We start from the raw sequence: 54,103 nt of genomic DNA on the forward strand, positions 1-54,103 counted from the left end.
GCTTGGCTGGCGTCTCACTCAATTAAGCGTCATCACGCGCGAATGGCGTTTCCGCGCTTGTCTCGCGTGAGATCAGGCAACGCAAGCGCGCTCTATCCCGCAAAGCAAAACGGCGCGCATCGCTGCGCGCCGTATTGAATTCCGCCTGCCATGACGCGGAAAGATCCGCGTCAGCGAGCTCAGCCTGCGGCTTGCACCGCGCGCTGCGCCATTACCTTCACGAGATTGGCGCGATAGTCGGCCGAGCCGTGGATGTCGCTCAGCAGGCCGTCAGCGGACACCGCGACGTTGTCGAGCGCGGACGGAGACCAGTTCGCCTTCAGCGCCGATTCGATTGCGCCCACGCGCATCACGCCGGTCTGCGAGGCGCCGGTGGCGGCGACGCGCACCTCGCCGCCCTTGGTCCTGGTCACGAACACGCCGGTGAGCGCGAAGCGCGACGCCGGGTGACGCATCTTGGCGTAGCCGGCCTTCTCCGGAATCGGGAACGAGACCTCGGTGATGATCTCGCCGTCCTCCAGCGCGGTCGTGAACAGGCCCTGGAAGAAATCGTCCGCTGCGAGCGTGCGCTTGTTGGTCTTCACGGTGGCGCCGAGCGAGAGCACCGCTGCGGGATAGTCTGCGGCGGGATCGTTGTTGGCGAGCGAGCCGCCGATGGTGCCGCGATGGCGCACGGCGGGATCGCCGATCAGCGAAGCCAGATAGGCCAGTGCCGGGATCGCCTTCTGCACCGTGTCGGAGGTTGCGACGTCATAATGCGGGGTCGCGGCCTTGATCGTCACGGTGTCGGCGGAGGCCGCGATGCCAATCAGCTCCTTGATCTTGCCGATGTCGATGACGTCGGACGGCGCGGCGAGGCGCTGCTTCATGACAGGAAGCAAGGTGTGGCCGCCAGCGAGAAACTTCGACTCGCCGCCCTTGCCGAACAGCGCGACCGCTTCGTCGACCGACGAGGCACGGTGATAGTTGGTCTGATACATGGGAAGCTCCCTGAATTGTTTTTGAGGTCATTCCGGGATGCGCACCTCCCGCGCGCAGACCCCCGGACTCTCGAAAGTTCAACCGTGTCAGATTCCGGGGGCCCGCTTGCGCACGCCCCGGAATGACGATCATCCGTTTATTGCGTGCCAGACCCGGTCCGGGGTCGCCGGCATCTCGAGCTTTTTGTTGCCGATCGCGTCCGTGATCGCGTTGATCACCGCCGCCGAGGCGCCGATCGCACCGGCCTCGCCGCAGCCTTTCACGCCGAGCGGATTGCCCGGGCACAAGGTCGTGGTGTGGCTCAGCTTGAACGACGGCACGTCGTCGGCGCGCGGCATCGCATAGTCCATGAACGATGCCGTGACCGGCTGGCCGTTGCCGTCATAGACGGCGTGCTCCAACAGCGCCTGGCCGATGCCCTGCACCAGGCCGCCATGGACCTGGCCCTCGACGATCATCGGGTTGATCAGCCGGCCGAAGTCATCGGCCGCGACGAAGTTGACGAACGAGGTCTTGCCGGTTTTGGCATCGACCTCGAGCTCGCAGATATAGGTGCCGGCCGGGAAGGTGAAGTTGGTCGGATCGTAGAAGGCGGTCTCCTTCAATCCCGGCTCCATGCCGTCAGGCAGATTGTGCGCGGTGTAGGCGGCGAGCGCAACCATCGGCAGCGCCATGGCCTTGTCGGTTCCCGCCACCTTGAACTCGCCGTTCTCGATCACGATGTCGCCTTCGCTCGCCTCGAGCTGATGCGCCGCGATCTTCTTGGCCTTGGCTTCGACCTTCTCCATTGCCTTGAGGATTGCGGTGAGGCCGACCGCCGCCGAACGCGAGCCATAGGTGCCCATGCCGAACTGGACCTTGTCGGTGTCGCCGTGGACGATCTGCACCTGGCTGATCGGTACGCCGAGCCGGTCGGCGACGAGCTGACAGAACGTCGTCTCGTGGCCCTGGCCATGGCTGTGGCTGCCGGTGAGGATCTCGATGGTGCCGACCGGATTGACGCGGACCTCGGCGGACTCCCACAGCCCGACGCCAGCGCCGAGGCTGCCGACAGCCTTCGAGGGCGCGATGCCGCAGGCCTCGATGTAGCAGGAGAAGCCGATGCCGCGCAGCTTGCCTTGTGCCTGTGCCTGCGCCTTGCGCGCGGGGAAGCCGGCATAGTCGATCGCCTTGAGCGCCGCGTCGAGCGAGGCGTTGAAGTCACCGGTGTCGTAGGCCATGATCACCGGGGTCTGATGCGGGAACTGAGTGATGAAGTTCTTGCGCCGCAGCTCGGCCGGATCGACCTTGAGCTGGCGCGCCGCCGTCTCCATCATGCGCTCCAACAGATAGCTCGCCTCGGGCCGCCCTGCGCCTCTGTAAGCATCGACCGGCGTGGTGTTGGTGTAGACGCCCATCACCTCCGCATAGATCGCGGGGATGTCGTACTGGCCCGACAGCAGCGTCGCGTAGAGATAGGTCGGCACCGAGGACGAGAACAGCGACATATAGGCGCCGAAATTGGCGTGGGTCTTGACCCGGAGACCAACGATCTTGTTGTTGGCGTCGAACGCCATCTCCGCCTTGGAGATGTGGTCGCGGCCATGGGCGTCGGTGAGGAAGGCCTCGGTGCGGTCACCGGTCCATTTCACCGGACGGCCGACCTTCTTGGAGGCCCACAGCGCCACCATCTCCTCGGGATAGATGAAGATCTTGGAGCCGAAGCCGCCGCCGACATCAGGCGCGATCACCCGCAGCTTGTGCTCGGGCGCGATGTTGTAGAACGCCGACAGCACGAGGCGGGCGACATGCGGGTTCTGCGAGGTCGTGTAGAGCGTGAAGTGCTCCTCGGCCGTGTCATAATCGGCGATTGCCGCGCGCGGCTCCATGGCATTCGGCGCCAGCCGGTTGTTGGTGAGCTCGAGGCTGACCACATTGGCGGCCTTGGCGAAGGCGGCGTTGACGGCGGCTTCGTCGCCGATCGACCAGTCGTAGACGACATTGCCGGGCGCTTCGGGATGCAGCTGCGGTGCGCCGGCTTTCAGCGCCGAGGGCATGTCCGGCACCGCCGGCAGCTCCTCGTAGTCGACCACCACGGCTTCGGCGGCATCGCGCGCCAGATTCTTGCTTTCGGCGATCACGACCGCCACCGCTTGGCCGACGAAGCGCACCGTCTCCGGCGCCATCGCCGGCCAGGCGCCCATCTTCATCGGCGAGCCGTCTTTCGAGGTGATGGCCCAGCCGCAGATCAAATTGCCGATCTTGTCATCGACCAGCTGCTTGCCCGTCAGCACCGCGATCACGCCGGGCATGGCTTCGGCCCCGGAGGCGTCGATGCTCCTGACCTTGGCGTGGGCGTGGGGGCTGCGAATGAAATGGGCATAGGTCATGCCCACCAGCTTGATGTCGTCGACGTAGCGGCCCTTGCCGGTGATGAAGCGCTTGTCTTCCTTGCGCACAACGCTGGCGCCAATGCCTTCGATACCCATGCGATCCTCTCCCTGCCGGAGTTCGTTATTCCGCCGCTTCCCGTCGAGAGCGGCAGTGTTGATGCGTTGCCGGGCGCGGCCTGCTACTCGGCGGCCTGCGCCAGCTTCATGCGGCCGGCGGCGTCCAGCACCGCCTTGACGATGTTGTGATAGCCGGTGCAGCGGCAGATATTGCCTTCGAGCTCCTCGCGCACCGTGGCCTCGTCGAGCTGGGCGCTGTGGCGGTGCACAATATCGATCGCGGACATGATCATGCCGGGCGTGCAGTAGCCGCATTGCAGGCCGTGATTGTCGCGGAACGCCGCCTGCATCGGGTGCAGCTCATCGCCCTTGGCGATGCCCTCGATCGTGGTCACGCTGCTGCCATCGGCCTGCCCGGCCAGCACGGTGCAGGACTTGACCGCACGTCCGTCGATATGGACGACGCAGGCACCGCATTGGCTGGTGTCGCAGCCGACATGGGTCCCGGTCAGGTTCAGATGATCGCGCAACAGGTGGACCAGCAGCGTGCGGTCCTCGACCTCGACCGCGACCTGCTTGCCGTTCACCGTCAGTTTGACTGTCGACACTTTGATCCTCCCGCTGGATTTTTCGTTATTCCAATTAGAAACAGCGCCATCATCAGTTTGCAACTCGAATTTTTGCCCCCGATGTCATCGCGGCGTCTTGCGTCGCGCGCCTCGATTCGAGGTCGACCGGCGCGCCGCCGTATCAGGCTGCCGCAAATTTACCGGCCCTTATCCATTGTGACGTAGTTTTGATCAGTGGCTGGGCGTTGTGCACCCGGTCCGACAGATGCTGCGACAAGAATTATTTCGGGGGTAGGAATGTCTGCGCGTTCGGCGCCACAGCGGCGGCCTGGGAATTTTCTGACCCTCGGCTTCCGTGGCAAGATCATTCTCGGCTTCGCCGTCGTGCTGGCCATCTCGACCGCCAGCATCGGATTTGCCTATTTCGGCTTCGAGCGGGTCGCCGCCGCGGTCGCCACCTATCGCGCCAGCGTGGCGGAAGCGGATGCAGCGCGGACCATCGACCGGGAGCTGGTCTCCTACCAGGCGCTCGCCCGCTATTATGCGCTGACCGGCAATCCCGACGATGAGAGCGCGGCGATGGCGGCGCAGGAGGGGCTGCAGGCGGCCATCGCCAAGTCGACTGCGGCGACCACTGCGCCGGAACGGCGGGCCCAGCTTTCGCAGCTGCAAAGCGAGTTTCAGGTCTTCAGCAAGATCTTTGCCGATATCGTCAATCTCACCCGCGAGAACAAAAAGATCGTGGCGGACCAATTGATGCTCACGGGCAACAAGATCCGCTACAAGTTCGACGATCTCGCCGACACCGCGGCGCTCGCCGGGCTGCCCAATATCCAGACCACTGCCAAGGATCTGACCGGTCAGTACCTGACCGCCTCGACCCTGGTCGGCACCTTCACCGCCAAGTCCGAGCCGCGCACGGCCGATGGGGCGATTGCGCGCATCCGGTTTCTGGAGACCTCGCTGGTCACGATCTATGCCAGTGACGAGAAGATCACCCAGCGTGTCACCGAGCTCGGCGAGCTGCTGAAGCAGTATCGCCTCTCCTTCACCAAGCTCGCGGAGAACGTCAAGGCGCTCACCAAGCTCGAAAAGCAGATGAGCGAGGCCGCGGTCACCATCGTGAAGCTATCGAACGCGCTGCGGTCCGACCTGTCGGCCGATCAGCAGCGCATCGAATCGGCGGCCAATGCGACGATTGCCGAGATCGAGCGGCTGATCGCCATGCTGGCGATCGGCGGCCTGGCGCTCTGCGCGGCCTTGGCGCTGATGCTCGGCAACGGCATTTCGCGGCCGATGATCACGATGTGCAAGGCGATGCGCGAGCTCGCCTCCGGCAATTTCGACGTCAGGCTGCCCGGTCTCGGGCGGTCCGACGAACTCGGCGAGATGGCCGCCGCGGTCGAAGAGTTCAAGCTGCAGGCGGTCGCCAAGGCCGAGCGCGATGCGGCAAGCCAGGACGCGCAGAACAAGGCGGCCGGGGCTGCGCGCCGCACCGAGCTGATCCGCTTCGCCGACGAGTTCGAGGCCGCGGTCGGCTCGATCGTCGCCAACGTGTCGGAATCGGCGCATCAGCTGGAACATGCCGCGGCGACCCTGACCCGCACCGCGGAGACCACCCAGGGCCTGGCGAGCCGGGTGGCCGGCAGTTCCGGACAGGCCACCAGCGGCATCGAATCGGTTGCGACCGCGACCGAGGAGCTCTCGACCTCCGTGGCAGAGATCGGCCGCCAGGTGCGCGAGTCCAACCACATCGCCGAATCGGCGGTGGCGCAGGCGGAGGAGACCGATGGCCGCATCGGCAAGCTGTCGCTGGCCGCTCAGCAGATCGGCGACGTCGTCAAGCTGATCACCGCAATTGCCGAGCAGACCAATCTGCTGGCGCTGAATGCCACGATCGAAGCGGCGCGGGCGGGCGATGCCGGGCGCGGCTTTGCCGTGGTCGCCTCCGAGGTGAAGTCGCTCGCCAGTCAGACCGCGAAGGCGACCGACGAGATCTCGAACCATATCTCCGGCATGCAGGAGGCGACCAAGGAGTCGGTTGCCGCGATCAAGCAGATCGGCGGCACCATCGGCCAGATCTCGACCATCGCCTCGTCCATCGCGAGCGCGGTCGAGCAGCAGGGCACCGCGACCCAGGAGATCGCGCGCAACGTGCAGGGCGTTGCCGTCGGCACCCGCGAAGCCGCCGCCGACATCACCCAGGTCAACCGCGGCGCGACCGAGACCGGCGCGGCCTCGGAGGAGGTGCTGCGCTCGGCGAAGTCGTTGTCGTCACAAAGCGCGCGGCTGCGCGAAGAGCTCAACCGCTTCATGTCCAACATCCGCGCGGCGTAGCTATCCCCCGGACTCGGCAAGTTGCACCGGAGCGGCCGGCGAGGTTCATCCCGGCCACCCAGCGCGTCCCCTGATCGAGCATCACGCGGTATGGGTCCCGGGTCACACTCGCTTCGCTCGCTTGCTCGGGACGACAGCCGAGGGATGCGGCAAGCCCGCTTCGAAAACCTCTGTCCATCGTGACGGCACGCCGAACCCCGAGTTCCTGTGCCTCGTCCTGGGAACCGCGCGCGCCACGCCGGCGTTGGAGCGGGTGGCATGTTGCCGCATTTGCTCCACCGTCTCCGTTCAATGGGTCTGGACGGCGGCTTCCGCGCCCTCACATGGTCTCATATGGCTGTTCGGCACGCATTCGCACCCGATGACGGCGCTGCCGCCGCTGCGCCACGATCTTCGTTGCCTCCGGCCGAGCCGGTGCCCTCCGGTGATGACAGCCGCGTCATCGCCACCAACATTCCGGCCCGACTCGACGATCTCCGCTGGAGCGGCTTTCATACCCGCGTCGTGCTCGCACTCGGCATCACCTGGGTGCTCGACGGGCTCGAAGTGACGCTGGCGGGCGCATTGTCCGGCGCGCTGAAGGCCAGCCCGACGCTGCAGTTTTCCAATTTGGATGTCGGTCTCGCCAACAGTGCCTATCTCGCCGGCGCAGTGCTCGGCGCGCTCGGCTTCGGCTGGCTCACCGACCGCATCGGCCGCCGCAAGCTGTTCTTCATCACGCTCGCGCTGTATCTGACCGCGACCGCGGCCACGGCGCTGTCCTGGAGTGTCGGCTCCTACGCGCTGTTTCGTTTCCTCACCGGCGCCGGCATCGGCGGCGAATACACCGCGATCAATTCCACCATTCAGGAATTGGTGCCGGCGCGCTATCGCGGCTGGACCGATCTTCTGATCAACGGCAGCTTCTGGCTGGGCGCTGCGATCGGCGCCGGCAGCGCCATCGTGCTGCTCGATCCGGAGCTGACCGGCCCCGATCTCGGCTGGCGACTGGCTTATGCCACCGGCGCCTGCCTCGGTCTCATCGTGCTGGTGATGCGGATGTGGATTCCGGAAAGCCCGCGCTGGCTGATGATCCACGGCCATCCTGACGAAGCGCACAAGATCGTGGCCGACATCGAGCGTGACGTCACCGGCCATGATCGCGAGGAGCGCGCGAAGGAGCTGCCAAAGATCAAGCTGCGCATGCGCGACCACACGCCGCTCCGCGAGGTTGCGCGCACGCTGCTCGTGTCCTACCGCCAGCGCTCACTGGTCGGGCTGACGCTGATGGTCGCACAGGCCTTCTTCTACAATGCGATCTTCTTCACCTTCGCGCTGGTGCTGACCGACTTCTACGGCATCAAGGCCGATCAGGTCGGCTGGTACATCCTGCCGTTCGCGGCCGGCAATTTCTTAGGGCCGCTGCTGCTCGGGCGGCTGTTCGACACGCTCGGCCGCCGCACCATGATCACGCTGACCTACGGCGTCTCCGGCATCCTGCTGGCCTTGACCGGCTACCTGTTCTCGATCGGCGTGTTGAACGCGCAGACCCAGACCGCCGCATGGATGGTGATCTTCTTCTTTGCCTCGCCGGCGGCGAGCGCAGCCTATCTCACCGTCTCGGAGAACTTTCCGCTGGAGGTGCGCGCGCTCGCCATCGCGCTGTTCTATGCCATCGGCACCGGGATCGGTGGCGTCGCGGGGCCGGCGCTGTTCGGCGCGCTGCTGGATACGGGCTCACGCACCAGCGTGTTCGCCGGCTATCTGTTCGGCGCGCTGCTGATGGTGGTCGCGGCGGCCGTCGCCTTCCGCTATGCGGTGGCGGCGGAGCGGAAATCACTTGAGAGCGTGGCGCGCCCGCTTGCCGTCATGGAGTGATATGATCATGGCCGACAACAGCGACTTCGCGGAGCTGCCATTGCGAGACATTGCTGACGAGCAAGCCGGTGATGCGATGATGCCGGCACCGGCGAGCTTGGTGCCGCCGCTCGGCGACATCGCGTTCCTGCTCGACATCGACGGCACCTTGCTCGAGCTCGCGGCCACGCCGCGCGAGGTCTGGGTGCCACCGGGGCTGGCGGAAACCTTGAACAGGCTTCACGAGCTCACGTCCGGCGCGCTGGCGCTGGTCAGCGGCCGCTCGCTCAATGACATCGATCTGATCTTCGCGCCCGAAGTCTATCCGGCGGTCGGCGGTCATGGCGCCGAGATGCGGCTGGCGATCGACAGCGAGGCGGATGCGGTGCAGGCGCCGCCGCTGGACAAGGAATTGAAGCGGCGCCTGGCGGCGATCGCCAAGCTCAGCCCCGGCATTCTGCTCGAGGACAAGGGCTATTCGCTGGCGCTGCACTATCGGCTGGCACCGCAGGCGGAGCAGGCGATCTATCAAGCGGTGTCGCAGATCCGCGCTGACCTGCCGGAGGCGCCGATCGAGGTGCTGCCCGGCAAATGCGTCTGCGAGATCAAGCATGCAGGTTTCACCAAGGCGAGCGGCGTGCGCGAACTGATGACGCATTCGCCGTTCAAGGGCCGCAAGCCGCTGTTCATCGGCGATGACGTCACCGATGAAACCGTGTTCGCGATCATGCCGGACTATGACGGTTTGTCGTTCTCCGTCGGGCGCGCGGCGCGCGGCGTGCATGGTCAGTTCGGCACGCCCAATGATGTCCGCATATTTCTCGGCGAGCTCGCGCACCGCGAGGATGCAAAGCGCTTCTGACCAGTGATCAGATCTGATTAGTCGATCGGCGCCGCGAAACCGGAGGCGGAACTATTCGCCGCCGGTTCCATTGTGATGCGCGTGTAAAACCTGCGGCAAATTCGCGACCGACTTGCAATTGCTTTGAATCATTCTCGAGTTTGTCTCTGCTTTGTTTACACCGCGCCACCGCCCGAATTCGGTTTCATTTGGTTGAAAGGGTGTCCTGGAACCATATTGATGAACGGCTGTTAACCGACGGCTGGACCAACAGGAGGGCACCGGTGAACCTCGTCGTGGTTTCGAATCGGGTGGCGCGTGGCAAGGCCAACGAGCCGATGACCGGTGGGTTAGCAGCAGCGTTGCTGCCGGTCGTCGAGAAATCGGGCGCCATCTGGGTCGGTTCCTCGGGCCGTGTCCGCGACGGCGCCCAGCTGGAACCCATTGTGGAGATCGAGCCGCTCGGCGAAGGCGCGTTGGCCCTGCTCGATCTTCCGGCGGCGCATTATGCCGGCTACTACGAAGGGTTCGCCAATTCAGCCCTGTGGCCAGCGCTGCATTCGCGCAGCGACCTGATCCGCGTGTCCCATGACGACTACGAGTCCTATCGCGAGGTCAATGCCTTCGTCGCGCGCTCGCTGATGCGGTTCCACAAGCCGGATACCTTGTTCTGGATCCAGGATTACCATTTCCTCTCGCTCGGTGCCGAGCTGCGCGACCTTGGCGTCAAGAGCGCGATCGGATTCTTCCTGCACACGCCCTGGCCGTCGCGCTGCGTCGTCGACAGCCTGCCGCATCATCCCGAACTGCTGGAGGCGATGCTCGCCTATGACCTGATCGGGTTCCAGACCGCGGACGATTGCGAGAATTTCATCGACTGCCTTCGCACGAGTCTCGGCCTGAAGGTAAAGGGCGGCGTGGTGCGGTCGCGCCATGGGCGCACCCGGCTTGCCGTGTTCCCGATCGGCATCGACGCCGACAAGTTCGCGCAGGCCGCCACCAAGGCGGTCTCGCATCCCGACGTGTCGCGGCTGCGCCGCAGCCTGCAGGGCGAGAAGCTCGCCATCGGCGTCGACCGGCTCGACTATTCCAAGGGCCTGGTCAATCGCATCAGCGCATTCGATCGGATGTGGAGCCTGCATCCGAATTTGCTGCGGTCGGTCTCGCTGTTGCAGATCGCAACGCCCTCGCGCGAATCGATCCCGGCTTACGGCAATCTGCAGAGCGAGGTGGCGCGTCTCATCAGCGAGGTCAATGGTCGCCACGGCGAGGTGGATTGGACTCCGATCCGCTATCTCAACAAGGGCTATGGCCAGAGCGTGCTGGCGGGACTCTACCGCACCGCGCAGGTCGGGGTGGTGACGCCGCTCTATGACGGTATGAACCTGGTCGCCAAGGAATATGTCGCCGCCCAAAGTCCGGTCGATCCCGGCGTGCTGGTGCTGTCGAAATTTGCCGGTGCCGCCAACGAGCTCGACGCGGCATTGCTGGTCAATCCGCACGATATCGACGGCATGGCGCGGACCATCGCGACCGCGCTCTCGATGCCGCTGGCCGAGCGCTGCATGCGCTATGAGGCCATGATGGCGAAGCTGCATCGGCACTCGATCCAGCAATGGTTTGCCGATTTCGTCACGGCGTTGCAGGCCACCGAACTCGATGAGGCCGATGTCGAACCGCTGCCGGCGACGCCGCCCGGCTTCCTCGTGCGCCGCGCCTCGTCGTCCGGCGCGCGCTACCACTGAGAGTTTTAGACCCTCATAGCAAGGCGGCGCCCACGCGCCGTCTTGATCACGCGCCGGTGGCCTTCGCTCAATTGCAATACGACACGCCGTCGAGCACCGCGCAGCGCAGCTTGTTCGGCGCGCTCGGATTTTCCATCGGCACCATGCCCTTGCCCTGACCGACGAAGACGCCTGGGCCAACCACCACGGAAGCCTTGTTGCCGACGATGACGCTGTCGTGGCCCTTCAGCCGGGAATGGGTGCCGTCCGGCCACAGGATCGCGTCGCCCTGCCAGATCCCCTTGCGGCCGTCGTCACAGGTGACGTCGACGCCCTGCCGGGTGCACTGATCGGCGCGCGCAGCGGTGACGCCGGCCGCGACCGCCAGCAGCAGCATGGCAAGGGGCAGGGGACGGAAAAAGCGGGGCGGGGTCATCGGTTGTCCTCCGGGGGAAAGGGCGCGAACATTGGGTCTCACCGGGCTGATTCGGGGTTCATCGCTGCGTTGGCTGGCCACTGATGCCCGCGCAAGGCGCGAAACGGCTAAATTCGTCAGAGGTTTGGCGAATTTTTGCCGCGACGGGCGCTTGATGGCTTGCAAAAGGGCGCCGAGACCGCCAAGAGAGGGCCCTTCGGAGAGATGGCCGAGTGGCTTAAGGCGCACGCTTGGAAAGCGTGTGTGCGGGAAACCGTACCGTGGGTTCGAATCCCACTCTCTCCGCCAGTTCCTTCATTCGCACTCATTCGCCCCAACTCGCCATTGATCAAGAAGCCCCAAGTTCTCAGGGGCTTAAATAGATGTCGGTCTCTGGACAGGATCGTCGTCGTTCGCCATAATCCGCCGAACGATTGTGGACAGGATCGTGGACGATGGCACGGGCGACGAGCAGGCTAACGGCGCTAAAAGTCGAAAAAATTCAGCAGACTGGAATGCATCCGGACGGTGGTGGGCTTTATCTGCGCGTCACCAAGGATGGCACAAAGAATTGGGTCCTCAGATACATGCTCAATGGCCGACCGCGATGGATGGGCCTCGGTCCGCTGGCGTTGTTCGGCCTGCAGGAGGCGCGCGGCAAGGCGCTGGATGCACGTCGGCTGCGGCATGGTGGGATCGACCCGATCGATGCCCGCCGCGCCGCCCGGCTTCGCGACAAGCTTGAGGCTGCGAAGGCAGTGACCTTCAAAGAATGCGCCGAAAACTACATCTCCTCGCACCGAGCGGGCTGGCGGAATGCAAAGCACGCTGCCCAGTGGGAGGCGACACTGGGAACCTACGTCTACCCGATCATCGGCGGCTTGCCGGTGCAGGCGATCGACACCGGCCTAGTATCCAAGGTGTTGCACCCGATTTGGACTGCGAAGCCCGAAACCGCAGGCCGCGTACGCGGCCGAATTGAGGCTATTCTTGACTGGGCCAAGGCACATGATCTCCGCTCCGGAGAAAACCCAGCCCGTTGGCGCGGTCATCTCGACAAGCTGCTGCCAGCGCGGTCCAAGGTCGCAAAGGTCGAGCATCACGCCGCGCTGCCCTACAGCGAATTGCCGGGCTTTATGACTGCATTGCGTGCGGAGACGGGAAATGCGGCTTGCGCGCTTGCTTTTGCTATCTTGACGGCTGCCAGAACGGGTGAGGTGATCGGCGCTCGGTGGTCTGAGTTCAATTTAGCCGACAAGACCTGGACCATTCCCGGCAACCGAATGAAGGCCCACCGAGAGCATCGCGTGCCGTTATCGCCGCAGGCGTTGGCGATCTTGCAAGAGATGCAAGAACTCGGGGCGGGCGACGACTGCTTCGTGTTCCCCGGTGGCAAGATCGGCAAGCCGCTTTCCAATATGGCTTTCCTGATGTTGCTGCGACGAATGAAGCGCAGCGATCTCACCGCGCACGGTTTCCGTTCGTCGTTCCGCGACTGGGCCTCCGAACGCACCAATTTCCCCTCAGAGGTGGCCGAAATGTCTCTCGCGCATACAGTCGGAAGCAAGGTCGAGCTGGCCTATCGTCGCACCGACATGTTCGACAAGCGACGTCGGCTCATGTCGGCTTGGGGCACCTATTGCGCCACACCAGCGCAGAAATTGAACAATAACGTCACGCCATTGCGGGCGAGCTAATGTTTCAAACTGGGTCCGGAAGGCGAGGGGGGACCCCGCTATAAGCGCGAGGGACCCGTTGGCATCGAGAGGGGCCCACCTGCGTCTCTGCAGGCGTTTGTGACTCATAGTCCCATGGCGTGGTGGTCTGCTCCATGTCTACCCAGCCCCACTCTCCGGTCTTGCGCGGGCCTTTTCGCGCATCGTGGCGATGCGCAAAAATTCTTGCTGATACGCGGTGCATCGCCTATTCTATGGCTGGCCGATTGGTTTCGGCCCTTGTGAAGATCGCGCCGATCTTGCACTCGTAGTCGCCGCGCGCCGTGGCGATGGAACCCGCGACCTCCGCGATGCTCGCGATCAGGTCGCCTTTGCTGATCCGCCTCCTGGCGGTCGGCGTCCATCGAACGGAGCGGCGCAATGCGACCCCCAAAACTTGCTACGTATTCTTCCTCCGGTAACAGCACGAACAATATCGAGCAGCCGATCACGGTGACGGTTGCAACCGCCTGCAAAGTCTCGGGACTCGGCCCCACCAGCATTTGGGCGCGCATCAGCGACGGCACCTTGTCGACGGTGCAGGTCGGACGACGGAGACTAATTCAATATGAGTCGCTTTTGCGTCTGCTGACACCGACCAGCAGCGCGCATGGACCATCGTCGCAACGCCAGGCGCGTCCACGCAAGGGCAGCAAGGCGGTGGCACCATGACGCGCGAAACAGCAAACTCAGCGCCTGCTCCTGATGACATGGCAGTCGTTGCTTACGCCATCGCTGACCTGCCCTCAGTCCCGGCGGACGCAGGCACCCCTACCGACTGGCCGTTGATCGACAAGGCGGCCTACCACGGCCTTGCGGGCGAGGTGGTGCACACCATCTCGCCCCACACCGAGGCGGACCCGGTCGCGATCCTCTTGCACATTTTGACCTTCTTCGGAAACGTCATCGGGAGGGCTCCTTACTATCAGGTTGAAGCCGACCGACATCATTCGAACCTCTTCTGCGTCCTGGTCGGAAATAGCGCTAAAGGCCGTAAGGGGACGTCCGGCAGCCGTGCCCGCTCGGTTATGGAAGCTTCCGACGAAAGGTGGATAAGTGAACGGATGAAGGGCGGCCTATCCTCTGGCGAGGGACTCATCTCGGAGGTCCGTGACGAGGTCGAGCGGTGGGACCCAAAGGCGCAACAGTTTGAGCTCGTCGATCCGGGGGTGGCGGACAAGCGGTTGATGGTAGTCGAGCCGGAGTTCAGCAGCGCGCTGTCGGTGATGGAGCGGCCGGGCAACACCCTCTCGTCCATCGTCCGCAAAGCTTGGGATGGTGACAAGCTCTCGACGTTGACCAGGAACAGCCCGCTGTGCGCCACCGATCCCCACATCTCGATTGTTGGTCACATTACCGAGGATGAACTTCGCGCCAGGATCACTCGCACAGACATGGCGAACGGATTTGCCAACCGTTTCCTGTTTGTGGCGGTGCGACGGTCAAAGCTGCTCCCCTTTGGGGGCTGCCTCGATGAGACCGAGCTGATCAAGTTAGCCGACCATATGAAGGCGGCGGTGTCGTACGCCAAACACGTTGGTAGAGTCGAGATGACGGAGGCCTCGCGCCGGTTCTGGGAAGCTGTCTATCCAGAGCTGTCGGCCGGGCAGGTTGGATTGCTTGGTGCGGTCACGGCGCGAGCAGAAGCCCAGACCATTCGCCTAGCTCTCATCTATGCCTTACTCGATCAGCAAGACAGGATCGACGTGGCCCATCTCAAAGCGGCGCTTGCTGTCTGGGAATATTGCGAGGCGTCGGCGGCTCGGGTCTTCGGCAACATGTTGGGTGACGCCGTCGCGGATGATATTCTGCTGGCGCTGCGGCAGGCGGGCGGAGCCGGAATGACACGGACGGCCATCCGCGATTTGCTTGGCAAGCATAAGAGTGCCGATCGTATCAACGCGGCGCTCGCGCTCCTGGTTGGCAAGGGCTTGGCCCGGTCCGCAAGCGTGAGCACTGGTGGTCGCTCTGCTGAAACCTGGTTCGCGGTTGGAGCCTAGACATGGGACGGTATCTCGACATCCTCAAGCGCGCCGGAGAAGAGCTAGGCATCGGCGACCAAAGCGACAAAAGCGACCGATGGGACCGGAACGCGGCTCCGGTCCCCCGCCGCGCGGACTTTGGTCGCTTTGGTCGCTTCGGTCGCACTTCACGGTCTCTCGATGGTGCATTCGCCGCACTAGAGCGACGGTGTCCGGAAAGGGTTGAGCTCGATCGTTGGAGGCAGGCTGTAGCTGACAGTCGCCGATTTCTCGGCCGATGGGGCGACCAAGCTGCCGCGCTCGGCTGGACGGCCTCGGATTTGTTCGGACTGCATCAGGTGCCTGAGGACCCAGCGCCGACATACAGGAGGCTGTCACGTGACGACGAGACCGGACTCGTCTGGCTGTTGCAAGGGCGGCACGTCGTTGCGCTTACGAAGGAGACTGCAGCGATTGAACAAAGGACGGGCGTCCTTACGATTTACCGCAAGAAATGCAAGCCCGCCCTGGGTCCGCTGGGCGACAGTGTTGATAACCTGAAGTGATCAGCAGCCAGTGCGGTTCGGGGGAATGCTGTGACGCGAACAAGATGCCGCGACCGGACAACGTATGAACGATTGGCGGTTGATTGCCTTGACGTACACGAGCTGCGTCGCGCCGGTCTTTTGGGAGACAGCTGGGCTATCCTTGGGCCATCGCTGTTGTGGCCTCGCATCAAGGAAATGCGTGCTGGCCGATACCTGATCCAATTGGAGCTGCGCAACCAAGCGGTCAATCAACAAATCAGGGTTTCTTGGACCCGATGCCATTACGGCGGCGCTCGGCCGTGGTTACACTGCCCCTATTGTCAGCGCCGAGTGGCAATACTCGTTCGAGCAATGGCGGGATATTTCTGCCGGATGTGCGCGGGCAATCCCATTTACGCGAGCCAGGGCAAGAGCACCCAATCGCGGCGGTATTTCGAGGCTTGCAAGCTGCGGCTCCGCCTTGGTGGCCTTGCGTCTCTCGCAGCGCCATTTCCGGACCGACCAAAGGGCATGCATCGAAGCACGTATGAGCGGCTGCGATCCCGCGCCATGACGTTGGAAAGGGGACTTCCGACGCGGTTCAGGCGCACGCCTGCAGATTATCCAAACCTCATCCACTACTTGCAGCATCGATTTTCCAATTGATTTAGACACCGCCCGTGTCAAGGCGGTGTCGGTTACGGATGCAAGCACCCTCGCCGCATCGAGAAGGCCAGGTCGCACAGAACAAAAGTAGAAAGATCGGTCAGCCCCAGTTGTGCGATCTGACGCCGTATGCATAGGTTGCGGTGATACCGGGGGCAGCGGTCGGCCCTGATATCCGGCGTCCCAGGACGACGAACTTTAATGGGATACAGGGGACAATGCCCCCCAGGGGGCGTCGGCCACATTGCATGAATGCCATCGGGCGGGCAAAATCGGCGAATTTTAACTTTCTTGCGAAACGCTATCCAGATTTGGAACGCGTGGGCGCTCTTTGCGAACATTACTTCACATCTGATCCTATCGTCGCACTGATCCACCTTCGCCAATTCGGCGAACTATTGGCCCAAATGCTTGCCGCGCGGTCCGGCGTTTTGACGGACGCGCGGGAACAACAGGCCGACTTGCTGCGCCGTCTTCGCGTTGAGGCAAGTTACCCGCCAAGTGTGCTGGAGCTATTCCACCAAATTCGAGTGGACGGTAACGCCGCCACACACCGCCGTGAGGGCGATCACGCCAAGGCCTTGGCTTGCCTCAAGATGGCTCGGCAGCTTGGCATCTGGTTCTACCGAACGTTCGATGATCGCAACTTCAAGTCCGGCCCATTTCAGCCGCCACGACCGCCGGTCGATCCAACCGCCGAACTTGCCGCCGAACTTAGTAGGCTCAAAGCAGAAAGGGACGCTGCGCTTACCGAAGCGCAACGAGCCAAGGCAATGGCGGCCGAAGCGGAAGCTGCGCGGTTGGCCGCCGAGGAAGGAGCGGAAGGCGCTGCCGAGGAAAGAAAGGTTTGGGAACAGCTGGCCGCCGAGGCTGAGGCCGCTAAGAATGAACTCTCCCGACGACTGATGCGCTTCCAGGAGCATGCAACTTCCTCAGGCCTGAGCGAACGGGGCGATATTTTGTTTCGTCGAGAAGCCTTGGGCGTGGGGTCGCCGCCACTCGCCGAACAACTCGTGGGATGGCAGGTCGCCGCTGCCGCGAGCCCCGCCGGTGAAAAGCAAAAGGTTCTCCAGCTTGCGGAAGCAGCTGCTGAGGCCATCGATCTTGATGAGGCCGACACGCGCGTGCTCATCGATGAGCAGCTACGTGAGCGCGGGTGGGACGCCGATAGCGTAAATCTACGATATGCCAAGGGGGCGCGACCCGTCCGGGGCAAATCGTTGGCTATCGCAGAATGGCCGACAAGCAATGGTCCTGCGGACTATGCGATGTTTGTCGGCATGACCTGCGTTGCGTTGGTAGAGGCCAAACGAAAGCGAAAGAATGTACAGGCGGCCATCGATCAAGCAGGGCGCTATGCACAGGGTTTCGATGTCATCAATGGTGTTGAACATCCGGAAGGGGGGCCGTGGAAAGTCAGCTCCGCGCCCACCGATAAGCCGCCATTTCGCGTCCCCTTTCTCTTCGCCACCAATGGGCGGCCTTATCTCAAGCAGGTTGAGACGCAGAGCGGCATCTGGTTTCGCGACGCTCGCAATCCAACGAACCTTCGGCGTGCCCTCACCGATTGGCCGACACCCGAAGGCTTGATGGCTGAACTGAACATCGACAGGCAGGCAGCCCAGGAGCGCCTCGCGTCACTGCCAATCGAGTTTGGGTTTCCGCTCCGTGATTATCAAAAGCGTGCCATCCGCACTGTCGAGACGACGCTCGCAGACGACGCCAATCGCAGAATGCTCCTCGCGATGGCGACGGGAACCGGCAAGACGAGGCTGGCTGTCGCGCTATTGTACCGTTTGTTGGAGACGAAACGCTTCCGTCGCGTGTGTTTCGTTGTGGATCGTCACGCCCTCGGCGAGCAAGCCGCCACAGAGTTCAAAACAACCCGCATCGTGAGCGCTCGGACTTTCGCTGACATCTTTGGCTTGAAGGAACTTGGCGATGTCGTTCCAGAAACGGCTACAAAGGTTCATATCTGCACAATTCAGAGCTTGGTAAAACGGGTCTTGTTGGCGAACGAAACAGAGGAAATTCCACCCGTCGATCAGTACGACCTGATGGTGGTCGATGAATGCCACCGGGGCTATTTGCTCGATCGAGAAATGTCCGACGCCGAAATGTCATTCCGCAATGAGGCTGACTACGTCTCGAAATATCGCCGCATCTTGGAGCACTTCGATGCGGTGAAGATCGGCTTGACCGCGACGCCTGCGCTGCACACGGTTCAAATATTCGGTGAGCCAATCTTCACATATTCGTATCGCGAAGCAGTCGTCGATGGCTACCTGATTGATCATGATCCGCCCACCCGCATAGAGACAGAGCTTTCGCGAGACGGTATCCATTTTGCGAGGGGCGATCAGCTGTCCTTCTTGGATACCGCAACCGGGAAAATCGATCTAACCCACGCTCCTGACGATCTTGACTTTGAGGTCGGTGATTTCAATCGCCGTGTGATAACACGTCCATTTAATCGTGTTGTTTGTGATGAACTGGCCAAACACATCGACCCATCGCTGCCTGGGAAGACCCTGATTTTTGCCGCCTCTGATGGCCATGCGGATATCGTAGTGGATGAACTGAAAAAGGCCTTTGTTCGCCGTTACGGCTCGGTTGATGATGCCGCTGTCGCAAAGATTACTGGAAGCGTGGACAATCCGGGGCAACTTATCCGCAGCTTTCGAAATGATGTTTCGCCCTCTGTGGCGGTAACGGTTGATCTGCTAACAACCGGCGTGGACGTTCCGAAGATCGAAAATCTCGTCTTCATTCGTCGCGTCGCCAGCCGCATTTTGTACGACCAGATGTTGGGTCGCGCCACGCGTCTCTGTCCTGAAATAGGGAAGGAGACTTTCCGAATTTTTGACGCCGTCGGCATTTACGAGGCGCTCCAACCATTGACGTCGATGAAGCCAGTTGTGGTCAACCCGAAACTGACACTGACCCAGCTCTTGGAGCAATTCGCTCGGGTAGCCGCTCCTGCGCACCGACAGCAGTTGCGCGACGAGATATTGGTGAAGCTGCAAAGAACGCTTACGAAGCTGTCTTCTGAAGCGCATGAGGTGTATCAGAACACGGCAGGAGAGCCGGTGCAGACGACCCTCGACCGTCTGCGGCACGAACCCCTAGACGCAATGGCGAACTGGATCAAAAGCAAGCCCGGTCTTGGCCCCATTCTGGATTGGAGACCTGAGGGTGGAAAACCAATCCCGCTTCCGATTTCCGAACACCCCGATAAGGTCGTCGCCGCCACGACCGGGTACGGCCCAACGACCAAGCCGGAAGATTTCCTCAGTTCGTTCGAAAAGTTCATACGTGAGAACGTTAACAAGGTTGCTGCGTTGCAGGCTGTCGTGCAGCGTCCACGCGAATTAACTAGAGATGCATTGAAGACGCTTCGGATGGAGCTTGGTCAGCAAGGCTTCTCCGAGCAGGCGCTTAGAACCGCGTGGAAGCAGGCGAAAAACCAGGACATTGCCGCAACCATTGTTGGTTTCGTTCGCCAAGCAGCCCTCGGTGATCCGCTCGTGCCTTGGGCAGATCGCGTACGCGCCGCAGTTGATCGTATCCTTGCGCAGAGAACTTGGAGTGAGCCGCAGCGCAAATGGCTGGAGCGCATCGGCAAGGCGGTGGCGCAGGTAGGTGTTGCAGATCGGGCCGTTTTGGATGAAGAGCAATTTCGAGAAGAGACCGGCGGCTTCGCGCGATTGAACCGCATCTTCGATGGTCGGCTGGACGCTATTCTCGGCGATATCAATGACGAGCTTTGGAGTAGATCGGCATGACGAACGATGGCACCACACAGGGCATCGTGCAAAAGTTATGGAGCCTCTGCAATATTCTTCGCGACGATGGCATCACTTACCAAGCCTACGTTACCGAGCTTACGTTCCTCCTGTTCCTCAAGATGATGCAGGAGACCAAGCGGGAAGACGCATTGCCAAAAGGGTATCGCTGGGGCGATCTGATCAAGCGCGAAGGCGAAGAGCTTCTGACCCATTACCGCGCTTTGCTGCTCAAACTTGGTACTGGCGGCAGCGGAATGGTGCGCGACATTTTTACCGACGCGCAAACTTCGCTACGCAAGCCCACGAACCTGAGAACGCTGGTGTCGGAAATTGACAAGCTGGATTGGTTCTCCGCAAGGCGCGAAGGATTGGGCGATCTTTATGAAGGTCTCCTGCAGAAAAACGCGGGGGAAAAGAAATCTGGTGCCGGTCAATATTTCACGCCAAGACCGCTGATTGATTGCGCAGTCAGATTGCTCAAGCCGAGGCACGGTGAAATCGTTCAGGACCCGGCGGCAGGAACTGGCGGCTTTCTCGTCGCCGCTGATCGCTACATCAAGGACGCCACGGACGACCTGTTCAACCTATCGCCTGCGCAACAGGCCTTTCAGCGGACGCAGGCCTTCGTCGGGCTGGAACTCGTGCTTGATGCCCATCGGCTGCTGCTGATGAACCTCATGCTTCATGGCATCGAAGGGACAGGCGTGGCGGTCGGAGATACGCTTAGTCCCGATGGCGAGCGGCTGCCGAAGGCTGATCTGATCCTGACAAACCCGCCATTCGGAACCAAGAAGGGTGGTGGTCGCCCAACGCGCTCGGACTTCTCCATCACCGCCGACATTTCGAACAAGCAATTGGCGTTCATCGAGCATGTTGTCCGCAGTCTCAAGCCGGGAGGGCGCGCGGCGGTAGTTGTGCCCGACAACGTTTTGTTCGAGGACAATACAGGGCAGCGGCTCCGAACCTGGCTGATGGATTTATGTAATCTGCACACAATGTTGCGATTGCCGACTGGCATCTTCTACGCGCAGGGCGTCAAGACCAACTTGCTGTTCTTTCAGCGCGGCAAGAACGATAAGGCCAACACTAAGGCTCTGTGGGTCTTTGATATGCGAGCGGACGCGCCTGCGTTTGGCAAAACGCGTACGCTGTCCGTACGCGACTTCGCGGAATTCGAAAGGGCATACGGTAATGATCCTAACGGCGGAACGAAGCGCAAGGATCAGGGTTCGGAAGGACGCTTTCGTTGCTTTACGCGGGAAGAGATCAAGGCTCGAAATGACAATCTCGATATTTCGTGGCTGCGCGATACAGAGGCTGATACCGAAGAGCACCTCACAGAGCCAGAAGACATCGCGGCCGCTATTGTCGGACATTTGAAAGCGGCTTTGGAGGAAATTGAGGGTCTGTCAGAAGAATTGGAGCCCGATAGCGTTGAACAGGCGGCCTCCTTGGTGGAGGCGGCGGAGTGAGTATGCGACCGGAAGGGTGGGTAAGTACGAAGATTGGCGATCTATGCCATCTGGTAAATGGGATGGCGTTCAAGCCCTCAGACTGGAGCAAAAAGGGGCTGCCTATAATTCGCATTCAAAATCTCAACCGACCGAATGCCACGTTTAACTATTTCGACGGGCCGGTACGCGAGAGGTTTTTGGTTCGGAATGGCGATCTTTTGTTTGCTTGGTCTGGCACCCCAGGGACATCCTTTGGGGCTCACACCTGGAATGGACCCAACGCGGTACTAAACCAACACATCTTCAACGTTCGCTATAATGATCGGGTAGTTGATAAGACGTTTTTTAGATACGCCATCAACCAAACACTCGACGAACAAATCGCAAAAGCCCATGGTGGGGTTGGTCTGCGCCACGTTACCAAAGGGAAATTTGAAGAAACAGAGATCGCGCTCCCGCCGATATCGGAGCAGCGGCGGATCGCGTCAAAGATCGACAGGTTGACCGCAAAATCCCGGCGGGCACGTGATCAACTCGATCACCTACCTCGACTTGTAGAAAAATATAAGCAGGCCATCTTAGCCGCCGCTTTTCAAGGTGAATTGTCGCGAGAATGGCGTGTCAAGCAGGGTAGCTTCAACGAGCTAAGAACCGGCTACCTAAATGACCTAATCGAGACGCCGATCAGGAATGGTCTTTCCATTCGTGGGAGCGACGAGCCGCCCGGCGTTCGGTCACTCAAACTAAGTGCATTGCGGGCTCGTATTACCGACATGTCTGATGTTCGCTTTCTCCCAATAGAGGAAGCGCAGGTTCGTCGCTTTGAATTGCAGGAGGGTGACGTTCTTGTTGTTCGCGGTAATGGAACTAAATCACTGGTTGGAAGAGCATCGATAGTTCCCCAGGTGATACAGCCCACAATCTTTCCAGATACAGCATTTCGTATCCGACCCGCATTGGACCGTGCAGACCCCCATTGGCTCGCCCTTATTTGGAATGCGCCACAAGTGCGCATCCAGATAGAGGATGCCGCAAAAACCACCGCTGGCATCTGGAAGGTTTCACAGGCGGATTTGTCCGGAATTGAGCTTCTCATTCCCGCTGTTGAAGAACAGCGGGTAATCGTGCAGCTGGTCCAAAAAGCGTTCACTTGGGTTGAGCGGATCGCGTCTGAGACCTCCAGCGCGCGCAAGTTGGTCGATTACCTCGACCGAGCCATCCTCGCCAAAGCATTCCGAGGCGAGCTTGTGCCGCAGGACCCGAATGATGAGCCAGCGATCAGCCTGTTAGAGCGGATCAAGGCGGAACGCGTTGTTGAAAAATGAGAGAGGTGAACAGGCTGGAAACGGCTGCATAAGCGTCATGACCCCAAGATCGCTATGCGTTCTAAAGAAGCGCCCGAAATGCTTGTCGAGCTTCGGGGCATACCGTGGCATGGAGAAGGCCGTGCAGCGTACTATGCGATCCGTCTTGGGCGGATATTGAAAATCAAACGATGGTCAAAGCGCCTTCTATGATCATCGACGGCCCCCAAATCGTTGCCAGGAGTTTCATCGGGCTGACCGGCCGGGCTTCACGAGTTTCCATCGGCGATCAATGCCACATCTAGTTCTTTTGCCGACAAAGCACGCCCGAGCTTAGTCCGCGATGCCTCAGGAGCCTTCCAGTGAACGCCAGGTCTCCCTTCCGTGTCGGACGGAAGAAGGGTTCCATGCTCCAAAGGCCGAGTATCAGGAGAAACGGCGAACCATTGGACTGTCTCATCGATGGCCCAAACCTCGTCGGGCGCTGGGTCCGGCGCGAAGTAATGGCAGTAGACGACCTGGAGTCCTGACTGTCCCCGCTCAAACTTGCACGCGGTTTCAATGATCTTCTCGAACCTTCTTTGCTCGATCTGATCTTCGCCGAGCGCTTCAAATCCAATATGAACCACTCCCGAGACATCCGCCGGTAACTGCGAGTTAGCTTCCGAAAGTCGCTTCATAATGTCTCTTGCCTTCTTGTCTATCGCTTCTTCCGACGCGCTGATCCATCGACAGGCGGTCGCAAAGTTGACCCCGCTCAGAAAGTGAGGGTTCGATGCGGGCTTCGCGCTAATGATCATAAGCGTGTTGTCGGAACGCTCGTAGCGCCCCATCAGTAACTCGCTAAACTTGGGGCTTGGATGCAGCAGATGCCCCTTCTCTTGTATGGCCCGTTGAAGAGGCTCCAGGCTCAAATTCTGAATTGTGCCCTCCGCAATCCTGTCGATCCAACCGTTATAGCTGACCGACCTTCGCAAAAACCTCTCAGTCTTTTGCAACAGGTAATCATCAGGAACGTCCTTAAGCTCGACTTTGAACTTAACGTCCAAGATTGCGTTGCAACGCTGACGTACTAATAGCAAGCATGGCTCTTTCCAAAGCTCACGCATGCGCGCTCGTTCTTCCTCGTGGTATTCTCCTCCTTCCATGCGCTTGCATTCGATCGCCCATTTCTTGCCTTTGAGTTCGACATCGAGGTCATGAGATTTGGCCTGGCCGGGCGTCTGGTCCCTGAAGGCAACCTTGGCACCCTCGCGAGCGTATGCAGCGGCCACCAGCATCTCAAACAGAGGGCCGTTCGGCTGTCCCTTATCAGAACCGACTAACTTCGCAGCACGGGCGGCGAAACCATCGACCTTCAGCAAGAGGTCGAGAGCGGCCCCAATCGCCGTAAAGATGGGAATTACACGACTGCCATATATCGGGTCGTAATTCCAAGGGTGATCAGTGAACGCTTCCGCTAAAAATAGCTGCCACCCAAAGAGATCGCGGCTATCGAAAAATCTGCCTTTGCCCGTGGGGTCTACGGCTTCGCCGATCAAGCTAGAGTAGAACCATTGTGCTATTGCAAGACGCCGATCTCTCCACTCTTCGGGTGTGATTAGCGATCGAAAGAATTCGGCAGCCCGCTTAACATTGGGTGCCTCGCCGTACATCGGCTTTTCCCCCTCCCGCAGCGAAAACATGTCCCGTGGGTACTTTAGCTTTGACATTTGCGTGCCCTGATCGCGCGGGGATATCGACTGGGAGCCGACAAAGGGAGTGACTGGTTCTCGTCTGCTCCTATTTGAAGTGAGCGTTTCCGTAATCCATCACGGCACTACCGGACAGCTCGACGGTGGCGTTAGCGCCGCGAACGTAAAACCGTTGCACAGCTCCGTCCTTCACGAACGCTGGTTTAGGACCCCGTTCACAACGGATCACGAATACGCGTTGATCATCCTCGTCTTCGAAATGGGGATGCACGTAAGGCAGAAAAATATCGCCGATGCGATCGCGGATCAGATTGACCAAATGCAAACCCATTTTATCTTCATTTGGGAAGCCGTCGGCCGCCAGTCCAAGTACTTTGCCTTCATCGTCAACGCCGACCATCAAGGTTCCTCCCCGTGCGTTGAGGAACCCCGCGATGGTCTTCAACGCTGATAGTTGGATTTTATCGTCTGGCTGACCTGTATGTAGATTGGTCCTGAGCGTCGACTTAAACTCCACGACGCTGCTTTCACCGGCAGCCAAGAGTTCGGCAATAGAAAGCGGGGCGATTTGCGCTGTAGGGGTAACTCCGCAAAGCTTTTGGTAACCCTCGCGGACCAAGCTTGCCATCTTGACACGTCGTTCCTTCAAGAACTGCTCGTAGGGCAGGTCCCACCACAAGGACGGCAAGGCGTGCCATCTCTGCATCTCTTGCCGCTCCGCTGAGGACATCTTTTTGTCGAGCGCAGGCGCGTAATCCTTCGGCGCTTCATCGCTGATCTTGACGTTATCTGGCCACTCGACGACAGCGAAATTGGCAATCTGATTGACCTCACGAAGATCAGTAATGCCGATGCTGTTCAGATAGCTGCGTGGAAACAGATGATGCTGTTCAACAGCGGTTTTTGAGCCCTTCACTGCAGGATCGATCATGTCGGCAATCTTGAGCGGCCCATAGAGGGCGCGAGCGCCCAAGAGGATCAGTGACGCCTGATACGCGAACCGCGAGGGACTGCGTGATGCGGAAGTCGCCAGCCGATTGGGAAGAGTGATCTCCCAAAAGTCGTTCGTCAGAGTCGTGGCGCAGATTTGTCGTAACTTTTCGAGATAGACGTCGCCGCTCTTAATTCCGCGTAACTGAGCGAGATCGAACTCGAATGCCGTTTCTGGTGAATTTGTATATCGGCCTGTAAGAGAGGCCATGAAGAAGAATTCTGCTATGGCTTGACGCATCTTTGGCTTCTCAATGCCGTGATCTATGATGCCAATCAAGTAGAGCACATAAGAGTAGATAACAGCGGTTTCAGAGGTAATCATTCCTTCATGGCGATAGCCACCTAGGGTCAAGGCTCCCAGAAAATGATGCCAGTTGGCGTAGTTGAGCGCATGAGTTTGGGCCGACCTCAGGATTTCGAACTGGGCCTCGCGCTTCTTCGGATCAACTTCGCCAGTGTCGGCGTCGCGTCCGCGCAGCACGCTATATACATTTTCCAGCCGCGCTCGCTTTAGCCCCAACCCCACACCTACGCGCAGCAACTGGTCGGGTGATGGTTTGATAAAATGGTTATATGGTGATGGGCCGCCTTTGCTAGGTGCTGTTGCCTCGCGCGCGAATTTCTCGAGCTCGGCGCGGCCCTGATCCCAGAACACCGACATGAGTGTCATGATGAAGTCGGCTTGGTTAAGCTTCTTGCCCTGGCCGTTGATGCGCACAAAAACTTCCGCGACAGTTTCCACATCCACGGCGGAATTTAGCGTCAGTGCGGTGAAGCTGTACTGTAAGAGACCATGCAGCCTGCCGATCGATGACTGTGCTTTGCCGATCTCCTCCGTAGTCAATTCGCGAACACTCTTCAGTTCGGCGACGAAATGATTTGCAAATTCGAAAACGTTTGTTTCGGGTTTCCAAAGCTCGGAGATGTCAGGGATGTACGCCTTGTCTTTGGCAATGGATGCGTCCGCGACATCGAAACGGGATTGAAGCGGATTGAATGCGATCCGAATGCGATCCTTGACGAAATTCGAACGGATCACTTCCTTGCCCTTTATTACCGCATAGAGCGAAGTGAGGCGCTGCTGTCCGTCGACAATGGCTAACGACGGGGCCTTCTGATCGCTAGGTTCGCCGATCCTGCGCATTTCAGGATCGGCTCCGGTTTCCCAAAAGAGCAGATATCCGACCGGGTAACCCCGATAGAGGCTATCAAAGAGATTGCGAACGTTTACGTTGGGCCAAACAAAGGGACGCTGGATTTCTGGTAGGCCGATCTTGCCAAGACCGATGTCTTCAATGAGCGCAACAAGAGGATAGGCTGTGGTCGTAAACAGAGCCATCTGTTCGTCTCGCATTAGTGTTGAGGATTGCTTGAGGCATCAAAGAAGGGGCTGGGAGTATAGGTCCAGGTGACGCAATGACATGAGGCTACTATTGTAGATTGCATGAAGCAGTGCGTCCGGTCCATGGCCGCCGGTCCGAACCGCCGCAATTGACCTTGGTGCGACCGACTGCGTCTGCTTAGTATATGGATTTGTGGACTATCGTAGGCGAAATATCGCAAGTACTTGAAAAGACGTTGGAATATGGCCGCGATTGGCGGACACTCTCTCCGCCATCTGTTTTGGACAGCGCAAAAGTCCTCTGAATCGGGGTCTTCTCGATCCGCCGGAAATTGACGGTGTAGCACCGGGGCGCACCCAAGCTGCTCTCATTGGGCCGTCGGCGGAAGACGAATCCTTGCGCTGGGGCAGCCCCGAGGGAAATCGCACCTAATGCCGCCAGAATGAATTCCTCCACCGCCGTGAACGATTTCACACCTTGAGCTTCGGGGCCCGGTGGCCGCGGAAGTGTGCGACCAGTATCTACCGTAGCACGGCCGCCGGCCCGTCGGCGTGACGGAACGGTGTTCGTTGGCATCGCGTTGGACCCCACGTCCATCACGATCGGAGGATGTCATGAAATGGATTATGGCGGCTTGCGTGGCCGCGGTTTCGCTGGCCAGCGCGCCCGGCGCGGACGCCAAGGGCTGCATCAAGGGAGCTATCGTCGGGGGCGCCGCCGGCCACATGGCGGGACACGGCAAGCTAGGCGCGGCGGCGGGGTGTGTCGTCGGCCACCACGAGGCGAACAAGAAAGACCCGAACAACGCGAACGCGCAGGATAGCTCGAAGCAGCAGTGAACCGCGGAACACCTCTTCAGATTGCGATCCTTCTCTATCCGGGCGTGACCGCGCTCGATGTAGTCGGCCCGTGGGAGGTTTTGTCGCGCGTTCCCGGCGCGGAAGTCCGCTTCGTCGGCAAGGAAGTGGGGCCCGTCGACACGGAGGGCGGCGGGCTGCTGCTCGGGGTCACTCACGAACTCGCTGAGGCCACCGCTCCGGACCTGGTGGTCGTCCCGGGCGGCTCGACCACCCCCGGCCAGATGGTGGACGACGAGATCTTGAATTGGCTGCGGCAGGTGCACGCCACGACTTCGTGGACCGCGTCGGTCTGTACCGGTGCGTTGATCCTGGGGGCGGCAGGAATCCTGAAAGGCCAGCCCGCGACCACGCACTGGTACAAGATGGGCGTGCTCCGGATCATGGGCGCGAAGCCGAGGCCCGATGAACGCGTCGTTCGGTCGGGAAAGATCGTTACCGCGGCCGGCGTGTCGGCGGGCATCGATCTGGCCCTTTGGCTGGCCGGAGAGATCGCGGGTCGCGAACGGGCCGAGGCGATCCAACTCGTCATCGAGTACGACCCGCATCCGCCGTTCGGGGCCGGTCACATGACGAAGGCCACCAAGGAGGTGCGGGATCTCGCCAGGACGATGATGGACGAAACCGTTCCCGCCGATCAGCGCCGTCTTGTACCCAAGATCGCATGGAGGCGCTTCATCGATCTGATCCGGACGGCGAGATAGAGATATGGCGCCCCCTCTCGTGCCGATGTTTAGTGCGTCGAGACGGCCCAGCGAGGCCGAACGCCGCTTACAGGCGGCGGCCAAGAAAACTTGGCCTGTAGCCGTACGCTCCGCAACAACTTTTCCGCCACGGGCGACTGCTCCGGACCCGACCTGGAGCGCGAGTTCGTCAATAGGCGGATCGCCGACAAGCGGACCGCGCTCGACGCGCTTGCTCTCGTAGAGGTTCTCTGTCGCATTTCCACTTCAGAAAGACCTGCCTTCTTCCTTGAAGATGGGGGCGGCATCCGCGACCTGCTGATCTGCGGCAGCGTCGAGCACCACCGCTTTCTTAATAGATCTAGCTTGCACCGTTTGGCCTGCTCTCATGGTCGTGAGCAGCGCCACGTCGGCGGTGCTGGTTCCTAGCTAGTTAGTCCGCGCTACCGCTCTTCTCCCGGCCGCGTCGAGCAAAGAACTCTCGCGCCCTTACAAGGGCGTATTTCTGATGGCCGCGCACCGTAGGTCTTGCGAAAGAGGCGATTGAAATGTGAGAGGTCGCAAAATCCGACCTCATAGGCGATCGACGTGATGGTTCGCTCGGAAAGACACGGGTCGGTCAGGATCCGGTGCGCGCGCACTAGACGCGCGTTGCGCACGAAATCGGAGAATGTCGTCTCTTCGACTTGGAAGAGAAGGCGAATGTATCGCGCTGTTATACCGTGGCGGCTGGCGATCATCGATTCGGAAAGACTTCCGTCTCCAAGGTGGGCGAGTATGTCTGACTTGATGGCGTTCAGTCGAGCGGCAGCGGTGCCGCCATGAAGCGAGTTGATACCCGGCGAACGGCTGAGTGCCAGTGCAACCAGATCATAGACGTGGCTTACGACACGCTGTTGCAATATGGGGCTCGTGACCGGGGCAGCACCGCAGAGTACGTTGGAGACGTAGCTCGTCAGCAGGCGCAACGGCTCCGAACTGGCCGGCAGCGACGCCCCCACGCGATCTTGAATGTATGCTAGCACTGGGATCATCGCATGGCGCGGTAAGCTCAATGCGACGAAACTCGAATTTGGCTGGAGCATCACTTCGCCGACGTCCGAGCCAGAGCCCAGTATGGCCTCACCCGGAGCCAGTTCAGTCTCGCGTCCGAGCTGCCTCTGCATGAAGCGGCCAGTTTGCAGAATCGTCAGCACCAGATCGTCAGTTCCCGCTGTTATCAGTTCCGACGTTCGCCGCGCCACGAAGCCGGTACTTGTCTGGGTGCCAATGACAACGCCGAGTCCGGGCAGTCCGCGCACGATTGCCCGCTGCTGAAATGGGCGGTCGAGCAGTGCGCTCCAATCCATTTTGACAACCGCTTTCGCGAATACTTCCCGCCAACATTCCAGGCGATGCCGGTCAGGAATTCCGTCGGTTGAGAAATCGATGTCGACGGCTCCGCCTGCGCTTGGGCTCATATCAAGGGCACTCTCCAACACGCCGGGATTGGGTTCCGCTGCTTCCGCTCTATCCCAGTGAAACCTTCCTCTGCGCCCAAGCGTTCCAAGGCCGGGACGACTAAATTCCCGAATGATGGTCCGGAGCCTAGCACGAGGGTCCCCAACGGCGGGCACAGGTCCCAAGAATTCGAAGACCAGCCGTCAACGTTGCAGGAAGAAACACAGGGTCGTCATCTGAGGAGGTTCGCATTGCTCCAGGCGAATGTTCAGAAGCTCGATCCGCGTGAGGAGCATTTCCGCGTGCCAGGTCCGCGCGACGGAATGTCTTTGTTCCTGCGGTTTCTGCCCGCGGTGCAAACCGGATTTCAACCGCGTCGCGCGGTCATCTACATCCATGGCGCGACCTTCCCTTCGGCGCTCTCGATAGCACATCGCTTCGAGGGCAAGTCGTGGCGAGACGCCCTCAACGAGGCCGGCTTCGACGTCTGGGGGCTCGACTTCTACGGTTTCGGCCACTCCGACCGCTATCCGGAAATGGATGAGCCCGCAGCCGATGGCTCACCTCTCTGCGCCACTGATGATGCCGCCCTACAGATCGAGGCCGCAGTGCGATTCATATTGGGTCATCAGAATATCGAAAAGCTTTCCCTGATCTCGCACTCCTGGGGCTCGATGCCCGCCGGCCTGTTCGCCGGACGCCATCCCGCGCGCACCGATCGACTGGTGATGTTTGCGCCTATCGCGCGTCGCGGTCCGCGACGTTATGAGAAAGCAGCGCCATTTCCCGCCTGGCGCATCGTGACTCTGGAGGACCAATGGAATCGCTTCGTCGAGGATGTGCCCGCGCATGAGCCTCCGGTGCTCTCGCGTGTCCATTTTGACGAATGGGGCCAACGATACCTCGACAGCGACCCGGAAAGCCGCGCCCGCGAGCCGTCCGGGGTGAAGACGCCGCTGGGTCCCTTCAGCGAGATCCTCAAGGCTTGGCATGGTCGGCTCGCCTATGACCCCGCCGCGGTGCAAGCTCCGGTCGCGATTATCCGCGGGGAATGGGACGGACTGATCCCGGATGAGGATGCCCGCTGGCTGTTCGACGCGTTCGTCCACGCGCCAGACAAGCGCGATATCAAGATCAGCCGTGGCACGCACCTCATGCATCTCGAGGCAATGCGTCTCGCGCTGTGGCGAGAAAGCATCAATTTCCTGTGGAGCGACGGCGTCGCTGCGATCCCCTCCTGAACCCAGAGAAAGGAAAGACCATGTTTTCTGTGATTTTTGAAGTCCTCCCGAACGATGGAAAGAAGGACGCCTATCTCGACCTCGCCAAACATCTCAAGCCGATCCTCGAAAAGATCGACGGCTTCGTCGACAACGAGCGCTTCGAGAGCCGACGGAGGCCCGGTTGGGTGTTGTCTCACTCGACTTGGCGCGACGAGAAGTCGGTCGTGCGTTGGCGCACCGAAGGCGAGCATCATGCCGTACAGGAGAAAGGCAGGTTCGAGATCTTTCAGGATTATCACCTGCGCGTCGGCGACGTCACTGCCGACACCGACCCACCTAAAGAAGCTCCGATACTGGAACGGCGTCTTGATGAAACCGAAGTGGGGACCGCAAAGATCGCGACATTCACCGAGGTCACGCCGAGCAAAGGAGCCGCTTTCGCAGCTCAGACTGATCTGCTGCCGAGTCACCTTGGGCTTGATGTCAACGAAGGTGCCGTCATCGAATACGACGTGTACGATAGCATCTACAATCCAGGGAAAATAGGGCTGCTGGTATTTTGGAAAAACGAAAAAGCCGCTGATGCGTGGTCGCCGAAGAGAATCGAAGGCGCGGAGAAACTCCGCCACCGCAAGGTCCGCGTGGTGCGCGAATACGGCAGGTTCGATCGTCGCGAAGCGCCGCAGTTCTATCCCGACGTCAAGGGTCGTGAAACTCTACACGCCAAGCAGGCCGAGCCGGCGCATTAGGTATTCGCAGACCCGAATTACGAATCTAACCCAAGAGAGCCGTCCGAGGAACTCTTGCCGGCCTTAGATCGGAAAACCGCATGTTTTGCTTCGCTTTCGAGGTGCTTCCTGCCGCGGGCAAGCGAGATGAATATCTCGGACTTGTGCAGCACTTGAAACCGATTTTGGAAACGATCGACGGCTACATCGAAAGCGAGCGCTTTGAAAGCCGGCTAAGACCCGGCTGGATGTTGTCAATTCAGACCTGGCGCGACGAAAAATCAGTTGTACGCTGGCGCACCGAGGCTGAACATCACGCGATCCAAGTCAAGGGACGTTTCCAGACGTTCGAGGACTATCACATCAGGGGTGGTGAGGTGATTGCGGATACTAATCCGCCGAAGCAGGCGCCGATACGGGAATTGCGGCTCGACGAAACGGAAGTGGGTCTAGGGAAGTTTGTCACCTTCACCGAAGTAACACTGTCAAGAGATGTCGCGTTCACAGATCAAACCAATCTGCTACCCGCCCGCCTAGGCCTCGAGCTGCAGGGCAGCAGCATCATCGATTACGATGTCTACGACAGCATCTACAATCCAGGAAAAATCGCGCTGGTGGTTGCGTGGACAGATGCCGAGGCGGCGAGCCAATGGTCGCCACGCAAAGCCGAAGGCACCGACACGTTGCGACATCGGACGATCCGCATCGTCCGCGACTATGGCCGCTTTGATCGCCGCGAGGCGCCGCAATTCTACCCGGATGTCGAGTGCCGCAAGACGCTGCATGTCAAGCGAGCCGAGCGATAGCGCTGTCCTTCGCGCTTCCACCACGACATGTTGGCTCAACCCCGAACAAATGAACCTGTCATTGCCAACGTCGAAAGATGACGCTGGCGTTGACGCCTCCGAAGCCGAATCCGTTCGAGATCGCATGCTCCATGGGCATCCGCCGCGCTTCGCGGGCGACGATGTCGACGCCTTCGGCGGCGGTATCACCATTTTCGAGATTGAGAGTGGGTGGCGCGATCTGGTCTCGTAGCGCGAGGATCGTGAAGATCGCTTCCGCTCCTCCGGCTGCGCCGAGCAGATGACCAGTTGCCGATTTGGTGGCGCTCACCGCAATTTTTCCGTCGCGGCCAAACACGGCTTTGATCGCCTCCAGTTCGGAAAGATCGCCAACCGGCGTCGACGTCGAATGGGCGTTGAGATGTTGTATGTCACCGGGCCTGAGGCCGGCTTGCCGCAAGGCGCCCTCCATGGCGCGGCGCGCGCCGTCGCCGTCCTCGGGTCCTGACGTGATGTGGTAGGCGTCAGCAGTCGTACCGTAGCCGGCGATTTCCGCGATCGGCTGGGCGCCGCGGCGGAGCGCGTGCTCCAGCTCTTCAATGACCAGGATGCCGGCGCCTTCACCCATGACGAAGCCATCGCGGTCGCGGTCGAAGGGGCGGGACGCGCGCGTCGGCGTTTCGTTGAAGCCCGTCGAAAGAGCCCGGGCCGCGGCGAAGCCGCCCAGGCTCACGAGATCGATGCAGGCTTCCGACCCACCGCAAATCGCAACGTCGGCTTCACCGGTTCTGATGAGGCGCGCGGCATCGCCGATGGCCTGCACGCTTGCGGCGCAGGCGGTGACCGGCGTGCCGATTGGCCCCTTGAAACCGTAGCGGATCGAGACATGGCCGGCCGCGAGATTTGCGAGAAAGGACGGCACGGTGAAGGGCGAGAGGCGTCTTACTCCGCGCTGATCGGTGGTGCGGACCGCCTCGACGATCGCCGGAAAGCCTCCGATGCCCGACGCGATCACGGTCGCGGTGCGCTCCATGGAATACGCCTCGGAAGGAGTCCATGCGGCTTGTGCTATCGCCTCGGCCGCAGCTACCAGCGCGAACAGGATGAACCGATCCATCCTCCGCTGATCCTTCGGCGCAACGATCAGATCCGGATCGAAGCCTCCATCTGCGTCATCAGCCTTTGTCGGAACGATTCCGGCCACGCGTGCGGGAAGGACAGCCGCCCACTCCGGGAGCGCGGCAAGTCCCGAGCGAGCCGCGAGCAGCCGAGACCATGCCAGCTCACTGCCGCAGCCCAGGGGTGATACGAGGCCCAGTCCCGTAACGACGATACGGCGCATGATCAGATCACCTTTGAGGAGGGCTTGACTGACAGTCGGGACATTGGTGTTTCGGGAGGGCAGTGTTCACGATTTGCGATTACCGTACACGGTCATCCGGCGACTCGACCGGCGTTGCTCGTGACTGGGTCTGAAGATCGTCAAGCTTGCGCTCAAGCTTCGCAACGCGCTCTTCCAGCCTGAACAGGTAATCGCCGTGCGGATCGTCCATGCTGAGGACCTCAGCCCAGTCGCTCAAACTTTCCCAAAAGCGCTTGACCATAGCTTGCGCACTCCTGTGTTCGATGATCGCGCGTCATTCTGACGCCAGTATCACGCGAGCCAGCTCCAACGGACTCTCGACAGCCGAGAAGTGGCCGGTGTTCTTGAGCGTCACCATCTGCGCAGCGGGAATCAGCGACCGGGTGCGTTCGCGTTCATTGGGGCGAGACCAGTCGCTGTCGCCGTAAATAAGCGTCACAGGCGCCGAGATCAGCCGATAGTCGTCGCGTGCCTTGCTCCAGGATCGCCAGCCCGCCAGCACCTTTCGTGCGACTCGCTTGTATCCCGGGCGGTGGGCGACTTCATCGAACTCAGCAAGCAGATCGGCCGGCAGCTTGCGCGAGTCGTGATATCCACCACCCATGATCTTGCCAAGAATCATCTTGTTTTCGAGCGCTGCATTCAGGGCACCGAGCACCGGGATCTGCAAACTTCCGATGATGAAATTCGCAAGCCAGTTGCCGCGTCGAATGCCGTCCCCGTAGCGGGTCTCGTAGTCGTAGGGGTTGATCGCGTAGACCCGCTTCACCCGTTGCGGAAGCGCCGCCGCCACAGTCAAGGCCAATGCCCCGCCAATCGATTCACCGACCAGCGTGAGGGCCGAGAGGTTCAGCTCCTCGATAAACCGAATGACTGCCTGCCTGAAGTAGGGTTCGTCGAAGCTCGCGCTTGAATCTATCGGCGAATGACCATGGCCTGGCAGGTCAATGGTGTACACCGTGTGCGACTTCGCGAGCAGGGGCGCGAGACTGCGGAAATATTCGAGCTGCGTCCGGATCGTATGTAAGAGGAGTAGCGGAGGCCCATCGCCGATCTTTTGAAACCGCAGGCTGAGCGCATCCGAGAGTTTGAGCAAAGTTGGTCGAGCTTCAATGAGGCTAAGCATTCGATTCTTCCGGTGCTTTGAGGGACCATCTTTCAATCGGCAGCGGCGTCGCGAACCTGTTGGACCGCCGCATCCAAGAGCGCCTGAGCCAGATCAGGGTCGTTGACGGCGCGCGATAGCGTCACTGCGCCGACCATTGTCGCGAGAATGCCCATGGCCTTGCGCCCGCACCCCTCGCTGTCGCTCTGAGCAATGAAGCCGCTGAGGACGTCGAGATACGCCTTGATTCCCTCTTCGAAGGCCGCCTTCACGTCAGGTCCCTGTCTGGCGGCGTCTGAGCCGAGCGCCACGACTGGGCAGCCGTCCATTCTTTCTTCGCGATGGTCGGCACTGAGGTAAAATCCGATCACCGCGCCAAGCGGATCATCAGGATTGCGGGCGGTCGCCTCCAACCATCGGCGGGAGGCGCTCTCCAATGCGCGCTTGGACGCCTCGACCGCCAAATCCTCTTTTGATGCGAACTGCTTGTAGAAGGCGCCTTGGGTCAGCCCGGCCGCCTCCATCAGATCCTTGAGCCCGATGCCGTCAAAGCCGCGCTCCCTGAAAAGGCGACTTGCCACATTGATCACGGTTTGGCGGTTCTCGGCGGCTTGAACCCGGCTCACGCGCATCGTGGATCTCCATTTTGGATTACACTCGAAATCTATATGGCATATAGAGTTCGAATGCAATCTATCAAGTGGGGGTGGCCGATCTGTCGGTCACTGCCGTCGAACGGCCGATCTTGAGCAGATCACTTTCTCGTCAGCGCCCTTTTTAGATTGCGACCGTACTCTAACTTGATTATAGAAGTCGAACGTAATCTAAATTCGGAGCAGGAGATGGGCATGATGAGGGGTTTTGCCGTGTTGGCCGGTATTTCGATCCCGGTGGGGGTGGCCGCGTTCGTTGCGCTTGGCATTCCTGCTCAAGAGGCCTCGGCCGTGAGCGATCCGAGGCTGGAACCGCCGATTGTCAACCTGGCGAGGGTCGCGCGGGTGAGTGGATCCGAACGCGGTTTCACGGGGACCATCGGAGCGAGGGTCGAAAGCAACCTTGGCTTCCGCGTCGCCGGTAAGATCGTCGAACGGCTCGTAAATGTCGGTGAGCAGGTCAAAGCCGGGCAGCCGCTGATGCGGATCGACGAAACCGACCTCCGCCTCGCGCTTACGGCCAAGCGCAATGCCGTTGCCGCAGCGCGCGCAACCGTCGTTCAGGCGGATGCCGATGAGCGGCGATACGCCAACCTGGTCAACGACGGATGGACTCCAAAACAGCGCTACGAACAGGCGAAGGCAGCGTCGGATACGGCCAACGCGCAACTCGCTGCGGCGGAAGCCGAAGCCAAGGTCGCAGAGAATCAGGCGGCCTATTCCGTCCTGGTGGCGGATGCGGACGGAACGGTCGTGCAAACGCTTGGCGAGCCGGGCCAAGTGGTCTCCGCCGGGCAGACCGTGGTCAGGCTTGCCCAGGCAGGTGCTCGCGAAGCGGTGGTCGCGCTTCCCGAAACAATCCGGCCGGCGATCGGCTCGGTCGCCGAGGCCAGCCTGTACGGGAGCGATGGAGAGCGCTATGCGGCGCATCTTCGGCAGTTGTCGGATTCCGCTGACGCCCAGACCCGCACCTATGAGGCCCGCTACGTGCTCGACGGCGAGGCTGCGACCGCGCCGCTTGGCGCGACGGTCACCATTCGGCTGACGAGCGAAGAGACGCAGCCGGAAGTCGAGGTGCCGCTGGGAGCCGTGCTCGACGACGGCCGGAAGACCGGCGTCTGGGTCTTCGACAGCGGCATCTCGACCGTCCACTTTCAGCCCATCAAGCTGGTGCGTGTGACCAGCGAAAGCGCCGTGATCTCCGGACTGAGTTCTGGCGCGTCGGTTGTCTCGCTCGGCGCTCACCTCCTGCAGGACGGCACTCGCGTGAGGACCGCGTCTGAGAGCAGGGGGAACTGATGAGCTTCAACCTTTCCGCAATCGCCGTTCGCGAACGCGCTGTCACCCTGTTCTTCATCATCCTGCTTGCGGCCGCAGGCGCTTATGCGTTCCTCATGCTTGGCCGCGCGGAAGATCCCAACTTCACGATCAAGACCCTGACGGTTACGACGGTATGGCCCGGCGCAACGGCGCACGAGATGCAGGACCTCGTCGCAGAACCATTGGAGAAGCGGCTTCAGGAACTGACCTGGTACGACAGGGTCGAGACCACCACCCGTCCAGGTTATGCCTATCTGACGGTCACGCTGAAGGACAGCACACCGCCGTCTGTCGTCCAGGAGGAATTCTACCAGGCTCGCAAGAAGCTCGGGGATGAAGCCCGCAACCTGCCCCCTGGCGTGCTCGGCCCCTTCGTCAACGACGAATATTCGGACGTAAGCTTCGCGCTCTATGCCCTGAAGGCCAAGGGCATGCCGATGCGTGAGCTCGCCAGGAAGGCCGAGGTGATCCGCCAAGACCTTCTGCACGTGCCAGGCGTCAAGAAGATCAATATCCTCGGCGAACGTCCCGAGCAGATCTTCGTGGAGTTTTCCTACCCAAAGCTCGCAACGCTCGGCGTCTCGGCACAGGATATCATTGCCGTGTTGCAGCGGCAGAATTCGGTCACCCCGGCAGGTTCGATCGACACTCGCGGCCCGCAGGTCTTCATCCGGGTCGACGGGAGCTATGACAGCGCGCAGGCGATCGCCGACACGCCGATTGCCGCTGCGGGACGAACGTTAAAGCTGTCCGATATCGCCAACATCAGCCGCGGCTACGAAGATCCTCCCACCTACATCATCCGGCATCAGGGTGAGCCCACGATCATGCTGGCGGTGGTCATGCAGGAGGGCTGGAATGGTCTGGCGCTCGGCAAGCAGCTGGAAGAGAGGTCGGCAGCCATCGCGCGGACGCTGCCGCTCGGGATGACGCTCGACAAGGTGAGCGATCAGGCCGTCAACATCACTTCGGCGGTTGACGAATTCATGCTGAAGTTCGCGATGGCGCTCGGCGTGGTGCTGCTCGTAAGCCTGCTCAGCCTTGGCTGGCGTGTCGGCATCGTCGTGGCCGCAGCGGTCCCCTTGACGCTTGCCGTCGTGTTCCTGATCATGCTCGAGACCGGCCGGTTCTTCGACCGCATCACGCTCGGCGCGCTGATCCTCGCGCTCGGCCTTCTCGTGGACGACGCCATCATCGCCATCGAGGTCATGGTCGTAAAGATGGAAGAAGGCATGGACCGCATCAAGGCGGCGGCCCATGCGTGGAGCCATACCGCGGCGCCGATGCTGTCCGGGACACTCGTGACGATCGCCGGCTTCCTGCCCGTGGGCTTCGCGCGCTCGACGGCCGGCGAATATGCCGGCAACATTTTCTGGGTTGTCGGGTTCGCCCTGATCGTCTCGTGGATCGTTGCGGTGGTCTTCACGCCCTATCTGGGCGTCAAGATGCTGCCCGCGATCAAAACCGTCGAAGGCGGTCACCATGCGATCTACGACACGCCGAACTATCGGCGCCTGCGGCGGCTCATCACCTTCGCCGTGCGCCACAAGTTCTTGACCGTCGGCATCGTCGCCATCGCGTTCGCGCTCTCCGGCGTCGGCATGGGGGCCGTCAAACAGCAGTTCTTCCCGACGTCCGACCGCCCCGAAGTCCTGGTGGAGGTCCGTCTGCCGGAAGGCACCAGCATTGAGACCACGACCGCCGCGGTTGAGAAGCTCGAACGTTGGCTGCACGATCAGCCCGAGGCGAAGATCGTCACCAGCTATGTCGGTCAGGGCGCTCCGCGCTTCTTCTTCGCGATGGCGCCAGAACTCCCCGATCCAGCCTTCGCGAAGCTGGTTGTGCTGACACCAGACGCGGAGGCGCGCGAGGCTCTGAAGCACCGGCTCCGTCAAGCGGTGTCACAAGGGCTGGCATCCGAGGCCTATGTTCGCATCACTCAGCTTGTGTTCGGACCCTACACGCCGTTCCCAGTGGAGTTTCGGGTCATGGGACCCGACCCTGCGCAGTTGTACGCGATTTCTGAAAAAGCCATCGATGTCATGCGCGGCGTTCCCGATGTGCGGCAGGCAAACCGCGATTGGGGCAATCGCACGCCCGTGCTCCGCTTCATTCCAGATCAGGATCGGCTGAACCTCATCGGTCTCTCGCCAGCGGAAGTCGGCCGGCAGCTCCAGTTCCTGCTCACCGGCATCGCCGTGACACAGGTCCGCGAGGACATTCGCAATGTCCCGATCATGGCACGCAGCGCCGGTCGCGAAAGGCTGGATCCGACGCGTCTGGCCGACTTCTCGCTCATGAGCCGAGAGGGCCGTCCGATTCCGCTCGACCAGATCGGCCATGCGGAAGTGCGTCTGGAAGAGCCGATCCTGAAGCGCCGCGATCGCACGCCCGTCATCACGATCCGATCGGACATCAATGAGGCGACCCAGCCTCCAGAGGTTTCCAAGGAGATCAAGGTGGCCCTTCAGCCGCTGATTGCGTCTCTACCGGCCGGCTATCGCATCGAGATGGGTGGCTCGATCGAGGAGGCCACCAAGGCCAACGACGCATTGGCGACTGTCTTTCCCGCCATGATCGCCGCGACGCTTATCGTCATCATGCTTCAGGTACGATCCTTCTCGATGATGGCCCTCGTCACGCTGACGGCACCGCTTGGTCTCGTCGGCGTCGTGCCCGCATTGCTCGCTTTCCATCAGCCCTTTGGGTTCAACGCCATTCTGGGTCTGATAGGACTGGCCGGCATCCTGATGCGCAATACGCTGATCCTGACCGAACAGATCAAGGAGAACCGTGCAGCCGGCCTTGACGACTACCACGCCGTCATCGAGGCCACGGTGCAACGCACGCGGCCCGTGATCCTGACCGCACTTGCAGCCGTGCTGGCCTTCATTCCCCTCACGCATTCCGTGTTCTGGGGATCGATGGCCTACACGTTGATCGGCGGCACGGCGGTCGGCACGGTGCTAATTCTGCTGTTCCTACCTGCGCTCTATGCTGCATGGTTCCGGATCAGGCCGACTGCAGATCAGATGCAACAGAGTCCGACGGAGCATCCGGAAGTGCGGCCGGCATTGGCCGCCGAGTAGAGCTCGGTAATTCGATGAACGTCGGGTCCGAAGGGAAAAGGATACCGACGAGGCGCGCGCGAGGATCCTGGAAGCGGCGGAGGAGCGCGTCCCCGGGATGCTGCGCTGCTACCTACCGAAATCTCGCAAGCGCTCAATGTCGAGCACTGTGATCATGCGATACGCTATCTTGATCAGCCCGGATTTCTCAAGCACGTGCAAAGCGTGGCTCACGGTTTGGCGCGAGGTACCGACGAGATGACCGAGCTCTTCGTTGGAAATTTCGATGCGGGCTTCTCGACTAGGATAGAGCTGCGGGTGCAGCATATCCGCGATTGTGCGGGCGACTCGCGCTTCCAGCTCGAGCAGGCGGTCATGCTCGAACGCGCCCATGAATTGCCCGAGCCGTTCATTGAGCTGGGTCAGGATGAAGCGGTTGAAAGCGATGCTTGTATCCAACAGCCACAAAAAGGTTGCTGCGGGCATCGATGCGATACGCGACTCACGCAACGCCACCACGTCGTATTTGCGCGCCTCCCCTTTGAGGATCGAGCCTTCACCGAACCAGGAGTTGGCGGGGAGCACCGCGAAGGTTACCGGCTTTCCGGTGTCGGATAGGCTTTCTGCCCTGAACAATCCATCAATCACGCCGACCCAGATATTAGAGGGATCGCCCTTCCGGCAGGCATAATTGCCGGGCTGAAGGTCGCGGACGATTAGTCCGGAGCGAACCCGCTGCAGTTGCTCGGCCGAAAGAGCAACTGCCCATTTGCTCGCAGCCATTAAATCGTCGAGCGACCGCATCGCATATCCAATTGTTCGCACGGCGACAGTGTTGCACCGATGGATGATTTATCATCCCGAAACGGGCGTGCAAGTGCCCGAAATAATGCAATGCAACAGGGAGGGGTACATCGATGAGTAACGGACGAAACGGGAGACGAGCCTCAAGATATTTGAAGGCCGCGGCCGCACCCGTGGTGATTGGATTCCTTACGGCTTCGCCCGCAGCCGCCTCAACGTGCTCTCAATTGGCAAGCAGCTTCCATCGACCGAATACCACCATAACGACTGCGCAGACCGTTCCGGCTGGAACGTTTGTCACTCCAACCGGCCAATCAATTGCGGCGTTGCCGCAATTCTGCCGAGTGGCCGGCTTCACGACCCCCACCAGCGACTCTCATATCAATTTCGAAGTGTGGGTGCCGGAGTCCGGTTGGAACCTCAAGTATCTACAGGCTGGCTGCGGCGGCTTTTGTGGATCGATCAGCTACGGCAGCATGGGCGAGCCACTTCGCAGAGGCTATGCCGTAGCAGCGACCGATGACGGTCATCAGGCTAGCGGCATCGACGCATCTTGGGCTCTAGGCCATCCCGAGAAGGTGATCGATTTCGGATATCGAGCGCTGAAGGAGACCACTGACGTCGCCAAGGACGTCATCATGGCATTCAAATCAAGTGGCGCTCGTCGCTCCTACTTCATGGGTTGTTCCGATGGTGGCCGCGAAGCCTTGATGGAGGCCCAGCGGTACCCGCGAGACTTCGACGGAATCGTAGCTGGATCGCCAGCGAATTATTGGACCCACCTGTTTACCGGGTTCGTCTGGGATCAGAAAGCGCTTGCCGCCACCTCGAGTGGCGATCTTTCGCAAGCCGACCTCAACGTCGTCAGCAATGCCATGTTGGCGCAGTGCTCCGGACACGACGGTGGGCTAAGCACAGATCAGTTCCTGAACAATCCACCCGCCTGCCGCTTCAACCCGGAAAAGCTTTCGTTGCCAAAGGACAAAATCGAAGCCGTGAAGAAGATCTTTTCAGGACCTCCCGGAATCTTCCCGGGTTATCGGGTGGGTGGCGACGAGGCGAATATCGCCGCCAACTGGTCGATATGGCTGACGGATACCGGCAATCCAGCCAATGGATTGCAGGGATTGTTCGGAGACAATTACTTCAAGTTCATCGTCTTTCCGAACTCTGGATGGACTCCGGATACCTTTAGCCCCGAGGAAAATGCGCATCAGGCCGACGTTCGCACTGGTGCCATCCTGAACTCTGTTGATCCCAATCTCCGTCCGTTCAAATTGCAGGGCGGCAAGCTGATTCAATATGTAGGCTGGGGCGATACTGCCATCTCACCTGAGAACGACATCAATTACTATAGCGCGGTGGCCCGAGAAATGGGCGGCCACGAACACATCGGGGACTTCTATCGCCTCTTCATGGTGCCGGGAATGGCTCATTGCGGTGGTGGACCCGGTGCAAATGCGTTTGGTCAAGGGGTCAACGGTCCGAACCCTTCTGACGCCTCAGACGACATCCTCACGGCCCTCGATCAATGGGTCGAGTACCAGAATGCGCCTGACAAGATCGTCGCCACGAAATACGTGAATGACGATCCGACCCAGGGGGTTGCGTTTCAAAGGCCGCTTTGTCCGTTCCCTCAATTTGCGAAATACAAAGGGGGGAGCACCACCAGCAGCGCGAGCTTTGCGTGCGTGAGACCGGATCACGACGATGACGATCATCACGATCACGACAAGGAGGCAAGCAATCGCTGAGGTCGAGATCGGTCGCGGCGCAAGGTCAGTTCAGTGCCACCCGCGACCGGTCGCTCGCTCGACAGAATACAACAAAACGCAGTTTGTACCTCAACGAGGACCGACTGACATTCTCTCCGCTAGTCGCGTTCGAGGTGTTGTGCCGGGCTTGCGCAGCGTGCCCAAGCGGTCGGTCATCGGCGGTTCGCGATCAAGGCCACTCGGCAGTATCGATTGCGGCAGCCGTTCGGACCCGTCGGCGGCGTCGTGCGGCTTGCGAACTCTTGGCATGCAGCTTCGATCTCGCGCAGATTGCGCGCCGGCTGTTTCTTGGATGATCCGGCTGCATCGCTTATCGAGATCGGGCCTGTACGATTCATGCCAACTTCCGGGCCCGCGCGAAGTCGTTACGGATGTAACAACGTGCGTTTGCCGCGCCGAGCTACGCGCCTCGCCTGACTTGCGAGGGCACACCATGCGCAAGCCCGCCGCGCTTGAATTGGACAAATCGGTCATGATTCCGGGCCTGCTGTCCGTCAGCCGCGTACGGCGCTCCGTTCATTTCATTTCTGCTCGAATAACTTGTTCGTGACGCGCTTGATTGCGTAGCAGTGCTGCTCTACGCCTACAGATTGCAGCAGCGACAAACGGTGGCCGCGTGCGCGGCTCCTTGGTGACTCAGTGGAGTTTGCACGGATGGGCGAACATGAGGTCGTTACCTGGCCGACGGGGCCCTGGGCTGCGGACAGGCTTCTGTCGTTGGGCATGAAACGGGTCGCGGGGCAGCTACTGGACACCACGCCGGTGGACTCGTCCTTGAAGCTCTCGGATCTGGTCGAGGACATCACCGATTGGGACGTTGCGGATGACGCGGCGACCAGGAAGCTGGTCATGCAGGTCTTGCCGGGAACGATGACGCTGCTGCTTTTTCAATATCGCACGCCGATCCGGTCGCTGCGCCGCTTCGGCTCTATAGACTTCCAGCACCCACCCTATTGCCACGTCGCAACCAGAGTTCAGAGCGGCATCGCGATGGTTCGGCCGAACGGGCCACTGGGATTGGTCGCCGTGCAGCTCAAGCCGGAAACTGCGGCCCACCTGCTCGGCGATTGCCTGCAAGGCTGCGCCGACATCAAGATCAGTCTCGGTGACGTCTTCCCGCCGGGCGATGTCGCCTTGCTCGCGGAGATGCTGGCGGAGGCGCAATCGAGCCGCGAGCGGGTCGGCCATGTCCAGCGCTTCCTCGTTGCTCATCTCTGCAAGTGCGGACCGGATCGGATCGCCTGCCAAGCGGCAGCGAGGTTGAAGCGCAATCCATCTTTGCGCGTTGGACAGCTCGCCAGGGACCTCGACATCAGCGAACGGCAGCTGTCGCGCCGCTTTCATTCGATGTTCGGCCTGACGCCGAAAGGATTCGCACGGGCCGCGCGCGTCGAGAAAGCGCTGGCGGCAAGAAACCGCGAGCCGGGTTGGGCGGATGTCGCCTATGCCTGCGGCTTTGCTGATCAGGCCCACATGATCCATGATGTCAACGCGATCGTCGGCGTCCCGCCGGATCAGGCGTTCCGCGGCGGAGCGGCGATAGCCTCGACGTCGCTGCGGACCGGATAGAGGGTATCGTATTAGTCGCCGCGGCTTGCTCAACCTCGAAGTTGGCTCAAACGGCGGATCACGCGCAACTGATCTCGATAGTGGATGCGTTCAATCCGCTCCTGTTTTCGCTTCTCGCTTCGAATGCTTGGGTGAAGTCTCCTTTCTGTCTCTGACTTTCCCTGGGATAGTTGGCGTCACCGTTCGAAGTCCGTCCGCGACTTGGCCCTTATGTCCGCAAACTCTTGCCTGAGCAGGTCCACGACAATTCTCACCTTGGGGAGATCCGCCATGCGCTTGTGGCAGATGATCGTGAGCGGTGCGCGGAGCGTTGTCGGAAGCTTGAGTTTCAGTTCTACTAATCCGCCCGAGCGCGTGAGACGATGGGGAGTCTTCAAGAGGATCATTGCGCCAAGGCCGGCATGACAGGCGGCGACCTGCACGCTGTAATCGTCGGACGTGAAAGAAGGGCGAAAGTCCGGAATTTTGCCCGCGAGTTCCGGATTAGGGCTCGCCATTTCGTGTTGGCCAGCCCACGCGATCCAGTCGAGATCGCGGAAATCGTATGTTGCGGGGAGGCGCCTGGCGTAGTCCCGGCTCGCATAGGCGCCGATCGGAAGCATAACTTCATCGACCGTGATCAAATCAGGATCGTCGGAGGGTTGTTTCCTGAGCGCGATATCCGCCTCGCCCAGCGAAAGATTGAGACGCTCCGTGCTGGCCAGAACTTCGAGGGTGATCTGCGAGTGCTTCCTCCGGAGCCTTTCCGCGAACGGCGCCAGGAAATCGAAGGCGAACGCTGGCGCCGCCGTGATGCGCACGCGCCCGCTCACGGGCGAGTTCTTGGCGTCAAGTGAGCGATTGGCTTCCGTCGCCCATTGAGCCATGCCTTGGGCCGCGGGAAGCAGCCGCGTTCCGGTTTTCGTCAAGGAGATGCCCTGGTTCTTGCGGACGAAGAGCGCATCGCCGAGCGCGTATTCCATCTCCGCAATCCTGCGGCTCAAAGTCGGCTGGCTCAATTTGAGGCGTCGCGCGGCGCCGCTCAGGCTGCCGGCATCTGCAACAGCGAGAAAAATCCGCAAGTCATCCCATTGCAGGTCCACTTCGGCTCCTTGGGCTCGTGCCGCGTCATTCATTTATGTATGGCGGCATAGGAATTTAGGCGATTGCTATTCTGCCCGTCCAGGGCAAAAGCGGCAGCAGAAATGAGGAAGACCATCATGCTCCGCAAGTCAGGACTCCTTTGTGTTGGCGCCCTTGCCGTCTTCGCGCTTTCCGCGTGCGCGCAGACATCCCATCCAACGAAGCATGCCGGTCTCGGCAAGCCGGTCAGTTCATCGGCTATGGAGGCGCTGATTGATAGGCCGGGACCCATCGAGGTTGAGACGGTTGCCAGCGCGGATTGGGTGGCCGATCTGTCGGGGCTGATCAATCTGAAGGATCCCCAAGCCGTCCAGGCCGGGCTCACCGATCACGAGGAGCCGATCCAGATCTACACGCACCTCCTGCGGCATCCGACGCAGGGATTCTACATGGTCGACACCGGGGTTTCGAAGCGGTTCGTCGCGGACCCCAAGAGCTTGGGCGTCGGATGGGTGGTGCGGAATTTCGCGAAGCTCGACAAGATGCAAATCCGGCAAGATCCCTTGTCGATCATCAAATCGGAAGAGGGCCCTCTCAAAGGGGTGCTCATGACCCATCTTCATCTCGATCATATCTCCGGGATGCCGGACATTCCGAAAGATGTGCCGCTTTTCACAGGTCCGGGAGAAGCCGAGGAGAAGAAATTCGAGAACGTCTTTGTCGAGGGCATGGAAGACGCCTTCTTTGAGGGCCGGCCCGCCATTCAGGAATTTCAGTTCACCAAGGACCAGGACGGGACGTTCGAAGGGGTGATCGATGTGTTCGGTGACGGCTCGTTGTTCGCAATCCTCACTCCCGGTCACACCGCGGGCCATGTCTCCTATCTCGCCCGCACTCCGACAGGTCCGGTGCTCCTGACCGGCGACGCTTGCCATACACGCTGGGGCTGGGAGCACGGTGTCGAACCCGGGAGTTTTACATTCGATAGGGAAGAGGAGCGGAAGAGTTTGCTCGCATTGAAGGCCTTGAGCGAGCGTCATCCGAAGATCGTCGTGAAGCTCGGTCATCAGCCTTGAGCCTGATCGGCACGCAGATCGGCGACCACATTTCGGTGCTCGATTCGTCGAGATCGCAGCTCAGCTCAAAGATCGGGCGCCGAGCTCCGCTCGTGCTGAGCTGCGAAGCTCTGGACATCAGCGAAAAGATCGGACCGCCGCCTTCTCCGGATACAGGCGGACCCGCGCCTCACACATTCTTCGCACTGTCCCCGCCGGTGACCTCATATTCGGCGCCGGTCACCATCGCTGCCGCATCGGAGGCGAGGAACACGGCGGCGGGCGAGATGTCGTCCGGCTGCAGCCAGCCGACCTTGAGGGCGACGGTGGGGGCGCGGGCGTCCCAGGCCTGCTGAGGCGAAGGATGCTCCGGCGCCTGCCGACCGGTCTCGCCGATCGCTTCGCTGAACCGTTTATCGTAGCGGGTCAGCGGCGTGTCGACGAGGCCGGGGATCAGCGCGTTGACCGTGATGTTATATTGCCCAAACTCCAGCGCGGCCGATTTCATCAAGCCGAGAATGCCCCATTTCGAGGCGGCGTAGCTCGAGCCGTCCTTGGTGCCGTGCTTACCCTGCATCGACGCCAGCACGATGATGCGGCCCTGCTTGCGCGCCACCATCTTCGGCGCAAAGGCGCGGATGGTGTTGGCGGTGCCGTTGAGATTGTTGTCGATCACGTCGCGCCAGTCGGAATCTTCCATCTCGAGCAGCGGCTTCCAGCGCTGGATCGCTGCATCGGCGACCACGATGTCGATCTTGCCATAGGTCTGCTCGACATGATCGGCAGCCGCGCGAAGCGCGGCGATGTCGCGGATATCGGCGCGAATGCTTTCGCCGCGCCGTCCGTAGGCCATGATCTGCCGCACGGTCTCGGCGAGATCCTCAGGCGATGCAGGTACCGCGTTTGACGCCGTCGATACCGGCCCCGCGATATCCAGCGCCACCACGTCGGCGCCGTTGGCCGCCATCTCCACAGCGATGGCGCGACCGATGCCGCGCGCCGCACCGGTCACGATGGCGACCTTGCCCGACAGCGCGGAGCCGCGCCCGGGCCGGATCGGTCCTGCGCTCTTGCCCTCCGGCGGCTCCGGCACCTGCTGTCCACGCAACTCCCGCGGGCCGGAGTCGGACCTGCCGGGCGCAGCGGACTGCGCGGTGGTCTGGTTGATGACCGCAAACGCGGTCATCGCCGCCGTTCCCTTCAGGATGCCACGGCGGAAGATGTTATAGGCGGGCATGGCTTGCTCCCGAGCTCCGTCGGGGCGTCAACCGGCCGCGGCAGGCGAGGTTCCTGCACGATGTCGGCGACGCTTCGGCCCATGGAGCGGCCGTCACGACATTCTTAAGGCCGATGAGCTTAGGATGGCGCCATGACGAGTACGACCCCCAGTCCGACACCCAGCCCGCAAGAAAAGCCCAAGCGGCCGCAATCCAATTGGGCGCAGATCATCTCCGCCGCCGTCGGCGTGCTCGGCTTCGCCGCCGTGTCCTTTCAGATCAACCTGATCCGGCAGAACACCAGGGAGACGACGGCGCGTCAGGTCTACATGTCCTACAGCGAGTCCGCTTTGAGAAATCCGGAGCTCGTCGAGCCTGACACGAAGGCGCTGCGCGCCGACCGGCTGCAATTCGTCCGTTACAAGAACTTCGTCGCCCACATGCTGTTCGCTTATGACGAGATCCTGTCGGTCTACGATCATGAGGAGTGGCGGCGCAGTTTCGCGCAGGAGATCAGGCCGCATATGGAATATGTCTGCTTCGACATGACGGCCGAGGACGATGCGACATATTTCGAGAAGATGCGTGCGCTCTTGAAGGAGACCCGTAAGAGCTGCCCGACAGGCCAACGCTGACGGCATTGCCACGGGCGGCCGGATCGCCTGACGGCAGGGCCGCTTCGCAGAGCGGATGACGACCGCCTGATCAAAGCCCGCACTGCTGTGAGCGCCCAACGCATGCAGCAAACGCGGGCCGCGTTTGCCGGGCTGGGCGTTGAAGACGTTGCAGATCCAGGGCAAATATGTCGGCCTCGAATGGTGCGATGCCAGTTGCGCCGCTCGCGTCGATTTTTGGCGCGCTGATGCTTGGTGCGTCGATTCTTGGCGCGTCGATTTTTGGAATGCCTCTTGCTCGCCGATCGTAAACTCCTCATTGCGCTCATCGTCCTCGCCGTCACCCAGCTCATCGGTTGGGGGACGCTGAGCCTTCCTGCCGTGCTCGGTCGCCAGATGGCCGCCGATCTGGACATGGACCTGACCGCGGTGTTTGGCAGCACCTCCGTGCTCTATCTTGCAATGGGTCTGTGCTCGCCGCTGTTGGCGCAGCCGTTCGTGCGCTACGGTGCCCGGCGCGTCATGATGGCAGGGACGGTGATTGCAGCGCCCGGTTTCGTGCTGCTGTCGGTCGCGCAAGGGCCGGTCAGTTATTACGCAGCCTGGCTCCTGCTCGGGTTGGCGGGAAGCGCCACGCTGTCGACGGCGGCCTACATCGTGCTCAACGAGATCGCAGGCCAGAACGCCAGGGGCGCGATCGGCGCACTGATGCTGGTCACCGGCCTCTCGAGCAGCATCTTCTGGCCGACCACCGTCTATCTTGCCGGCATGCTCGGTTGGCGCAGCACCTGCCTCGTCTATGCGGCTTTGCTGCTGCTGGTCTCGCTTCCGCTCTACGCCTTCGCCCTGCCGCCACGACGCAAGGAGTATGCCATGGGAGCGGCCGGCGGATCCGCGGCGGCGCCCACGGCTGCACCAGCCCGGAGCACGTTTTATCTGCTGGTCGCTGCGATCGGTCTCAATGCCTTTGTGGCGTTCGGCCTCAGCGCGGTGCTGATCGAGCTGCTCAAGGCGGAGGGACTGACAGCCTCGGAGGCGATCAGCTTTGGTGCGATGCTGGGCGTGATCCAGGTCAGTGCCCGCGCGGTGGACTTCCTCGGCGGCGGCCGTTGGGACGGCATCACCACCGCTCTGGTAGCAGGCCTGGCACTGCCGGTCGCGATGCTGCTGTTGATGGTGAGCGGTGGCTCCTATGTCGCCGCAGCCACGTTCATTCTGCTCTATGGTCTCGGCAGCGGCGCGCTGGCGGTGGCGCGCGCCACCATGCCGCTGGTGTTCTACGACAAGGCCGAGTTCGCCAAGGCCAGCGCACGCATCGCCTTGCCGCTCAACCTGCTTTCCGCCATGTCCGCGCCGATCCTGGTCGCTCTGCTCACGCGCTACGGCAGCAACGCGCTGCTGGCGCTGGTGCTCGCTTGCTCCTGCGCCGCGCTCGGCATGCTGCTCTTGCTGCGCCGGCGACGACCGGGCAGTGCCGCCGTCGCGGCGACCTGATTTCCCTTTCCCGTGCATCGCGACGGCGGCGTCAAGCCGCTCGTTTGATAAAGGCTCTCCGCTTCCGCGGCGGGCGGTGGTTGTTGGCATACTTCGACTGGCGACGAAGCGTCACTGCGCTCGGATCGGCTATGTCAGGTCCCGACACCAAATGTGGGAGATCTGTCGTGACCGCCTCCAGTGTTATGGACCTGCCGGACGACCATTTGACGATTTCACCGCCCGTGCTCTATTTCGGAACGCCTGTCGTTCTCGTCGTGACCAGGAACGAGGACGGGACATCGAACATCACGCCGATGTCGTCGGCCTGGGCGCTGGGTTCATGCGTGGTGCTTGGTCTCTCGACGGCCGGCCACGGTGCTGCGAATCTGCGACGTGAGCGCGAATGCACACTCAATTTTGCCTCCGCCGAGCTGTGGCCGAAAGTCGAGAAGATCGCGCGCGGCACCGGTCGCGATCCGGTGCCGGCCTTCAAGCACGCGATTGGTTATAGCTACATGGGCGATAAATTCGCGGCTGGTGGATTTACTGCCGTATCATCGGAGCGCGTGCGGGCGCCGCGCATCTCCGAATGTCCGTTGCAGTTCGAAGCCAGGCTCGTTGCGATCCATGGTGACGCGGTCGATCTCGGCTCCACGCCGCAGAAGGCTTTGATCATCGAGTGCGAGGTTGTCCGCGTCCACGCCCATCGCGGCATCGTAGTGCCGGGAACGGATCACATCGATACGCAGAAATGGAATCCGCTGTACTACGTATTCCGTCACTATTTCGGCGACGCACGCGATCTGGGACGGACTTTCAGGGCGGAGATTTGAGCGGGCTGCCGGGACGCGGAGCCCGGGTCGGCTGAGCCTGTGGTTTCGCCCCGTGCATTCTTTCCGCACGGGAGTCGATGCCGGACGCCGCGCGGTTTCCGCGGCGCCTCCTGCTATCAAAAAAGTTAATAGATTGGCAACACTCGGGCTCGGATCGCGTCGCGACAGCAGCGGCGTTGGTCGCGGCGTGGCACTCGCGAGGTTCCGGCCGCGATCGCAGTCGCGGGTGAGGAGGGATCCCAGCTTTTACAGATCGTTCCGCGCAGGGAACCCGCATTCGACGGCGAAGTCCACGGTGTGTCGTATGCCGATCCGGTGCATTACCTGCACCGAATTCAGTGGGATTTTAATAGTTGCACCTGAGGTATCTGCAAATAGCACTCTATTAATTTCAAGTTGATAGGGTTGCGGCCTGCACGAAACGGGAAGCCGGATCAGATAAATGCGACATCTCACCGTCTATCAGCGCCTGGCCACGATCATTGCGGTGCTGTCGATCACCCTCTTTGCCGTCTCCGCCATGCAGATCCTTTTGCTCCGGGACTCCGTGCTGGAGGAGCGGCGGACCATGGTTCGCAACCTCGTGGAGTCCGCGACCAAGATTTTGAGTTCCTATGATGCCGATGCCAAGGCGGGCCGGCTCGAGCCGGAGCGCGCGCGCCAGTTGGCCTTTGCTGCGATCGGCGCCATGCGCTGGGGGCAATATGCCGATTATCTCGGTGTCTATGGCACCGGCCCGTCGGATGCCGGCGTCACCTATGTCCACGCCAATCCGAAATACATCAACGTCAATCGTTGGGACTTCAAGGACAACACGGGCAAGCTGCTGATCCAGGACATCGTGCGCACGGCGCGCGCCGGCGGCGGCTACGTCGAATACATGGCGCCGCGTTCGGGCGGCGGGGGCGAGCTGCCCAAGCTGTCCTATGTCGGCGCCTATGGCAGCGGCGACAAGATGCTGGCGCTGCAGGCCGGCGTCTACATCAACGACGTCGACGCAGTCGTCTATGAGCGCGCGATGTGGGCCGGCCTCGGCGGCCTGGCCGGGCTGGTGATCGCGGGCGTCATCGCGTTCTGGCTCGGGCGCGGCCTGGTCGATCCGCTCAGCAAGACCTGCGAGGCGATGGACGAATTGTGCAAAGGCAATCTCGCCTTCGATGTCCCGTTCGTCGACCGCAAGAACGAGATCGGGCGGATGGCGCGCAGTCTGCAGGTGTTCAAGGACCATCTTGCCGAAAGCGAACGGCTGCGTGCCGAGCAGGAGCACGGCAAGACGCAGGCGGCCGAGGAGCGGCGCGCGGTGCTGGCCCGCATCGCCGACCAGTTCGAGCGCTCGATTGGCGGCGTCATCCAGGGTACCGCGAGCGCTGCCGGCGAGCTGCAAAGCTCGGCCTCGTCGATGTCGAGCATTGTCGAGGGGACCACGACGCAGAGCGCGAACGTGGCCGCCGCCGCCGAGCAGACCGCCAAGAACGTGCAAACCGTGTCGGCCTCGGCCGAGCAGCTGTCGTCATCGATCCAGGAGATCGCGCGGCAGGTCACCCAGTCCTCGTCGATCGCGCAGAACGCGGTCAGCCAGGCCACGCGCACGGAAGCCATGGTCGAGAAGCTGGTGCATGCCACCCAGAAGATCGGCGAGGTGATGGCGCTGATCCAGACCATCGCCGGCCAGACCAACCTGCTCGCACTCAATGCGACCATCGAATCGGCGCGCGCAGGCGAGGCGGGCAAGGGCTTCGCGGTGGTCGCCAACGAGGTCAAGGCGCTGTCGGCGCAGACCGCCAAGGCGACCGAAGATATCACCAGCCAGATCGAGGCCATCCGCGACGCGACCGGCTCGACCGTCACCGCGATCCGCGAGATCGGCGCCACCATCGGCCAGATGAACGAGATCACCGAAGCGATCGCCGCGGCGGTCGAGGAGCAGGGGGCGGCGACCAAGGAGATCGCGCGCAGCGTTCAGCAGGCCGCCGAGGGCACCCAGGGCGTGATGAAGCACATCGTCGGCGTGCGCGAGGCCTCCAGCCAGGTCGGCGCGGCGGCTGCGCAGGTGCTCAGCGCCGCCGGCCAGCTCGGCTCGCAATCCGATCAGCTCAAGCGCGAGACCGGGAACTTCCTTGGCAATGTCCGGGCGGCCTAAATCCGTCCGGGCGCTGCCGACTGTTTGACAGGTCAATCCGATTAAGCCGCGCGCATGTCAGTGCGCGCGGTCTTCATCGTCGGCATCAAGCGGAGGCGCCAGGGTCGCAAGCACGTTCGGCACGACCGTTTGCTGCGGATAGAGGTAGAACGCCATCAGCGGCAGCTGCTGATGGCTCGCCGAGGGCTGCAGCAGCGTGCGCGCGATCAGTGCGGCCTCGGGATGGAGACCGGCCCAGCCGGCGAAACTCGAAGCCAGAATCTCGAGGGCAAGGATCGTGGTTGCGATCCGCACGAAGCCTTCATTGGCGCGTTTCGCGCTGCGTGACATCGAGGCGCGTTTCAGGAGCTGGCGCAGATCGCGCTGGCTTTCGATGAAGGGCCCGAGCCCGGACTTCCATAACAGATCAGGCAATGCGGCATAGCCGTGGACGCGATGATAGCTCTCGATCAGCGACCTGCATTGCTTGCTGAGGCTGGACGGCACGAATGTCAGATCGATGCGATCGATCTGATCAATCCTCTCGAATTTCACCTGTAACACGATCCTGGCTCAGTCGCTTGATGCGGTTGCGGCAGGCTTGAGGCTCCGACGCAGGCAACCCGGCCGATATAGTCGCGATCCCCGGCGAAGTGAATTTCGTTGCGAGAAAAAATCGGACAATGTCGCGTGAGTGCGTGAAAAAGTCACAGCGTGGTCCGCCGCAGCGGCGTGTAGTTACGGGCGGTCTCGCAATCCGGAACTGATCGTGGGCGCGCATGTAGCTGCCGCGTCACGCGCTTGTCATGAGGCAAGCGTCAAGGCTTGTCAGCCTTGCGACGGATCTCGGCCAAGCGGTCGAGCAGCGCCGCTTGTGCGGGATTGATATGCTTGCTTGCCTCGGCGAGGCTGAACCACGCCGCGCGATCAATCTCAGGAAAGCTTTGCATGTGGCCGCTGCCTGGCGGCCATTCGATCTCGAAGCTGTTGCTTCGGATCGCTGTGGCATCGAGGTCGACCTCGGCCGCGAAAGCGATCACGATCTTGCCGCCGCGCTGCTTGATCTCGCCGAGCGGAAGCAGCGGAGCGGTGAGCGGAACCCCGAGTTCCTCGGCGAATTCGCGCCGGGCCGCAATGTCGGCCGGCTCACTGGCATCATATTCGCCCTTCGGAATCGACCAGGCGCCGAGATCCTTGTTGCGCCAGAAAGGCCCGCCGGGATGCACCAGCAGCACCTCGACCGCACCGGAGGTTGTGCGAAAAGCGAGCACGCCCGCGCTGCGGACCGGCATCGGCTAACGCTGCTTCTGCTTGGGGAGATTGCCGACGAGGTCACGCTCCCAGCCGAACACCGAACGGCCGTCGAGATCGGGCGAGGCGGCGCGCTCGGTGGCGATGAAGGCATCGACTGTAGGGCCGGTCGCGCTGCGCTCGAGCCGGCGCGCCTGGTCGTCAAGGCGCTTGAGCGCACCGAGCGTCTCGTCGCGGCCGAGCTTGGCGTTCCCGACCGCCGATTTCAGCACGCGGATGGTCTCGTCATAGACCTTGATCGGCACCGGATAAGGATGACGGTCCTTGCCGCCATGGGCGAGCGAGAACCGCGCGGGATCGGCAAAGCGATAGGGCGCGCCGTGCACGACCTCGGCGACCATCGCCAGCGAGCGCACGGTGCGGGCGCCGACCCCGGGCGTCAGCAACAGCTCCGGGAAGTCGAGCGGCCCGCGCTCGGCAGCGGCCGCAAGCGTGCCGTGCAGGCGGCGTGCAAACACGTCCTTCG

41 protein-coding genes and 1 tRNA gene are annotated in these 54,103 nt (G+C 61.3%); 25 read left to right on the plus strand and 17 right to left on the minus strand.

Annotated features, from left to right (window positions below; all coding sequences use genetic code 11):
• Window positions 1-179 precede the first annotated feature (179 nt).
• The 3 genes from BRAS3843_RS34680 to BRAS3843_RS34690 form a co-directional block, all read right to left on the minus strand.
• Window positions 180-980 (minus strand): xanthine dehydrogenase family protein subunit M, encoded by an 801-nt coding sequence (locus BRAS3843_RS34680; RefSeq protein ID WP_008973914.1) that lies wholly within the window; start codon window positions 978-980, stop codon window positions 180-182.
• A gap of 129 nt (window positions 981-1,109) precedes the next feature.
• Window positions 1,110-3,449 carry a xanthine dehydrogenase family protein molybdopterin-binding subunit gene (locus tag BRAS3843_RS34685; protein ID WP_008973915.1) on the minus strand — a complete coding sequence of 780 codons (2,340 nt, stop codon included), beginning with the start codon at window positions 3,447-3,449 and terminating at the stop codon, window positions 1,110-1,112.
• An 83-nt stretch (window positions 3,450-3,532) separates the two neighbouring features.
• Window positions 3,533-4,018, minus strand: coding sequence for a (2Fe-2S)-binding protein (locus BRAS3843_RS34690; RefSeq protein WP_008973916.1), 486 nt, complete (start codon window positions 4,016-4,018; stop codon window positions 3,533-3,535).
• A gap of 258 nt (window positions 4,019-4,276) precedes the next feature.
• Here BRAS3843_RS34690 and BRAS3843_RS34695 point away from each other — a divergent pair, with 258 nt between their 5' ends.
• From BRAS3843_RS34695 to BRAS3843_RS34710, 4 genes are all read left to right on the plus strand, one after another.
• On the plus strand, window positions 4,277-6,316 hold the full coding sequence (locus tag BRAS3843_RS34695; protein WP_008973917.1) for a HAMP domain-containing methyl-accepting chemotaxis protein: 2,040 nt from the start codon (window positions 4,277-4,279) through the stop codon (window positions 6,314-6,316).
• Window positions 6,317-6,649: 333 nt separating this feature from the next.
• A complete protein-coding gene (locus tag BRAS3843_RS34700; protein ID WP_008973918.1) occupies window positions 6,650-8,173 on the plus strand; it encodes an MFS transporter in 1,524 nt (507 codons plus the stop codon).
• 1 nt (window position 8,174) lies between these two features.
• On the plus strand, window positions 8,175-9,014 hold the full coding sequence (gene otsB, locus BRAS3843_RS34705) for a trehalose-phosphatase (RefSeq protein ID WP_008973919.1): 840 nt from the start codon (window positions 8,175-8,177) through the stop codon (window positions 9,012-9,014).
• 263 nt (window positions 9,015-9,277) lie between these two features.
• Window positions 9,278-10,738 carry a trehalose-6-phosphate synthase gene (locus tag BRAS3843_RS34710; protein ID WP_008973920.1) on the plus strand — a complete coding sequence of 487 codons (1,461 nt, stop codon included), beginning with the start codon at window positions 9,278-9,280 and terminating at the stop codon, window positions 10,736-10,738.
• Between the two features lie 67 nt (window positions 10,739-10,805).
• On the opposite strand, the gene BRAS3843_RS34715 is transcribed toward BRAS3843_RS34710, so the two are convergent.
• The gene (locus tag BRAS3843_RS34715; protein WP_008973921.1) at window positions 10,806-11,153 is read right to left on the minus strand and encodes a hypothetical protein; all 348 of its coding nucleotides are present in this window, start codon (window positions 11,151-11,153) and stop codon (window positions 10,806-10,808) included.
• A gap of 198 nt (window positions 11,154-11,351) precedes the next feature.
• On the opposite strand from BRAS3843_RS34715, the gene BRAS3843_RS34720 reads away from it, so the two are divergent.
• The 7 genes from BRAS3843_RS34720 to BRAS3843_RS40105 all read left to right on the plus strand — a co-directional run bounded on the left by BRAS3843_RS34720 (window position 11,352) and on the right by BRAS3843_RS40105 (window position 22,568).
• A tRNA-Ser gene (locus tag BRAS3843_RS34720) sits at window positions 11,352-11,441 on the plus strand.
• 146 nt (window positions 11,442-11,587) lie between these two features.
• Window positions 11,588-12,829 carry a site-specific integrase gene (locus BRAS3843_RS34725; protein ID WP_035983824.1) on the plus strand — a complete coding sequence of 414 codons (1,242 nt, stop codon included), beginning with the start codon at window positions 11,588-11,590 and terminating at the stop codon, window positions 12,827-12,829.
• Window positions 12,830-13,515: 686 nt separating this feature from the next.
• The gene (locus BRAS3843_RS34735; protein ID WP_008973925.1) at window positions 13,516-14,847 is read left to right on the plus strand and encodes a DUF3987 domain-containing protein; all 1,332 of its coding nucleotides are present in this window, start codon (window positions 13,516-13,518) and stop codon (window positions 14,845-14,847) included.
• A gap of 2 nt (window positions 14,848-14,849) precedes the next feature.
• Window positions 14,850-15,374 carry a hypothetical protein gene (locus BRAS3843_RS34740; RefSeq protein ID WP_008973926.1) on the plus strand — a complete coding sequence of 175 codons (525 nt, stop codon included), beginning with the start codon at window positions 14,850-14,852 and terminating at the stop codon, window positions 15,372-15,374.
• Between the two features lie 875 nt (window positions 15,375-16,249).
• Entirely contained in the window at window positions 16,250-19,786 is a 3,537-nt protein-coding gene (hsdR, locus tag BRAS3843_RS34745; RefSeq protein ID WP_008973927.1) for a type I restriction-modification system endonuclease, read from the plus strand.
• Entirely contained in the window at window positions 19,783-21,261 is a 1,479-nt protein-coding gene (locus BRAS3843_RS34750) for an N-6 DNA methylase (protein WP_008973928.1), read from the plus strand. The genes hsdR and BRAS3843_RS34750 overlap by 4 nt, the downstream gene beginning before the upstream one ends.
• Window positions 21,262-21,263: 2 nt before the next feature.
• The gene (locus BRAS3843_RS40105) at window positions 21,264-22,568 is read left to right on the plus strand and encodes a restriction endonuclease subunit S (protein ID WP_083841507.1); all 1,305 of its coding nucleotides are present in this window, start codon (window positions 21,264-21,266) and stop codon (window positions 22,566-22,568) included.
• Between the two features lie 248 nt (window positions 22,569-22,816).
• On the opposite strand, the gene BRAS3843_RS34760 is transcribed toward BRAS3843_RS40105, so the two are convergent.
• A complete protein-coding gene (locus BRAS3843_RS34760) occupies window positions 22,817-24,202 on the minus strand; it encodes a transposase (protein WP_139025063.1) in 1,386 nt (461 codons plus the stop codon).
• Window positions 24,203-24,329: 127 nt separating this feature from the next.
• The gene (locus tag BRAS3843_RS34765; RefSeq protein ID WP_008973931.1) at window positions 24,330-26,573 is read right to left on the minus strand and encodes a DUF262 domain-containing protein; all 2,244 of its coding nucleotides are present in this window, start codon (window positions 26,571-26,573) and stop codon (window positions 24,330-24,332) included.
• A 618-nt stretch (window positions 26,574-27,191) separates the two neighbouring features.
• Between BRAS3843_RS34765 and BRAS3843_RS34770 the strand changes: the two genes are divergently transcribed.
• Both BRAS3843_RS34770 and BRAS3843_RS34775 read left to right on the plus strand, forming a co-directional pair.
• Window positions 27,192-27,416 (plus strand): hypothetical protein, encoded by a 225-nt coding sequence (locus BRAS3843_RS34770; protein ID WP_008973933.1) that lies wholly within the window; start codon window positions 27,192-27,194, stop codon window positions 27,414-27,416.
• Window positions 27,413-28,138, plus strand: coding sequence for a DJ-1/PfpI family protein (locus BRAS3843_RS34775; protein WP_008973934.1), 726 nt, complete (start codon window positions 27,413-27,415; stop codon window positions 28,136-28,138). Before BRAS3843_RS34770 ends, BRAS3843_RS34775 begins: the two co-directional genes overlap by 4 nt.
• 422 nt (window positions 28,139-28,560) lie before the next feature.
• Here the strand turns inward: BRAS3843_RS34775 and BRAS3843_RS34780 are convergent, their stop codons facing one another.
• The gene (locus tag BRAS3843_RS34780; RefSeq protein WP_063710335.1) at window positions 28,561-29,577 is read right to left on the minus strand and encodes an AraC family transcriptional regulator; all 1,017 of its coding nucleotides are present in this window, start codon (window positions 29,575-29,577) and stop codon (window positions 28,561-28,563) included.
• 231 nt (window positions 29,578-29,808) lie between these two features.
• Here BRAS3843_RS34780 and BRAS3843_RS34785 point away from each other — a divergent pair, with 231 nt between their 5' ends.
• The 3 genes from BRAS3843_RS34785 (at window position 29,809) to BRAS3843_RS34795 (ending at window position 32,314) form a co-directional block, all read left to right on the plus strand.
• Entirely contained in the window at window positions 29,809-30,798 is a 990-nt protein-coding gene (locus tag BRAS3843_RS34785; RefSeq protein ID WP_008973938.1) for an alpha/beta fold hydrolase, read from the plus strand.
• A gap of 20 nt (window positions 30,799-30,818) precedes the next feature.
• Window positions 30,819-31,529, plus strand: coding sequence for an antibiotic biosynthesis monooxygenase (locus tag BRAS3843_RS34790; protein ID WP_008973939.1), 711 nt, complete (start codon window positions 30,819-30,821; stop codon window positions 31,527-31,529).
• Between the two features lie 80 nt (window positions 31,530-31,609).
• Window positions 31,610-32,314, plus strand: a complete 705-nt coding sequence (locus tag BRAS3843_RS34795) for an antibiotic biosynthesis monooxygenase (RefSeq protein WP_008973940.1) — start codon at window positions 31,610-31,612, stop codon at window positions 32,312-32,314.
• Window positions 32,315-32,372: 58 nt separating this feature from the next.
• On the opposite strand, the gene fabF is transcribed toward BRAS3843_RS34795, so the two are convergent.
• From fabF to BRAS3843_RS34815, 4 genes are all read right to left on the minus strand, one after another.
• Entirely contained in the window at window positions 32,373-33,635 is a 1,263-nt protein-coding gene (gene fabF / locus BRAS3843_RS34800) for a beta-ketoacyl-ACP synthase II (RefSeq protein WP_008973941.1), read from the minus strand.
• Window positions 33,636-33,714: 79 nt separating this feature from the next.
• A complete protein-coding gene (locus tag BRAS3843_RS34805) occupies window positions 33,715-33,897 on the minus strand; it encodes a hypothetical protein (protein ID WP_008973942.1) in 183 nt (60 codons plus the stop codon).
• Between the two features lie 33 nt (window positions 33,898-33,930).
• Window positions 33,931-34,782, minus strand: coding sequence for an alpha/beta fold hydrolase (locus BRAS3843_RS34810; protein ID WP_008973943.1), 852 nt, complete (start codon window positions 34,780-34,782; stop codon window positions 33,931-33,933).
• Window positions 34,783-34,814: 32 nt separating this feature from the next.
• Entirely contained in the window at window positions 34,815-35,393 is a 579-nt protein-coding gene (locus BRAS3843_RS34815) for a TetR family transcriptional regulator (RefSeq protein ID WP_008973944.1), read from the minus strand.
• 216 nt (window positions 35,394-35,609) lie between these two features.
• Between BRAS3843_RS34815 and BRAS3843_RS34820 the strand changes: the two genes are divergently transcribed.
• Together BRAS3843_RS34820 and BRAS3843_RS34825 are read left to right on the plus strand one after the other, a co-directional pair.
• Window positions 35,610-36,713: an efflux RND transporter periplasmic adaptor subunit gene (locus BRAS3843_RS34820; protein WP_008973945.1), complete on the plus strand. Its 1,104-nt coding sequence runs from the start codon at window positions 35,610-35,612 to the stop codon at window positions 36,711-36,713.
• On the plus strand, window positions 36,713-39,823 hold the full coding sequence (locus tag BRAS3843_RS34825; protein WP_008973946.1) for an efflux RND transporter permease subunit: 3,111 nt from the start codon (window positions 36,713-36,715) through the stop codon (window positions 39,821-39,823). Before BRAS3843_RS34820 ends, BRAS3843_RS34825 begins: the two co-directional genes overlap by 1 nt.
• Before the next feature lie 108 nt (window positions 39,824-39,931).
• Here BRAS3843_RS34825 and BRAS3843_RS34830 read toward each other — a convergent pair whose 3' ends face one another.
• Window positions 39,932-40,606, minus strand: coding sequence for a Crp/Fnr family transcriptional regulator (locus tag BRAS3843_RS34830; protein ID WP_008973947.1), 675 nt, complete (start codon window positions 40,604-40,606; stop codon window positions 39,932-39,934).
• Between the two features lie 152 nt (window positions 40,607-40,758).
• On the opposite strand from BRAS3843_RS34830, the gene BRAS3843_RS34835 reads away from it, so the two are divergent.
• Both BRAS3843_RS34835 and BRAS3843_RS39100 read left to right on the plus strand, forming a co-directional pair.
• A complete protein-coding gene (locus BRAS3843_RS34835) occupies window positions 40,759-42,360 on the plus strand; it encodes a tannase/feruloyl esterase family alpha/beta hydrolase (RefSeq protein WP_063710334.1) in 1,602 nt (533 codons plus the stop codon).
• 675 nt (window positions 42,361-43,035) lie between these two features.
• A complete protein-coding gene (locus tag BRAS3843_RS39100) occupies window positions 43,036-43,950 on the plus strand; it encodes an AraC family transcriptional regulator (RefSeq protein ID WP_008973949.1) in 915 nt (304 codons plus the stop codon).
• Between the two features lie 176 nt (window positions 43,951-44,126).
• Here the strand turns inward: BRAS3843_RS39100 and BRAS3843_RS34850 are convergent, their stop codons facing one another.
• Window positions 44,127-45,032, minus strand: coding sequence for a LysR family transcriptional regulator (locus BRAS3843_RS34850; protein ID WP_008973950.1), 906 nt, complete (start codon window positions 45,030-45,032; stop codon window positions 44,127-44,129).
• 303 nt (window positions 45,033-45,335) lie between these two features.
• Here BRAS3843_RS34850 and BRAS3843_RS34855 point away from each other — a divergent pair, with 303 nt between their 5' ends.
• Window positions 45,336-46,088 (plus strand): MBL fold metallo-hydrolase, encoded by a 753-nt coding sequence (locus BRAS3843_RS34855; protein ID WP_201768884.1) that lies wholly within the window; start codon window positions 45,336-45,338, stop codon window positions 46,086-46,088.
• 169 nt (window positions 46,089-46,257) lie between these two features.
• On the opposite strand, the gene BRAS3843_RS34860 is transcribed toward BRAS3843_RS34855, so the two are convergent.
• Window positions 46,258-47,304 carry an SDR family NAD(P)-dependent oxidoreductase gene (locus tag BRAS3843_RS34860; protein ID WP_008973952.1) on the minus strand — a complete coding sequence of 349 codons (1,047 nt, stop codon included), beginning with the start codon at window positions 47,302-47,304 and terminating at the stop codon, window positions 46,258-46,260.
• Window positions 47,305-47,436: 132 nt separating this feature from the next.
• On the opposite strand from BRAS3843_RS34860, the gene BRAS3843_RS34865 reads away from it, so the two are divergent.
• The 4 genes from BRAS3843_RS34865 to BRAS3843_RS34880 all read left to right on the plus strand — a co-directional run bounded on the left by BRAS3843_RS34865 (window position 47,437) and on the right by BRAS3843_RS34880 (window position 52,347).
• Window positions 47,437-47,919 carry a hypothetical protein gene (locus BRAS3843_RS34865; RefSeq protein WP_008973953.1) on the plus strand — a complete coding sequence of 161 codons (483 nt, stop codon included), beginning with the start codon at window positions 47,437-47,439 and terminating at the stop codon, window positions 47,917-47,919.
• Window positions 47,920-48,192: 273 nt separating this feature from the next.
• Window positions 48,193-49,392, plus strand: coding sequence for an MFS transporter (locus tag BRAS3843_RS34870; RefSeq protein WP_008973955.1), 1,200 nt, complete (start codon window positions 48,193-48,195; stop codon window positions 49,390-49,392).
• Between the two features lie 167 nt (window positions 49,393-49,559).
• Window positions 49,560-50,207 (plus strand): flavin reductase family protein, encoded by a 648-nt coding sequence (locus BRAS3843_RS34875; RefSeq protein ID WP_008973956.1) that lies wholly within the window; start codon window positions 49,560-49,562, stop codon window positions 50,205-50,207.
• Window positions 50,208-50,649: 442 nt separating this feature from the next.
• A complete protein-coding gene (locus BRAS3843_RS34880) occupies window positions 50,650-52,347 on the plus strand; it encodes a methyl-accepting chemotaxis protein (protein ID WP_008973958.1) in 1,698 nt (565 codons plus the stop codon).
• 57 nt (window positions 52,348-52,404) lie between these two features.
• Here BRAS3843_RS34880 and BRAS3843_RS34885 read toward each other — a convergent pair whose 3' ends face one another.
• The 3 genes from BRAS3843_RS34885 to BRAS3843_RS34895 all read right to left on the minus strand — a co-directional run.
• Window positions 52,405-52,881, minus strand: a complete 477-nt coding sequence (locus tag BRAS3843_RS34885; protein ID WP_035983834.1) for a hypothetical protein — start codon at window positions 52,879-52,881, stop codon at window positions 52,405-52,407.
• Window positions 52,882-53,144: 263 nt separating this feature from the next.
• Window positions 53,145-53,618, minus strand: a complete 474-nt coding sequence (locus BRAS3843_RS34890) for an NUDIX domain-containing protein (RefSeq protein WP_008973960.1) — start codon at window positions 53,616-53,618, stop codon at window positions 53,145-53,147.
• A gap of 3 nt (window positions 53,619-53,621) precedes the next feature.
• On the minus strand, window positions 53,622-54,103 hold a 482-nt coding region (locus BRAS3843_RS34895; RefSeq protein WP_035983837.1), incomplete at its 5' end, for a DUF763 domain-containing protein.

The sequence above is a fragment of the Bradyrhizobium sp. STM 3843 genome (genome assembly GCF_000239815.1).
Classification (GTDB): domain Bacteria; phylum Pseudomonadota; class Alphaproteobacteria; order Rhizobiales; family Xanthobacteraceae; genus Bradyrhizobium.

Coding starts and splice junctions, on each gene's coding strand:
- otsB (WP_008973919.1), top strand. CDS start 8,175: ATGATCATGGCCGACAACAGCGACTTCGCGGAGCTGCCATTGCGAGAC.
- BRAS3843_RS40105 (WP_083841507.1), top strand. CDS start 21,264: ATGCGACCGGAAGGGTGGGTAAGTACGAAGATTGGCGATCTATGCCAT.
- BRAS3843_RS34740 (WP_008973926.1), top strand. CDS start 14,850: ATGGGACGGTATCTCGACATCCTCAAGCGCGCCGGAGAAGAGCTAGGC.
- BRAS3843_RS34865 (WP_008973953.1), top strand. CDS start 47,437: ATGACGAGTACGACCCCCAGTCCGACACCCAGCCCGCAAGAAAAGCCC.
- BRAS3843_RS34890 (WP_008973960.1), bottom strand. CDS start 53,618: ATGCCGGTCCGCAGCGCGGGCGTGCTCGCTTTTCGCACAACCTCCGGT.
- BRAS3843_RS34810 (WP_008973943.1), bottom strand. CDS start 34,782: ATGCTTAGCCTCATTGAAGCTCGACCAACTTTGCTCAAACTCTCGGAT.
- BRAS3843_RS34815 (WP_008973944.1), bottom strand. CDS start 35,393: ATGCGCGTGAGCCGGGTTCAAGCCGCCGAGAACCGCCAAACCGTGATC.
- BRAS3843_RS34750 (WP_008973928.1), top strand. CDS start 19,783: ATGACGAACGATGGCACCACACAGGGCATCGTGCAAAAGTTATGGAGC.
- BRAS3843_RS34770 (WP_008973933.1), top strand. CDS start 27,192: ATGAAATGGATTATGGCGGCTTGCGTGGCCGCGGTTTCGCTGGCCAGC.
- hsdR (WP_008973927.1), top strand. CDS start 16,250: ATGAATGCCATCGGGCGGGCAAAATCGGCGAATTTTAACTTTCTTGCG.
- BRAS3843_RS34790 (WP_008973939.1), top strand. CDS start 30,819: ATGTTTTCTGTGATTTTTGAAGTCCTCCCGAACGATGGAAAGAAGGAC.
- BRAS3843_RS34825 (WP_008973946.1), top strand. CDS start 36,713: ATGAGCTTCAACCTTTCCGCAATCGCCGTTCGCGAACGCGCTGTCACC.
- BRAS3843_RS34860 (WP_008973952.1), bottom strand. CDS start 47,304: ATGCCCGCCTATAACATCTTCCGCCGTGGCATCCTGAAGGGAACGGCG.
- BRAS3843_RS34685 (WP_008973915.1), bottom strand. CDS start 3,449: ATGGGTATCGAAGGCATTGGCGCCAGCGTTGTGCGCAAGGAAGACAAG.
- BRAS3843_RS34695 (WP_008973917.1), top strand. CDS start 4,277: ATGTCTGCGCGTTCGGCGCCACAGCGGCGGCCTGGGAATTTTCTGACC.
- BRAS3843_RS34780 (WP_063710335.1), bottom strand. CDS start 29,577: ATGAGCCCAAGCGCAGGCGGAGCCGTCGACATCGATTTCTCAACCGAC.
- BRAS3843_RS34700 (WP_008973918.1), top strand. CDS start 6,650: ATGGCTGTTCGGCACGCATTCGCACCCGATGACGGCGCTGCCGCCGCT.
- BRAS3843_RS34735 (WP_008973925.1), top strand. CDS start 13,516: ATGACGCGCGAAACAGCAAACTCAGCGCCTGCTCCTGATGACATGGCA.
- BRAS3843_RS34830 (WP_008973947.1), bottom strand. CDS start 40,606: ATGCGGTCGCTCGACGATTTAATGGCTGCGAGCAAATGGGCAGTTGCT.
- fabF (WP_008973941.1), bottom strand. CDS start 33,635: ATGCGCCGTATCGTCGTTACGGGACTGGGCCTCGTATCACCCCTGGGC.
- BRAS3843_RS34765 (WP_008973931.1), bottom strand. CDS start 26,573: ATGGCTCTGTTTACGACCACAGCCTATCCTCTTGTTGCGCTCATTGAA.
- BRAS3843_RS34680 (WP_008973914.1), bottom strand. CDS start 980: ATGTATCAGACCAACTATCACCGTGCCTCGTCGGTCGACGAAGCGGTC.
- BRAS3843_RS34880 (WP_008973958.1), top strand. CDS start 50,650: ATGCGACATCTCACCGTCTATCAGCGCCTGGCCACGATCATTGCGGTG.
- BRAS3843_RS34795 (WP_008973940.1), top strand. CDS start 31,610: ATGTTTTGCTTCGCTTTCGAGGTGCTTCCTGCCGCGGGCAAGCGAGAT.
- BRAS3843_RS34715 (WP_008973921.1), bottom strand. CDS start 11,153: ATGACCCCGCCCCGCTTTTTCCGTCCCCTGCCCCTTGCCATGCTGCTG.
- BRAS3843_RS34725 (WP_035983824.1), top strand. CDS start 11,588: ATGGCACGGGCGACGAGCAGGCTAACGGCGCTAAAAGTCGAAAAAATT.
- BRAS3843_RS39100 (WP_008973949.1), top strand. CDS start 43,036: ATGGGCGAACATGAGGTCGTTACCTGGCCGACGGGGCCCTGGGCTGCG.
- BRAS3843_RS34760 (WP_139025063.1), bottom strand. CDS start 24,202: ATGTACGGCGAGGCACCCAATGTTAAGCGGGCTGCCGAATTCTTTCGA.
- BRAS3843_RS34820 (WP_008973945.1), top strand. CDS start 35,610: ATGATGAGGGGTTTTGCCGTGTTGGCCGGTATTTCGATCCCGGTGGGG.
- BRAS3843_RS34805 (WP_008973942.1), bottom strand. CDS start 33,897: ATGGTCAAGCGCTTTTGGGAAAGTTTGAGCGACTGGGCTGAGGTCCTC.